Genomic DNA, 41219 nt, shown 5'->3' on the forward strand with positions numbered 1-41219 from the left:
TCAGCTAACTTAATCTTCTAGTTTCTTTAGTTATTCTTTCAAATATTTAACTACTGCCCTATATTCAGCTAATCCGTAACCCACTGTTATTTTTTGAAGATTACTAATTCCCTGTAATTCCCAATGCTCCAAACTACCTTCTAAACGGAAAAGCTTTTACTAAATTATATAAATATTCAATTATTTTTGTTGCACTTTCTATATTAACTAGTTTACTTTTTCCAAGAAAGAAAAATAAGACTTCATACTAAACAAAATGTTCTTGTTGTATTTTGGCAAGATATTTTTTACGTCGTTTCACCGATGAATCGGAAATCATTCCAAAATTTTGCCAATGACAATTTTGAAAGCCAAGTTGTTTTAAGGTTTGATTGATAAAAATTTTCTTGATTGCGTTACCACTTAAATATTTAATATAAAATGTTGGCGAAGTGGAAGTCGTTAGAACATAACAATGCTCAATATTGGTTAGCTCCCCTTTTACCCCAACTTTACTAATGGTATGTGAAAGTCCCTTACCTTCCATCATTACCTTATCAATAAAGCCCTTTAATATTCCTGGAATGCTATTCCACCAGATCGGGGTAATAAAGATTACTGTTTTTGCCTCCTTTAATAAATTGAGATATTTTACGACTAATGGATCTGTTGTTTTTCCTGTATGAAAAAGCGACAGGTCTTTTTTCGTATAAACGGGGCTAAAGCGCTCAGCATATAAATCGATAGTTGTAAATTCAATATTCTTTGATTTTAAATTATTCTGAACTGCTTGAAGGATCGCATGGTTAAAACTTTGCGGATAAGGATGACAATAAATTATTAATGTATTCATTATTTTTCTCCTACCATTTGACTGAGGGTTACTTTAACGACTTGGGGATCATAAGTGGTGACACCATTTTTGATTAACAGCGAATATCCCTGGATGAAAGCCCATAGCTGTTCAAAAAATTGCTGATCATTCAGAATTCTTGGATTTACTTGTTGGGCTAAGTGTTTAATCTCTTTCAAGAAATTAAAATCATCGTTCTCTGTTTGATAAACCTGAATAATTGTTGGATTAAAGAACAGAAAATCCATTACTTGTGGTTGTTTTTGAAACTCCTCACAAAACTGTTGCGCAATTTGAAGGATTTGATTAAAAGCAGATAATTCATTATTAATTGCAAACTTAGTAACAAATTGCTGCGATAAAATCATCGCTGTTCGATAAAATAAAACATCCTTATTCCTGAAGCGCTTATAAAACGCCCCTGTTGTAACTCCGGCTGCTTGAGAAATTTTACGCAGTGAAACGGTTTGATAACCATTTGTACGAATAAAATTAATTGTTGCTTTTATTATTTTTTCTTCGATTTTATCATTCATTTACGTTGCTCCTGATAACAGTGTTATTTACAATTTAAAATAACACTGTTATCAGAAAATGTAAAGAAAGTCATCATCTTAGAATACAACATTGAATTCAAAAATGATGACTTTCAAATTCCCGTTCAAAGATGGTGAAATAATTAAAGTTAAGATGTAAGATGTAACATTTAGGATTGGCGGCATTCAGCTATTTTGGCCGGGTGCTATTTTTTCTATCAGTTAACATGGCTAGTGGGGTAGCCAATAGAGTGACGAGTGCTGTAAGGTTGAACACTTTTCCAAATGCTTTAGCTAGTTCTTCATTTTTCTTCTCTTTTATCTTATACAATGCTGCTTCTAACTCGTCTTTTTGGGCTAATAGTTTGATTCCATTGCCTAATTTATTTTGTCCCTGAGCGAGTGGAATTGTATATTTTGCTACTTGTTGTACTTTACTTAGCTGATTTGTTCCAATCAGTAATTGGCGACTAGCCAAATATAGTTGATAATAACTACTCTTCTTTTTGGGAACTGGCAAATTAGCTTGGCTTTTAGCAGCTTGGATAATCCGTTGTTTCATTTTCTTTTGATTACTACTAACTTTTGTGTTTCCAGAATTTCTAAATGTCTTTCTGATTTGTTGACGTGCGACCATTCTGACATGTGGTGATAGTACCCGTTTGTTAATCTGTGTATAGGCAGTATCACGAATGTGGTTCTTTGCAGTTATAACATTATTGTTTAAGATGGTAACCAACAGTGCCATTCCCAGCGCTTGGCCAACATAACGAGCAGCATTAACAATTCCGGAACCAATTCCAGTTTTATTGACTGGTAAAAACTTCACGGAAGAAGTCATTGCAATTGCAATAAACCCAAGCCCTAGACCAACGATAATGTTACAACAGATGATCATTGCAGAACTAGTATTGGTTTTTACAAGTCCTAACATTGCTAATCCACCTGCTGTAATCACTAACCCTATTCCAATTAATAATCTTGAGCTAACCACTCGATACATTTTAGTAGCCAAAGGCATTCCAATAGCAATTGATAAAGATGCTGGAATTATCAAATAGGAAGAATGAAGTGCCGAGAATCCTTTTACGTTTTGTAAAAAATAATTCAAAATTAATGATGGACCAATAATAGCAAAGCCAAAAATCAAATAAACAATACAGGAGGAAGTAAAAGTCTTTTCTCTGAAGAGTCCTAAATCAATAATTGGTGATTTAACTTTTCTTTCGACCCAAACCAACAAAGGCATACTAATGATACTGATAGCAAAACACGAAATAATAATGGTCGAGGTCCAACCATTCTCATGTCCTTCGAGTAAGCCGTAACAAAGTGATGATAGTAGAACTGTAAGTAAAATAACCCCTAACCAGTCAATCGATTTTTTAATAGATGTATCATAAGATTCTTTAGTTCCAATCGAAATCAAGATAAATGCAACAATTGCAATTGGAACATTAATACCAAAAATCCAATGATAGTTGGAACAATTAATAATAAATCCACCAATAGCTGGACCACCTGCAGCTGCTAAAGCACTAAAAGCTCCCATAAAGGCAGTAATTTTACTTGTATTTATCTTACCAAATAACTCAATACCCATCGGAAGAACAATCGGCGTGAGAATTGCACCACCAATACCTTGAAAGAATCGCGCTATAATTAGTAACGATAAAGACCGTGTAATCATACAGACAGCAGAAAAACTACCAAAGAGGACAACCCCTAGTAGCATAATTTTTTTACGACCCAAAATATCAGCTAATTTCGCAGCTGTAATAATAAACGAAGCCATTGCTAAAACATAAATTGTTGCTACCCAACTTGTTGCTGTTAACCCGGTATTCAGATCTTTCATAATATCTGGCAGAGCAATATTTACAATCGTTGCATCTAAAGCTCCCATAAACATCGCTAAGATTAAACCAATAAAGCCAATAACTTTTCTTGTTTGTGACATTATTATTCCTTTCATTGACACGTCAAAACAGTTTAAATTATTGACACACGTGTGACAAGGACTGTAATATCAAGATACAACCTACCATAATAATTAGCAATAGTTCTGGACCAATCTTAAAAACTGTCCCAAAAAGCTAAATTTGTGGCAAAGACAGGAGTATCAAAGAATGCACAATCGAATGTACCAACAGAATAAAGAAAGAATTGTAAATAGCTTTTTCTATTTATTAACAGAAAAAAACTACCAGCAAATAACCATTGTTGATATTGTTAATAATGCTGGAATCTCCCGACGAACCTTCTATCGAATATTTCCAGATAAACAATCAATATTAGATAACTATTTAGATGAATGGATGAAAAATTGGATTAACTATGTCAGTAATAATCGTCCTACTTCTCAACAAAAGATGGTTAAACAACTATTCAAATTCTGGGAGCCCTTCATCCCAGAGTTGACAATATTGGTAAATGCTAATCTAGCATCATTAATTCTTGAGAAATACAATGAGATTTTTCCAAAATATTTTATAGACTTTCACAATGGCACCCAAGATAATGAGGAACTCGCCCTAGTTAAATTAAGATATTTATCTTATTTTGATATAGGTGCTATTTGGAATGTATTCATCAATTGGATAAAAGATCCCTATAAAATCTCATTAGAGGATTTAACTTCTTTGATCCAACAACAATTTTAAGTAGTAATAATATGGTACTCAATTAGTGGGTGCCTATTTTTATATCGAGTGTATCAACATACTGAATATTTTTAATATTTCGCCTAGATTAGCGATTTTTACTTACTACTCATATGCATATCGGCCTGCCAAACTGGATATTTGCATACTCGACCCACCGGCTCCAAATAGAAAAGTGTACTAATTCCAATCGTTAAAATCAGAATTAGTACACTTTTAATCATCTGTAAATACAGTCATGACGCTGTTTATCGGCTATTTTTCTGTACGTTCCAGCACCGTATGCTCTCGACGGTTCGCCACTAACCAATCATTCGTCACTTTGTTCCTCATTCTTGGGCGGCTATCGTGTGGAGCGTTTCTAAGCTTGAATACTTCTGTTAGTCGCACTTGAGGATAGAAATACTCTCAACAGTTCGCGCTTCCGAATCATTTCGTCACTATGTTCCTCATTCTTCGAGCGCTATTGCATGAGTCATTCGTAAGTAATTGAACTTTGCTATGCTCGTTCCATTACAACGACTGACTCAACATGCCACGAGTTGTTGTAGTTAGTTACACATTTCGAATTAATAGCTATGCTAACTCATTATCTTTGCTTAACTCAAAACATTGTGTTAGTTAACTCGCTTGCATAATGCCAAATATTGCCTTGATTTTGAGATGAACAGCAAGTACCAAATTATTACTGGTTTGTGGGAACACATAACCTTTCAAAATAAAATTACTGCATCTGTGAGGAAAACTGAAATTAGAAAATTATTCACTTGGAATTACGCTAAGCCGATTTTCCAAATTTAATTTGTTTAAAATATTATAGCCATGCGTTTCGCTCAGCGAATTACCGTAATCGGTGAGTAAGTTATATAGGCGAGTTATGGCTTGCTGCCGCATAATTAGTTTTTCCTGATCATTCTTGCCCGGATAATAGTAGTATTCTATCTTACAATCAGAGTGGTAAAGATTATTCTCGTCAAAAATAGCTTCAAAATATGAATAATCTGCTGCTCCTAATGAATGACCATAAATTGTAATCAAGTCTTGTCCGGCATATCCTGATGAACTTCTCATTTCATTTATCTCATTCTCAATAACTCTATAGGCTTTAGTAAATGAAATTCTAAAATTGGATTGGCTATTTTTTGAAAGAATACCATGACTATCAATGCCAAAAATAGGAGCTGGATAATATGGTGTTTCTTCATGATGAGCAATTCCATGAATATTAGACCAAGTATTTAACCTATTATCATCTATTTCTTTATCCAAAATATCCTTAAACCTATCATCTAACGAATAATTGAAACTCAGAACATCAATTTTGCCACTTGCAGAATTTTTATTAGACCGATTGTATTTAGAAATCTGTTTGTATAACTTGATTGCATTATCAACATACCCTTTTCGAGTCTGATTCAGATCGATTTGATTTACAATATAGACCGCAAAGATATGTTCAAACTTTTTTAATTCTTTTAATAGTTCAGCTGCAATGTCTTCAGGCTCATTGTGTCCGGTATAAGATAAATAATAAACAATTTTTGAAAAGAACTTAATACCCTCATCTTCACGCAGACCTATCTGGACATTTTCCGCATAATTCATCTTGTAAGTACTATTTGCATTTAATGCAATAGAAATAACATCAAAGATTAGAGATTCGACATCTTGCCATTCATATTTGTTTATGCTCCTGTCCACACAAGCATCTGCAAAAAGAAAAAATAAATCCCATCGAGTAATATCGTTTCCCGCCGAAAAAAACTTTTCTTTGTAATGTTCAAAGTAGTCGCAGTCATTATTATCATTTGGAGAGAAATTAAGCTGACTTCTTACATCCGAAATAAATGATAAAATTTTACATCTTTCCTGAGCTAAACTGTCTTCCAACTCTTCAATTTGATTTACATTATCCTTATCTCTACAAAACAATGTATTAAATCTATCTAAGAAAAAATCTGAATATCTGCTTCTTAAACCACAGTGAATATCAAAGCCATTACCAAGAACGATTAATTGATTCAATAATTACACCTCATATTCTTTTAGTTACTTTATGTCCAGTTGAGCGGCCTAGTCGAAAGCATTAACTGTTACTATAGATCACTGATTCATTCGAAGTTTAGACACTATTTCATTCACCACGTCATCAATAGTGTCCAAATCCGTTACAAACTACTCTCTTGGGTGAATCATTCGATCATTGGTCGCCTTATAATATCCACATTGAGTCGATAGTTTGCTAGAGCATGATGAATCGCTGTCTCCAATGCTTCCGAATCCAAGTTGGCCACTTGAATTTCTTTGCAAACTTTTACTGGTCCATACAAGTATGTCGATTCATTTTCTGCATTGGCAATTTGCTTTTCAACAGAGCCGCTAGTATAGCCAACCTTATATAATGATTGATTTTCCTGTACCTTTCGAATATCCAATATCGAAAGTCAGGATACTTCTGAGTATCATAATACCCATTTTCATCAATTTTAACGTCTTCCACTATCATGAAATGCACGGCACTCAGCTATTTAGGCTGGGGGTGTGTGTTGTAGGCCAATTCTTAAAAGGATCTTGTTTGGAATCTATTTTCACTGGCTTAGAAAATTCGAACTTGTTAGTCGGTCGTGTTCCCCATCGTGGATTGCTATGTAAAATTGCTTCGAGTTTAGTAATTCTGTTTGTCGGGACAAAGGTTACTATACTATTTGAACTTCTTAAATTAGAAGTTTTTTCATCCAAATCGTACTTACTGATTTCAGCAGTTTGAACTGTGTCTTGTCTAAGCAAAGTATCCAAAAATCCGATATATATTTTACCGTCGTCTGTTGTTATCCTTACTTTTTCGCCGATAGGATTAGCTTTTAGCTGATCAAAATCACAAGAATATTGCTCAACAATTTTCCCTGATAAATTATATTGAATAAAATATACTGCCATATCTATTGATACTTCCCTAATCCAATTTAGAAATATGTTCTTTTATCTCATTACGCACTTGACGAAAAACAGCTAATTTTTGTTCATCCGTACCCTCAGCGTATGCTGGATCGGGTAACGGCCAATGAATGCTTCGCGAATGTGGGAATAATACCGGACACCGGCCTCTTGCATCACCACATAAAGTAATGACTAGGTCCGCAACATTTAAGTAATCTGGATCAATTAGTTTAGAACTTTGATTGCTGATATCAATGCCATCTTCGGCCATCACTTTAACTGCGTTTGGATTTAATCTATGAGTTTCAATTCCAGCACTTTGAACTTCATACTTTCCCTTCAGGAGAACTTTAGCATATCCTTCTGCCATTTGACTGCGACAAGAGTTACCAGTACATAAAAAGTAGACTTTTTTCATTTTAATAATACTTCCTTTTAATCCATAGGGCTACATCAACTAACAAAATCTTACACTAATATGCAGCAGTTTTTCCAGGAAGATTTGCGGGGGCTTCTCAGACGTGATCAATAAGGATACTTACAAATATTAACCAAAGCCAAGCAACCCACACGGTCTAGCTGTGAGCTGCTTGGTTAAAGTCATTCATTTTTTCTATCAGTACTTTGGGGAGAAGATCCACAACTTACGACATTGGGTTACTGCAGACTTTTGCGTATCATTATAATTATCTGCTAATATAGAAGTTATTTATCACGAAAATTGTCATCGTCATGGAAATCATTATCATTACGAAAATTATCATCATTGTTATATGGACTATGTTTGATAATTTGATCTGTAGTATAGATATCCCACATTGTATTAGATATGTCATTCTCTTGACCAAAATCACTCGGTCTCTTATTTTTAGATTTAAGATCTGGGCCTAAATCATCACCTTCAAGCCAGCTCATCACATCTATAATAAGGTTAAGTCCTAAACATGTTCCGCCAACAATGAAGATAAATGCTAATACTAAATACCAAATGTGTAGTAGAGTTGCAATAATAGCTGCAATTACTATTGCTATCGCCCATCTTTTATGTAAAATTCGTTTTCTTTCTTCTGATGGTTTCATGATATTTATCCTCTTTTCAATATAATGAATACCTAACCTTACAATCCACCAAAATAAAAATATTTGGATATTCTTCTAGTTATATTATCTCCTGGATTTGGGTCTATTACAAATTACTTATACCGCCCCATTACGATATCCTTAACTTCTTGTAGATAATCATCTGTATATTCGGGCACGAGTAGTTGACCATCGATTGCATCAAGCATAACTCTTTCTTTATCTTTTAGCTTCTTATAAACGGTATTATCAATAAATCCCATATGAGCGACATCACCCTTGGTTATCAAGTAGTAGTACCGAGTATATTGATTTGCTGGTAATCCCAGACGATTAATACGATCTCGCGACTGTAGCATAAAAGTTAAATTGAAATTGTATTCAAAGTAAACAGCATCATGTACTGTTTGGTGAAGAGAAATTGATTCGCCTAAAGTATTAGGGTTTGAAACTAGTACTTGGGCATCCCCCGTTCTGAAGTTGTTAATCATTCCTTCACGTTCCTGCTTAGGGGTCGCACCATAAACTAAAGTAGTCTTGATCCCCATACCATTAAGAGTATCTGTAATCTTTTGCATTGTGCCAACAAACATCCCCCAAACTAGGACTTTCTTACCTTGACTAACTAATTTGTCAATTAGGTCAATGCCCATTTCAAATTTAGGAGCTTCTATCTTAGTTAAATTGAATTTTTTGTATGCTTCACCACTACTGGCATTTTCTTTTTCAACAGTAGAACCCTGTTTATCCCAAACTCCCGAATCAGCATCAACTAAACCTAATTCTTTATAGTTGATGTTAGTTGCTAGTAATTCTGGGTTAGTTGAAGCTTGCAGTAATCTAATGAAAGTAGCTAAAGTACCATTTTCATTTTCATAAATTGCCTGCGATAACAATTGCTGATTCTTTGACGGTTTCACTTCTTTAATAATATCTGGGTCTGGTTTGGGTACATGTAGATCTTGTTTATTGGTTCGCCAGAAGAATGGTGATAGTTTCTTATTCACATCTTCAGGATCAATATTGTTTAATGTGGTCAAATCCCAAGCAAAGAATGAAGAGTACTCATCTGGATACATCAAATGCAAGAAATTATAGATATCCCTAAAGCCATTTGGGATTGGCGTACCTGTTAGAACATAACGATAGTGCGGAGCTTGGCTTAAACTTAATGCGGCTTTTGCTCGTTGACCACCAACACCTTTAACTCGGTGAACCTCATCAAAAACTAGCATCGTTTTAGCATCCAATAAATCATTAATAATATTTAACTTGTTTTGGAGCGATTCATAATTGATGGTGATCACATCAGCCTGAACCCAATCATGTTTAATCGCACCAGGATTGTTACTATACTTTTTATCCCGCATATTAAGGTAATATAGTTCTCGCTTAGATCCAAAAACTTCTTGGAATTCTGTTCGCCAAGCTGCAAAGGCATTTAAGGGTGACACCACTAGAAGTTTATTAACTTCATTTACTTGAGAACTAGACAAATAAGCAAAAGTTCCATACATCATCGCGGTTTTACCAGCACCAGGCACTGAAAAGTTAGCTGCTCTCTTCATGACAGTCATGAAGAAACTAGCCTTTTCTTGTTCTGGCTTTAATGGCCGCGTAATCTCTTGACTAACTACTTTCTTGAAATTTTCAAACTCATGCAACCAGCGAGGATCACCATCTTTAATAGTTAAGCCTGCCTGACTTTGTTCTTTAATATAGTACTGGCGTTGTTGTACAAATTGATCGAACTTATTACTAGTTTCAACCTCAGGTAACCCTTTACGTTCTAAACGTCGATTAAGTTTTTTTACTAATTCTAGTAACTGAACATAAGTCAAATCTTCTTTAAATATTCGCTGCTTAGGATCTTCAAAATAAGGAGCAAATATTGTTAACCCCCGTTGAGCTGTTTTGGTTTCTAGAGTATGGTGAGTATCGTCTATTAATTGGAACTGGCCTTTATCATTCTTGATGATGATTGGACTATCTGATTTCATCCCCATATTTACTGAACAACTCCTTGCTTAATTGATTTAAATCCCTCATATATTTCTGGAGTTCTTTTAACTGATCTTCGCTAATCTCGTTGTAGCGTAGACTCCCGATTAAACCACCATCTTCATTCAAATCATGATAGTATTTCACATTTTGCTTGATATTACGAATAAATTTATCTACGGATTCACTATTACGAGCATTTCGCATATAAGTATCAAAGGTATCGCCTAAAGCTTCGACCGTTTCATTTTCATCCGTCAGACTCTGCATTAAATCTGAAGTTGTATGAATTTCAGCATCCTGAAGCGAATCGGATAAGTCATCCACTACGTCAGCAACATCATCATTGAAGTCTTCATTATCTACACTATCGACAATGTTTTTACCGTATTCACGAATATGAGTACGGGCACTATTTCCACTAACCCCAACATGAATTTGATAAAGAATAACTCCAAAATATGAATTCATGGTTTCATTTTTACGAACTTGCGATTCAGGATCATCGCCAAAATTTTTGGACAGTGATTTACCCATTTCATAAAAAAGTGACCAAACCTTGCTTTCCTTGATGATGTTGAAATTATTCTCTGGAGCACCAATAAACTCTAGAAATTTCTTCATATACACTGCGCCATCATAATACTTTTTCACTTCAGTTGGTCGCATATGAGAGTCAGCTGCATAGTCTACCTGAGTCATAATTGGATTATTGCCACTAGTAGTTTGATAAATATCCACAGCTAAGTCAACCGGATCGTAATTTTGTCGTTCTTCCACTCCCATCTGAATGGCTAATTCAAGTTTCTTAATTTTGGCTCGTTCAGTAGTATTATCATATGAAAATGGCAAAACAACGGCTTCAAAATAAACCGTCCTACCTGTCGTTTGATGAATATTACGTAAGGCGGTGTAACGACGATTACCGTCAATAATCCGTCCATCATCAAGCACATAGCCATAAACCTGCTGACCAGAATCTTGAATTGATTTTTCTGTCCGTTTCAGTGCTGATGAATTATCTTGTTCAATCAACTTAGCAACAAAATTATTGTATCGTGGATCCTCTTGATCACTTGTTGGATGCAATTCGTCTTGATATTGTGAAGTACCAGTCGCAATTCGTCCATTCTTGTCATTGTAGTAAAGGTACTCTAAAGGAATTTTATAGACATCAAGAGTTTCTGAACTTACACCGTCAACTTTGATTGGCAACTTAGGTTTCGCGCCTGTTTTTTCCAGCTTTCCCTTTTTAGCTAATTCGATTAGCGACAACATCTTAATTCAACTCCCTATTTTCCAATTTATTAATCAAATCGTGGACTTCTTGTTCACTAGTTGCCATTCGGTAATAAAATCCAGAATCTTTGAGCGACTTGAAATACTTCTCCTGAATTTTACCGATAACTGCATCATCAAATCTCATATTTTCTGCCTTTGTTTCAATCATCAGATAAATTGACTTATTACCATGATCAATCTTAAAAATAAAGTCCGGCGTGGTCGTCCCATTATCAAAGCGTGGAATCTTAATTGCTTTCTTTGGCAGTTTCCCAAAAACACTAATTTTAGGACCATATGACCGTTGTAGAATCTTTAATTCCGGATCAGCACTGTCATAACGAAGCGGTGGTCGATCATACAAATACTTTTCATCAGACACCGAATTTGACTGATATACGCCTAGCACACTAGCAGGAACTGAGTCCACAAACTCATGCTTTTTAGCATTGTAGATTGAAGTTGATGTTGAAAAGTCTAAGGGTTCATAGCTGTAGGACGTCTTGATTCGCTCGTTAAACTGATTGTTAAAGGTTCGAATTAAATTACCTAATGTTTTTTCGTTGATATAGTTAGTATTATTTCTCAGACGCTTAATTGCCTTAATCATCAAATTGTTAAGTAAGTTCACTGGTAAGTCAGTTTGTTTAGCTAAAATTTTAAGAAATTTACCGTAATTCATGGTTAGATATTCTGTATTGTAATCTGTCTGAGTTTCCCGGACAGAAGCTGAGCCTTCATCAGTAACAACTTCTTGGTGGACCATTTGTGGACGTTGCAAAACAAAAATCTTGTTGTCATTATCTTTGAAAACATCCCGTGCTACAGTTTCAGCTACCTGGTTAACTGAAGGATCAAACTTAATCATTTGCCGCTGAGCTAACTGCACCCACAAATTCTTTAGTTGTTGCCAGTTTTGCTTGCGTAGTTTAACCACAGTATTATCCTTAGAATTTTTGTCACGGACTTTACCTTTAGCAACTTTCGTCTGTTGTTCAAGTTCAGGATAAAGTTGGCACAATGCATCATAGCCAGACATCGTTTGACCACCTAGTTCAACGTTTTCTTTAAACTTGTTAGAACGAGTAATTACATTGTGATCATCCAGATCATCAAGTAACTGATCTTCGGTAAATTGCGGATCAGTTTTTTTCTTTTCCTGAACAATTAGCTTAATCATTTCATCAGTGAGTTCTTCCTGATTTAGTTTAATTGGTGAGTCGTCATTGATTTCACCAACTAGTTTCTGTGCAAAGTCACGTTCATCATAACCAATTAGGAATGAAAGTCTACTCTGCCACTCATCTTGATTGAGGCGGTGTCCAGTTTCATCAACTGGTAAACGTAATCCACGACCAACTTCTTGGATCTTGCTAATCTCCGAGCCGGATGTCCGTAGTTTAGCAATTGTGAAAACATTGGGGTTATCCCAGCCTTCACGGAGCGTCCATTTAGAAAATAAGAAACGTCGAGTCAACCAGTTACCATCTTTATCCCTAAAACTGAGCAGCTTTTCCTTATTACTAAGAATATCCTCAACTTCAGCCTGGATATCAGTATCAGAACTACCACGATCTTCGCTGAAGTACCCGGCATAAACATCTTGATGTTCGGACTGAAGACTCTTTAAGGTTGCTTGCAAGAAAGAATGATACTCCTTTTCCCGATCATCGATTGCCATCTCATAACGACCAATTAATTTCTTTAACTTTTCAGTTAAGATCTTTTCAAAATCTTGGGCCAACCATCCTTTGCCATGATTTTCACCACGAAAACTAGAAATACTGTCAATAAAAAATAAAGATAGAGTCTTAATTTTAGGTGCATTATCACCAGAGTTAGGACGAAGAAAATTTTCTTCTTCTGCCTTGAAGTGACAGTCCAATGCTTGAGAAATAATCTCTTTCTGATAATTTTGTGCAAAAGTACCAGGAATTAGTTTCATATCTTTAGCTAAAGCCAATCCATTGGATAATTCATGATCAGTTCCACCCGCATAAGTAATATTACCTTGAAAATCTGGATCAATATCAGCAAGGTTTTCACCGACACCAAGTGTATATTCTTTACTACCTTTGGAAAGGATTAATTCTTTAGCCTTAGCTTGCTTAACCTTATATAAGTTGCTAGCTCGTTCTTCTGGCATATCAGGATAGTCAATGTCAATTCCTTTAACCAAGCCCTGGTTAAAACTATCAACCGCATCTAAGTTAAACTGTGGTTCACCACGATAATAATCAATCTTGGTAACTTTATTTTTACCACGACCACTAGTCATTTCTGGGAAAGTAGCTCCAAAGCGTACAATCAACTGGGGCTTCATTCCTTCAATATCTTCGTAAAATTTCTTTCCCCGTGGAAAACGTTGTGGTTCGTCAATAATTACCACGGGACGAGTAGCTGCAATAGCTTTGATAGGAGATGTTTCGCCACCTAATAAAGTTTGGTCATAGTCATCACGATGCATCGACTTAGAGTGCAGCATTCCCTGGTTAACCAGCAAAACTTCAATTTGATTGGTATTCTGTCGAGTCGCTTCAACAAATTCAGATAGTTGCGCTGGAAAATTACGCCGCCCTGATCGCGCACTAAAATCACCCGCGTTAATAACATTTAGTTGAATACGGGTATTTTCATAAAATTCACTGAAGTGTTGTTTAGCATAATCACTGGTAATAAAGCTGCGGGCACCTTCCTTAATGCTAGGACTTGGTACTGCAATAACAAATTTAAATAATCCATACTTTTGATGAAGATCATACATCATTCGGGTATAAACGTAGGTCTTACCAGTACCTGTTTCCATTTTGATGTCAATATTAGCCTTATCGTTATAACGATATCTGATTAATGGATTGGCATAAATATAATTAGCATCTGGATTATTACTCATCATGTCCATACCAGGGAAAGCCTTATCTATCGCTGCAAGTGCGTCTGTTTGGTGTTGTAAAGTTTCAAGTTTAATCTTCATGGCATTAGTACCTCTTGATTAATGTGACTTTACTGTCTAATTGCTTTAAGCCACTCTCCAGTTCACGTAACTCAGCAATGTTAAATGAATAACCAAAAAGTACAATAGATTGAAGATGGAGTTCGTTTTTCCCTAGTTGATTAAGCAGTTCTTTAGTTTGATCACTACTCCAGCCTTCGTTAATTAGATAAAGACGATCATCGACGAGGTGAGCATGATAATTATCAAATTGCTTATCTTCCACCTCAGTATCAAAGGTATATCCATCTTGGGCTAACCAAGTTGTTAAGATCGTCTGTTCACCACTTGCATCCCCGGCAACATTTAAACTGTTACTAGAGAAGCCTTCAACCATGTTAGTAAACAGGTTAGTGTTATTAGGATCAAAGTCATCAATATCTTCAAGAGTCTGGTTAGCTGGATTAACTACCCGGTAATGTTTGAAACTACCGTCAAAGTCCTTAGGAAGAGTCAATTCATTGTCTTCCTTAATCTTATTAGCTGCCCTTCGAATACGTTCGCGAGAAATTTCATCAATGGATTTAAAGCCAGCATCATAAGCAGCTTTTCCACCTTTTGTTGGAACTTCTTTACCATCTTTATTTGTTTGGTAAGTTTTTTCAGGGAGCTGGATCATAATAAATTTACGATGGCCACCATCTTCAGCATTAAGTTGCATTACGGCATCAGCAGTGGTTGAAGAACCAGCAAAAAAGTCCATAACTATAGAACTAGACATATTATATGTATAACTTTTTACCAATAACTTTATTAAAGAAGTTGGCTTATTAAAGTCAAACATATTAACTCTGAATAGTTGCATAAGTTCTCTAGTCGCATCCTCATTAGAACCTACTGGATAATTTTGGAGCGATAGAAGATTATGCATTTTCTTAATTTCTCCTCCTACTTTTGTCAGATTAGGCCTGAATGGGACACCACTAATCGTTATTTCAGATTCCTTCGCTAAAATCTCATTTAGCCTATCTTGTGAATAACGCCACTCACCTAACAAGGAAAATTTATTAACATTTCTACCCTCAACTATCTGAACATCATTTAGTAATTCAGTTTTAATATTGCCACTTGACATATCTTGCCGTTTGATTATGTCATTATTAATTTTTGAAAAAGAAACAGACTTTGGTGGAAAAGTTAAAATCGTTACAGAATTTCCTGCATTATTAAATGGATATTTTTTCCCTTTTTGTGTCTTCTCCACTGAGAAAGCATGAGTTGATTTTCTATTTTTAGCAAAACATACCACATACTCAAACTTTTGACCAACATTTCCATTTAGAAATGATGGCTTCTTTTTCTTTTCCCATACAAAATTCGTGATAAAATTGGTTTCCCCATAAATCTCGTTTAAAATTTCTAACAAATTATCTTGCTCATTATCATCAATAGAAATGAAGATAATTCCTTTGTCTGAAAGCATGTTTTTTGCCAATACTAATCTCGGATACATAAACGCCAGCCATGCCGAATGACTAGACTTACCTTGAATACTCTTCAATCGTTCCACTTTTTCATCATCAAGTCCAAACATTTCTTTCAACTTATCATCAGAGTATTCAAAAGAATCAGGATAAACAAAACCGTCACTTCCTGTGTTATACGGCGGATCAATGTAAATCACATCAACCTTATTCTGATAGTTATTTTGTAAGTGACGCAGCACTTCAAGATTATCTCCAGTAAAGAATAAGTTCTTACTATTCTTCCCCTCACCTTGATTCTGTTTCTCGTCAGGAACAATAACCGTATTAGAAACTTCACCAGCCTGTCGCCGGGCATAGTCCTTCCCGATAAAATCAAGTTGGTATCCTTCACTAAGCTCATTAACATTCTTTTCTTTTAACTGGTTCTTAAACTTATCTAAATCAAAAGAACCATCTTTCGTAAAGAACTCTGGTAATTTATTTTTCAGTTCATTTAGGAAAGCAGTGTTTGACTTTACTTGTTGGTTGTATTTTTCACTATCTCTAAGCAAAGCAAACACCACCTTTCAAAAAAGATGGCACAGAAAAAGAGTCTACTAACCCTTTAAGAATTAGTAAACTCTTTTTAAAATCATTGACAAATAGGCGTTGAGCTAAATAATCAACGTGTTGTGTTGTGTTGTGTTGTGTTGTGTTGTGTTGTGTTGTGTTGTGTTGTGTTGTGTTGTGTTGTGTTGTGTTGTGTTGTGTTGTGTTGTGTTGTGTTGTGTTGTGTTGTGTTGTGTTGTACATCACACTAGTCTCCTCATTCTTTTTCATTATCAATTTATCAAACAAACATTCTTTCCGCAATATAGTGCTAATAAAAATTAAAATTTTATGTTAGGTTAGTATTACTGATTTATTTTGTTGCAACTAGGTGATTATTATTAAAAAATTAACCAAGACACAAATAGGAGCATTACATCAAGACATATTAACAACAGTTCGTCAATCATATCCTGGTAATGGTTATCAAATTGTCTCCGTGAGTGGCTCCTCAACTACCGAAAGCCTGTATGTTTATGTAATGTACAAACAGAAACTATATTATTTAAGATTTTCTGCCCACGATAATGAGATAAAGGGACATAGCTATACTTCATTTAACTTATTACATTATTCAACTTGGGCAGAATTACGAACTCAACTTCGTCATCATTTCTTAGTTACTAACAAAACTAATGCCTATCAGCTAATGGGATATCATAACTTTGCTTGGCTTGCACTTATCTATCGTTGTTCAACAAATCCTGATTTTGAGGTAAAATTTGAGCCCGCTGATGAAATTCGTAAAGTAACTATTTTTATGGATAGTCACATTTTTGCTGAAATTACGAATAAAAGAAGTGCAAGAACATTACTCAACGTCATTAATTTATTGATTTGACAAATGTAGCGAAACGTATCCCAATGACGAAGGATATTGCTCAGTCAATCGTAAAACCACCTAATCGGTAATTCTCTGATTGCCAGTTAGGTGGTTTTAGCTGTTTAAAGCACACTAAAATAAGGTCGGCTCACTATTAAACTGCTTGTTTACGCAACTCGATAATCAAAACTAACCGCTCTTTTCGGCTTTAAATTTCGCTTATCCCGGCGACCTGGACGAATTGGATTTACATAGGTTTGGAGCTGAATTAATAATTCATCAAACCGTTCCTGCCATATATTGTGATAATAATGGCGTACGATCTTGGTTGCCATCTTAAAATTAATCGTATACCAATGACAATGGTTCGTCTGTGGAACGTAGACCTGGTTGACAGTGGCGCTTACGACGTTATACATAATTAAATTGGCATAGAGTTCTGTTTCAATAAATTCATCCTTTTTCGAGTGAAACTGGATCGCCCCTAAATCATACTTTAGTTTAGAAAAAGCAGTTTCAACTCCCCACCGCAAATGATATAGCTCCTTCATTCGCGATAGCGGAAACTGCTTGGTCGGCAGGTTAGTGATTAATACTTCCCATTCGTGCTTGCCATTTTGACCTGTCCCAATCTGAAACTTACAAGCACGGAAGCTAACCTCACAAAAAGTACCAAAATCCCAGCGAGTATCTCTTGTATTTTTTGAATGGTGAGACTTGTAATGGTGCTGGTGATGGTTGATACAATGGATAAGTTCTTTGTCTTTGTTCATCATATAGTAATGGTTAGAGGTGGTTACTCGACACTGGATTTGGCGATCACATTCGCAAGCTGGTAAGTTGGCGACTTCCTTGATACTGCCTGATAATCTTTCACGAATAACGTAATACGTTCCCACACGTCGATTAAGATTTTCGATCAAGTTGAAACTTGGGTAGCCACGATCCATGATTACAATTGAATTGTTAGGCAGCCGGTTAATCATTTCAAGAGCACCATCTCGTTCGTCCATCTTTGCCTTGGGCTGAATTACACAATCTTGATAGCTTTTGTCCAACAGGTCATATAATGCATTAACGTGCATCTGACAATAAGGCTTGTTCTTTGAAAAATCACAAACAAAGGCTGAACTTGGATTCCATGGTAGGTCGAAGTCAGACCCATCGATCGCCATGACATGGTAATGGTGATTTAGGAGTCGCTGATTAACTATTTTCTGGTTAAGTTGATGCAAGATATATTCAAAGCATTCTGGCGCTAACTTGGCTTTCTGTTGTTCAAAGGCCGGCGCTGAAACATGATCGTTAACATCCGGGAGGGCATCGAATAGCTCGGCATTAAGACTATTGCCGCGCATATTAAGGATTGTTTTGATTAGTACCTTAGCTGGTAATTTGCGATTGCGGGTAAAGTCATGGATAGAGTGTGTAAAATCATGAATATGACCAGTAGTTTCATTGATAATCTCATCTAAAACGCTTAAAATATTAGTATGGTTAACCATATTGTGACACGCTCCTTTTATTAGGACTGTTACGTTGTGATGGGGAAAGGGTTGTGACTTTCCCCTTTTTTGTTAATTTTAAAAGACTAACCGAGTTTAAAGCAAAGAATGAGCCTCCACTTACACAAGTGTGTAAATGAAGGCTCATTCTTTTTTTATGCTTAACTTAATGACGTTGGAACATTACTAAGCATTCTATTGATGGGACTTATTTCGCCTAGGGGTCATATTACTAAAATATATTTTAAGGAACCATCCTTTCTCAACATTACTCCTTCTGGTATAAAAATATTGAATTATTACCCAGCAGTTAGTAAATATGGAACAGATTCTCGTTGGGTAACTAATCCACAATCTTTGAATACTCAGGGATTAGCGGATTTGCTAAATAATATCGAATAAAATATAAACTTTGAAAAAATGTACTAATTCTAGTCATTAAAAATAGAATTAGTACACTTTTTGCATTAATTTTTATTATTTTCCAACTCTTTAATAAATTCAAAAAGCCCAATGCGGTCAGAATCAGTTAATTTTCCAATTGGTTGTCGACTAAAAACCCAACTTTGTGCTAAGCGGTACAACTTATGGGTATCTACATATGATTGTTTTTTTAGTCCTGCTGCTCTCCACTCCTTAATTGGATAATATATTTTCTTTATTTGAGACGATTTATTCTCATATTGACTCGTAACCTTAAAGACAATTACTTTTTCGTTCGCTATCTCAATTACTAAAGCGGGGCGTACCTTGCTACCTCTCCCTTTATCAAAAGGAACATCGGCAATATATATTTCCATCGGTTCCATTAGCCGTTAACCATCCAATCATGAAAATCAGGCGACTTTTTAGGATCATAATGACCATTCTTATCAATTTCAACATCCTCAACAGGAATTTCTTTAATTAAGTCTGCCCAATCTAATGCTGTTGGTAATTTCTTAATTCGAACCTCGTTACCCTTTATCTCAAATGAAACCTCTGTCCCTTTTTCCAATCCTAATGCCTTACGAATTGCAGCTGGAATAACAATCTGCCCCTTTTGCGACATTTTACCGGTTAAGGTATTATCCATAGTTATCCCTCCTTATTATTTCCTACGTTATACGTCTTACTTCTTACCTGCTATTACTTGTAGAACATTGCAAAAAGTATGAAAAATCACCATCATTCAACGCTACACGAAGCTCACGTTCAATGATGGTGAAGTGATAGTTATACGATTTATCTCCATCGGATTCTTCTATATCAAATCATCATTATTAGCTTTAATAAATAATATCCAGCATTATCTTACTAAATCCATAAATGCTGGATCAATATTTTTATAATGCCAATTACAATACTTGTTATTTTTATATACTAAATTTACTGCTATTGGGAAAGTCATATGTACTCCCTTATAAGACTTGGTGTCTAATATCAAGTATTTATAACCATTAATTACCAATTGTTGTTCCCTTTTATTGAGTTTCCTGCCAGTAGTCACAGTATAAACTTTATGCCCCAAACCACCTAATTTAACATCATCTATATCAAAATTCGCTTTTAAAATTTGCTTATGTAATCTGAACATAAGATAAAAACGTATTATCAATATTTTTAAAATTAATAATAGTTTGTGCTTACTTTCGATCCAATTGATTGATCTGTCAAGTTCCATTAGGTATCTAAGTAAGAACAATAATGGAATATTAATTATCCAAAAAATAATCGGAAGTGTAAAAGAAATAATCAATTTCTGAACTAAAGAACAACTAAATTTCGTAAGTAGTTGATATATCGCATAACCAAATAGCGTAAACGATAGAAATTTCATAATAAAAGGGAAAGCCTCATCATTATGAGTAATTACTTGTACGAAGGTTTGAAATATAAAAAATAATACAATAAAGAATGATACTAATAGATTAGGCTCAAAAGCTTTCATAATAAAAGTAAAAAAGCTAACTAGTGTGAATTTCTCTAGAATTTTAACCGTTATTAATTGTTGTATTTTTGTGTTGAAATCTATTTTTACACTTTCTGGTATAATTACCAAAGCTACAAATGAGACGTATGAATACAAATCCTTAAATTTATCAGGGTTATGAAACTCAAAGCAACAAAAAGTAATTATTGTTATAATAACCCCTTCATAAAATATAATAATTTGAAAAACAGGTATAGTAAAAAGCCTTAAAATTGCTCGTAATAGATCAAACAATGATCCGAGCAATTTACCTCTATTTTTATCAAAAATATATTTACCAATGAATAATGTAACTAATATAAAAATTGAAACAATTGTGTAATTATCCATAAAGATTTTTAATCCTACTTAACTATCAAATTTATTATCTAATTTCTTTTAGAGCAGTGAGAAAAGAAATTACTAAATATTAATCTTAGAAAGTATTACATATGTAATGATTGCGTCAGCCAACTGATTTTTAATTCTACATTATCTTTACATAAGGAAATTTTCTAAACCTTTTCCACTCACTACGTTCCACAATCTGGAAACATCAGCACTTAAACACTGACTTTAGACCCGCTCAAGCACAGTAACAGATTCGACATGCGTCGTCTGTGGAAACTGGTCCACTGGCTGAATTGGCTTTGTTACATGGTAGCCTTGGCCAGCGAACCGCTTGATATCCCGAACTAAAGTAGCAGGGTTACAGGAAACGTAAATCACTTTCTTTGGGCCCATCTTACCAGTAGCTTCAATCAATGATTCAGCCAAGCCCTTCCGTGGTGGATCAACAATAACAACATCTGGTTTGAGTCTTTCTGCTTGCCACTTAGCAAATTGATCTTCCGCCTTACCAACAACAAATTTGGCGTTCTTAATACCATTCCGTTTAGCATTATGTTTGGCGTCTTCAATCGCGGCGGGAACAATTTCGACCCCGTAAACTTGCTTAGCGTGTTTAGCTACTGCAAGGGAGATCGTGCCAATTCCACAATAGGCATCGATAACGGTTTGATTGCCGTCCAAGCCAGCATTGTCGATGGCTGTCTGGTAAAGGCGTTCAGTCTGTTGCGGATTAACCTGGTAGAAGGACAGTGGTGAGATTGCAAAATCAATCCCGAGGAGCTGATCATGAATTTCATCAGCACCCCATAATGTTTTATTCTTATCGCCGAGCAAGCGGTTCGTTCGCTTATCATTGATGTTTTGCACAATACTTTTTACTTCTGGAACTCCGGCAACGATTCCGTCGACGATTTGTTTTTCCATTGGCAACCGCTTCGTATTCGTAACTAAGACTACCATCATTTCATGGCTATAGTATCCTCGCCGAACCATTACTGTGCGAATCACACCTTTACCAGTTTGTTCATCATAGGGCGTAATGTGGTATTGCCGTAATAAGTCCCGGACAACTACAATGGCCTTATCGATTTCTGGATCCTGGATATAAAAATCTTCAATCGGTACTACATTGTGGCTCCCCCGCTTATAAAAACCGGTTTCTAATTGACCGCGGACCATTTTTACTGGTACTTGAGCCTTATTACGGTAATGATAAGGCTTTTCCATTCCCATTGTTGGCAAAACTTCAATCTCATCTAAGTGTGCTTTCGCCAATAATTCTTGGATTTGGTGTTGCTTGAATTTCAACTGGGCATCATATTTCAAATGACCAAGGGAGGCGATTCCCGTTTGAATATACTTTTTATCCTTAACATCAACGCGGTCTGGACTCTTCGTTTGCCAGTCCATTACCCGTCCCCAAGCAAAGTGGCTGGTTACCTTGGTGATCTTTACCGTAATCTCTTCACCAGGAAGGGCATTAGGAACAAAGACGGGAAAATCATCAATCTTAACGACCCCATTGCCTTCGTAAGATAAATCCACTACCTTTGCTGGATATTCTTCATTTTTATGTACTGGAATGTTTAATTTCAAAGTTATTCCTCCATTAATTTCAACGTTACAAACTTCTCCTATTATAACAAAACAAACGGCCAACTTCCTCTTTGTGAAGCTGACCGTTTATGCTTTTACACAATGCTTTTCTAAAAAGTGCGCAATTTCTATCATTTCTTCTTCGGAATCGTCGGCTAAGGTTATTTGAACGACAAATGCCTCACCTTCATCTGCGTTTAAATGTAATTCCCAACTATTTTTCTTCAAGAATAATAATAAGCATAAATAGGCTGTTCTCTTATTGCCGTCAATAAAAATATGTTTTTTGGTTATCTTTTGTACTATATAGGCAGCCTTTAACCAAATCGATGGATATAGTTCACGATTAAAAACTGTCATTTGGGGTTGCTCAACTATAACAGATAAACCTTCAGGATATTGAATTCCCATATATTTTTGGCCTGTTCGTGTTAATACCTGATGATTCACCATTATAATTTCTTCTTTTGTTAAGTAAATCATTTATCTTTTAACCGTTCCATCAATTCTTTATTCTCATCAAATAATTGATTAATCATTGCCAATGTTTTGTCATCAACTTGTTCTTTTTTCTTAAATGTTATTACTTTACCATCCGGCGATATTGTTTTCTCGTATTCATCGCCAGGATTAGCATGCATTTTTTCTCGATCATTTTTAGTTAATCGCAATCCAAAAGAATTACCAGATTTGAAGAATTTTGAACTATTATTTAATTCTTGCATGTTATCACCTCGTAATCACATTATAGCACATTGTGATTACAAAATGCCTATTATAACAAAACAAACGGCCAACTTCCTCTTTGTGAAGCTGACCGTTTATTTATTCTATTTCTTTTCGCGATCTTTATAATCGTCAATGCCATTCATAAAGTCTTCTTCGACCCGCTTAAAATCAGCTGAAGTTGTAATCGCATCTTCTGGAATCTCATCCAAGTTAGCAATTACTTCTAGGTGCTGTTTAAGGTTATGGAATTTCATTGGCGCATCGCCACCGTATTCCCCATCAAGGTTAACCATCAAGCGGTCATCCTTGTTTAGCGGAATAACTTCAATATCGGTTGCCTTAGCATAAATAATGCGCGGATCATCAAGGTGCTTTCCTTGAAGTGCCTTTGCCATTAAGCTGAGCATATCGATTACACTGCTCTTCTTGACGATAATCATCGTAAACTTTCCATCATCAAGTGATGCATCCGGCACAATTTGTTCAAAACCGCCGACCGAATTAGTCAAGGCAATCATAAACATGGAAGCACTGCCCCGGTATTCCTGATTATCATACTTGATTAGCATGTCGACTGGCTTAATCCGCGGCATCAATTCTGCTCCCTTGGCGAAGTATGCTGCATAACCAAAGAGGGACTTCATTTGCGAAGGGACCTCATAAGTTAATTCGGTCATCGTTCCACCGGCAGCAATATTCATGAAGTAGTTTTCACCAGCCCGACCAATATCAATCTTAAATTTCTTATTCTTCTTTAAGATTAACTTAGCCGCGGCGATCGGATCATCACGAGGAATCCGTAATGCCCGTGCATAGTCATTAGTCGTCCCTGCTGGAATAATTGCTAATGTTGGTCGATGTTCTAACCCAGCAATTCCATTAACCACTTCATTCAGGGTACCGTCTCCACCAGCGGCTACAATCAAATCAAAACCGTCTTCAGCAGCACGAGTGGCTTCGTTCTTAGCCGAGTTAGGCGCAGGAGTAGTCGCAAAAGCACTAGTTTCATATCCGGCTTTCTCATAAATTGCGAGAATATCAACTAAATCACTTCGCAATGTTTCACGGCCTGAGGTAGGATTATAAATTATCCGAGCACGTTTTCGCACGGTCATCCCTCCCTACTCTATTTAGCCTTCAAAGACTTCATCAATAATTGAGTAACAACTTGTGGGTTGGCCTTACCACGCGTTTGCTTCATGATTTGACCCATTAAGTAGCCGACAGCCCGGTCTTTACCATTCTTAAAGTCTTCAATTGATTGTTCGTTGTTATCAAGAACTTCATCAACGATTGGCTGTAGTTGCGCAGGATCTGATAATTGAACAAGACCGTGTTCCTTTGCGTAAGCATTTGGTTCTTCACCATCTAAGATTCCCTTGAAGACCTTCTTAGCCATCTTAGAAGAAATAGTCCCATCTTCAATCAACTTCACCATGCCAGCAAGGTTAGATGGAGTAAGCTTGGTGTCTTGTAAGTCAACTTGCTTATCGTTCAAGTATGAGTTCACATCGTTCATCAAGTAGTTGGCTACCCGCTTAGGATCGCCACCGTCTTTAACAGCTTCTTCAAAGAAATCAGACATTTCCTTAGTCTGGGTAAGAACCATGGCATCGTAATCAGTTAAGCCAAGGTCCTTAACATAGTGCTCACGACGCTCACCAGGCATTTCTGGCATCTCGCTTTCAATTTCACTAATCCATTCATCGCTAACGTTTACTGGTGGCAAGTCTGGTTCTGGGAAGTAACGGTAATCATCAGAACCTTCCTTTGTCCGCATCAGAATAGTCTCACCAGTCGCTTCATCATAACGACGTGTTTCCTGACCAATGTGTCCACCAGCCATCAATACTTTTTGATGCCGTTTTTCTTCAAATGCGAGGGCCTTCCGAACATAGTTAAAGGAGTTAATGTTCTTCATTTCTGTCTTGGTCCCAAACTTATCAGAACCGATTGGCCGAATTGAGATGTTGGTATCAACCCGCATGGACCCTTCTTCCATCTTCACGTCAGAGATCCCCGTAAATTGGATCCGTTGACGCAATGCTTCCAAGTAAGCCACTGCTTCTTCAGGCGAGGCAATATCTGGCTTAGAAACAATTTCAATTAGCGGTGTTCCTTGCCGGTTCAAGTCAACGTATGAATACTTACTGGTGTGAGTGTTCTTACCAGCATCTTCTTCAATGTGCATTTCTTTGATACCGATCTTTTTCTTTTTACCGTTTACTTCAATTTCAATCCAACCGTCATGAGCAATTGGAGTATCTGATTGAGTAATCTGGTAGGCTTTCGGGTTATCAGGATAGAAGTAGTTCTTCCGATCAAAGTGCATGTGATGGGCAATTTGAGCATGAAGAGCAAGTCCAGCCATGATTCCGTCACGAACGACACCCTTGTTTAAGCTTGGCAATACACCAGGGTAACCCCAGTCAATGACATTGGTGTTTGCGTTAGGCTGGTCACCGTATTCAACGGGGGATGGACTGTAAATCTTTGAATTAGTCTTTAATTCAACGTGGACTTCTAGACCGATTGTTGTTTGAAAGTTCATCTTAGTTTTGACCTCCTAACTTTGGTGTCTTCTTGTGGAAATCAGTTGTCTGTTCAAAGACATATCCAGTGTTATAAACTGTTTGCTCGTCAAATGCTTTTCCGATGATTTGCAGACCAACTGGCATACCATTTTTAGCAGAGAAACCAGCAGGAATGGACATTGCAGGAAGGCCGGCCATATTAACGGGAACAGTCAATACGTCGTTCATGTACATAGTTTGTGGATCATCAATTTCTGCACCAATCTTAAATGCTGTTGAAGCACCAGTAGCACCAACGATTACATCATGATCCTTAAATACGTCTTCAAAATCTTGGGCAATAAGGCGGCGAACTTTAGCGGCCTTATTAAAGTAAGCATCATAGAAACCAGCAGAGAGAGAGAATGTCCCTAACATAATCCGCCGCTTAACTTCTTCACCGAAACCTTCCGAACGAGAACGAACATAAACATCTTCCAAGTTCTTAACATCAGCAGCTCGGAAGCCATAACGAATACCGTCGTAACGTTGGAGGTTAGAAGATGCCTCAGATGAGGCTAAAATGTAGTAAGCAGGAACCCCATACTTGGTGTGTGGCAAACTTACTTCATCAACAATTGCTCCGAGGGATTCTAAGTGGTCCAAAGCAGCCTTGATTACTTCTTGAACATCTTCGTCTAAGCCATCAAAGTATTCCTTTGGCACAGCAATCCGTAAGCCTTTAACATTCGTATTTTCGTTTAATTGGGCTGCCCAGTCTGGAACTTCTTTAAGTGAGGATGTCATATCCCGTTTATCATTTCCACTGATGAGGGCGGTCAACAAGGCATTATCCTTAACATTTTGAGTCAACCAGCCGACTTGGTCAAAACTTGAACCAAAGGCAATGATTCCCCACCGTGATACACGGCCGTATGTAGGCTTCATCCCAACGACACCGTTAAATGAGGCTGGCATCCGAATAGAACCACCAGTATCAGTACCAAGCGCACCTAAAACATCCCCGGCCGCAACCGCAGCAGCAGAACCACCGGAAGAACCACCAGGAACCCGTGTAAGATCCCATGGGTTATGAGTCGTAAAGAATGCTGAATTTTCAGTAGATGATCCCATGGCAAATTCATCAAGGTTAGTCTTACCAACGTTGATATAATCAGCGGCATTTAACTTTTCAACCACTGTCGCGTCATATACAGGGTTAAAGTTTTCAAGCATCTTAGAAGCAGCTGTAGTTGTGAGACCCTTAGTTAAGATATTATCCTTAACTGCAAGCGGAACCCCTGCAGTTAATTGATCAGCACTAATGCCCTTTGCATCAATCTCAGCTGCCCGCTTTAGTGCTTGGTCTTCATTTAAGCTGATGAAGGCTTTAACTTGGTCTTCGTTACCCTTAATGTGGTCAAAAGTTTCCTTTGTTAATTCAGTCGCACTGATTTTCTTATTTACCAAGTCATCGTGCAATTGACTCAAGCTTGTTTGGTAAAAATCCATTATTCGCCGTCCTCACTTTCGTCAAGAATTGCTGGAACCTTGATGTAGCCACCATCGGTTTCAGGAGCATTGTTAAGCAAGGCTTCTTGTTCTTCTTTAGAACTCTTAATTGCCTTATCTTCACGCATTACATTTACCCGATCGGTTGCTGATGTCATTGGTTCAACGCCATCGGTATCAACCGCTTCGAGGTCTTCAAACATATCAATAATGTTTCCTAGTTGAGTGGTAAACTTACCAAGTTCATCCTTAGGGAACTCAAGCTTAGCAAGTTCAGCAACGTGTTCTACTTGTTGCTCAGTGATTTTACTGGCCATTCTCTCTACCTCTTTTCCAGTAATTTAAAATCTACATATACATCTAACAATTTTAGCACAGAATAGGTTCCTATTTCATCCATGTAGAAATAAAAAAGGAGTTATCGGTTCGCATTTTCCAGTAACGAATCGATATCCTCCTTTTTCACCTTTAATAAGAATCAAAAATATGCGACTGGAAGTTATCAGAACCAGCATTCCGATAAACAACCGCTTGAATTTCTGAATCAGATTGAATCTTAATATCAATCGGGATCCCATTAGGCAGGTACTTCTTCGCTGCCCGGGTGATATATTGGGTAAAACTAGTAATTTCACTTTGACTATAGAACTGAGTAGTAACGGTAATGTGCATCCCTGATAAAGTTCCATTTTCATATTGTGCTTGTGCTGTAACTCCGCTCAAGTTAGGGAAGAAACTTTGAATCTGACTCTTAAAGTTTGAGAAACTATCATCATCAGTTTGATCAGAACTATTAGTTGTTGATGCACTAGCCTTTGGAAGGACTACATTCTTGTAATTTAACTTCCGCCAGCTACTAATCGTATTACCACTATTCTTGCTATAAGCAAAGAATGTACCACCAACTAAACTATCATCTGGTGCTTGTTTGTATAGTGCAATCACGATTGGAACATTTCCAACGCCTGACTTTTTCCGTACTCGTTGAAGAACCTTTTGTGCCGCGATTTCACCTTGACGACGAACCTCACTATCACTAATCTTCTTAGTTAAAGTTGGTCCTCCTGTCTTAGTTTGGTAGTTATATTCGGAATTTATTCCAATCCCAATTGTAATCCCCCGCAATTTCATGGAATTACCACTTTCTTGCATATAATCTTGTTCTTCAATTTGTTGAATATAGACTGGGTTAGGATTGCTCTTCTTTCCTTGAGCAGGGTTTAGCCCTTCAGGATTACTCTTTGTTTTTCGACCAAGCCAGTTTTCAATTGTTCCACTACTAAGGTATTGACCTTCTTGGAAAATATAGCTTTTTGTTGAAAAGACCCGTTTTGAAACCTGAGTCAAACCACTTTCAAAGCTTTTAAGGTTATATTGGTTATCATTTTGTGAGACATTTATACCCCGAGCTTTACTTGTTCGGTAACGACCATTTTTAATCACACCTTGATAAGTACCATTACTTGAACCAGTCGTTGAATAGTTTTTCGATGACGACTTTCCTCCAAAACCACATGATGCAAGCAAGACAGTACACATCAAAACGGCAGCACTAATGGCTATTTTTTTTGCCTTTCGCTTCACGATTTACTGTTCCTCCTTCATTGCTTGGCTGAATTGCTGTTCATTCCATACATCAATACCCAAGTCTTGAGCTTTTGTCAGCTTACTACCAGCATCAGCCCCAGCAATGACAATATCTGTTTTCTTTGAGACGCTTCCGGTTACCTTAGCCCCGTGGTTTTCAAGCCATGATTTTGCTTCCCCACGAGTCATTTCAGTTAGCTTACCAGTCAGTACTACTCGCCGACCATTCCATTCACTATCAGGATTAGCATTTGACCGTGAGCCAAGATAAGCAAAGTTTACCCCAACTTCTCGCAATTCGTCAATTAATTTAACAACCTGTTGATTAGCAAAATAAGTTACGATACTTTCGCCAATTGTTGGCCCAATTCCACTAATCGCAGAAATTTCATCGGCATCGGCCTTCATTAAGCTATCAAGGTCACCGAAATGTTCCATGATAATTCGAGCAGCCTTTGCACCTACATGACGAATTCCAAGACCAAATAATAAGCGCTCGACAGAATTATTACGACTATTATCGATCGATGTCAATAGGTTAGCGGTCGATTTCTCGCCAAATTTATCTAAAGTTAATAATTGGTCATGATTAAGTCGATATAAACCGGCAACATCATGAATCAATTCTTTATCCCATAGCTGTTCAATAATTCTAGGACCAAGCCCATCAATATTCATGGCATTCCGGGAAGCGAAATGTGCTAAGCCTTCTTTAATTTGCGCTGGACACATTGGATTAATACAGCGTAACGCAACTTCACCATCAAGATGAACTAATTCCGAGCCACAGACCGGACACTTCGTTGGAATCTCATATTCAACAGAATCATCAGGACGCTTAGTTAGATCTACTTTTGAAATTTCAGGAATAATGTCACCCGCTTTATGCAGGTAAACAGTATCACCAATCCGAATATCTTTTTCACGCAAGTAATCAGGATTATGCAAAGAAGCTCGACTAACTGTTGTACCCGCCAATTGAACTGGGTCCATAACTGCTGTTGGCGTTACATTGCCGGTCCGACCGACAGTCCAGACAATATCACGGACAACCGTTGCTTGCTCTTCGGGAGGGAATTTATAAGCAATTTCCCAGCGCGGCACCTTAACTGTATTCCCAAGGGCAACTTCCGTATCAAGGTCATTTACTTTTTCAACAATTCCATCGATCCCGTAAGTGAGCTTGTCTCGTTGAGAAGTATATTCTTCAATATACTCCTCGATCTCTTCACGGTTATGGACAACCCGATTATTAGGATTAACATTAAAACCTAATTCTCGCATACGATCAAGTGCTTCTGCTTGGGTCTTAACGCCTAGCTTTTGATATTCAGGAACATAGTACATAAATGTATCTAGTTCACGTTGCGCCGTTACTTTCGGATCTAGTTGCCGCAAACTCCCAGCTGCTGCATTCCGGGGATTAGCAAAAACCGGCAAGCCATCTGCTTCGCGTTTAGCATTTAACTTTGCAAAAGCCGCTTTTGGCATATAACATTCGCCCCGAACCTCGATCGATAATGGTTCTGGCAATTCTGCGGGAACTGACTTGATAGTTCGGACATTAGCAGTAACATCTTCACCAATCGTTCCATTGCCACGCGTAGAACCTTGAACTAACTTTCCATTCTCGTAAACAAGTGAAAGAGAAAGACCATCGATTTTTAGTTCGAGATTATATTCGGGCTCAACTTCGACATCCCGATTTTCCTGTTGTCGTTGGTTAAAGTCCAGCAATTCTTCAATCGAAAAGACATCCCCCATCGATAACATCGGAATTTCGTGCCGAACTTTTGTTAATTGGCTTTCTGTTGCTCCTCCTACTCGTTGGGTTGGCGAATCGGCAGAGACCAATTGTGGAAATTGTTCTTCCAGCTGTACTAATCGCTGATAAGCACGGTCATATACATGATCCTCTACGGTTGGATTATCTTGTTCATAATATTCTTTTCCCCACTTAGTCAATTTTGCTCGTAATGGCTTAATCTCATCTTGAGCTTCTTGAAGGGTTAATTCTTTTACTGGCGTCTGTTTTTCACTCATCTCATCCGCCTCATTTCTTTATTTTTGTACTTTCGTAATTGGGGCAAAACTTGCCAATAACCGCTTTACACCTTGACTTGGAAAGGCAATATCTAATTCCATATCATTACCACTACCGTTAACTTTGACCACTGTTCCTTGGCCCCACTTTTTGTGTTCAACTTTATCGCCCGTTTTCCAGCCAACCTTATCGGCCCCAGTTCCGGTGTTAGTAATTGGTTTAACCCGCTTGCCAGCACTGCGATATGTCCGCTTTTGCTGATCACGGTAGGTAGTAGCGGTTGCGGCAGCACGATCAAATGGCAGTTTACTATCTTTAATGCTATTACCTGATGGGCTATTTTCAAACTGTAACAACTCAGAATCAATTTCTTCTACAAATCGTGATGGTTGGTTACGCTGAATACGACCATAAAGTAAACGTGAAAAGGCATTAGTAAGATAAAGCTTTTTCTTTGCCCGTGTAATTCCAACATAGGCTAAGCGACGTTCTTCTTCCAATTCATCATCTTCCATTAAAGCTCGCGATAATGGGAAAATACCTTCTTCCATTCCCACAAGGAAAACAACTGGAAATTCAAGTCCCTTAGCTGCATGTAATGTCATTAAAGTTACAGCTGGTGCTTGTTCATCAACATCATCTTGATCTGAGACAAGGGCCAAATCAGCTAAAAAGTTAATAATTTTTTGCGAGTTAGGATCGTCATCGTCTTTATGCTGTTCATCATATTCTTGTGTAACCGACTTAAATTCATCAAGGTTTTCACGACGAGCTTGTGCTTCAAGGCTTCGATCATCACTTAACATTTTATTGTAGCCACTTAACTCTAAAATCTGTTCAGTTAAATCAGTTAATGTGAGATATTCTGCTTGTTTAGTCAAGTTAGCCATTAATTGACCAAATTCATCAATTTTATTTCGTGTTCGTGCAGTAATTTCACTAGCAGTATCAACATTTTGAGCTGCTTTTAATAATGTCCAGCCATTTTCATTAGCGAAATTGCGAAGATGTTCCACACTAGTTAAACCAATTCCTCTTTTGGGCGTATTAACAACTCGTTCAAAGCTCATTGAATCGGCAGGATTAACGATTAAGGTCAAATATGCTAAAATATCACGAATTTCACGCCGGTCATAGAATTTATGGCCACCAACCATCGTATAGGGAATACTACTCTTCAAGAAAGTTTCTTCAACCATTCGTGATTGTGCATTAGTCCGATAAAGAATTGCAAAGTCATTAAAGTGATAGCCATGCTTTTCTTGTTCTTCTTTAATCTTCGAAACAATAAACTGCGCTTCATCATGTTCATTTTGCGCGCGGTAATACGAAATTTTGTCCCCCTGACCATTTTCTGTCCACAGATTCTTCTTTTTCCGATAAAGGTTATTAGCAATAACTTCATTCGCTGCATTTAAAATTGTTTGCGTTGACCGATAATTTTGCTCAAGCATTACCGTCTTAGCTTGGGGATAATCATGTTCAAAATTCAAAATATTGTTCATATTAGCTCCACGCCAACCATAAATACTCTGATCTGCATCCCCTACCACACACAGATTTTGGTACTTTTGCGCTAATAGATTAACTAACCGGTATTGGGCATCATTCGTATCCTGGTATTCGTCAACATGGATGTAGTGGAACTTATCTTGATAAAATTCAAGCGTCTCTTGATCACTTTCTAATAACTCAATGGTCTTCATAATCAGATCATCAAAATCTAATGCTTGATTAGCTTCTAGCTCTTGTTGGTAAAGCTTATATGCTCGCGCGACCATGTTTTCAAACATACTATTAGCTTCTTTGCTATAGTCATCTGGCTTCAACAAAGCATTTTTAGCATTAGAAATCGCACTTAAAATACTGCGGGGATCAAATTTTTTAGTATCAATATTTAATTCCGCACAAATCCGCTTCATTAATGTCCGTTGCTCACTTGTATCCGCAATCGTAAAGGCGCGATTATAGCCGATTTTTTCAATATCACGACGGAGGATTCGAACACATAATGCGTGAAAAGTCGATACCCAAATCTCATTAGCACTTTCACCAAGCAATTTACCGACCCGTTCTTTCATTTCGCGCGCAGCCTTGTTGGTAAACGTAATCGCTAAAATATTCCATGGTAATACACCATTTTCTTCAATTAAGTAAGCAACCCGGTGTGTAAGAACCCGTGTCTTTCCTGATCCAGCACCGGCCATTACTAATAATGGTCCCTCTGTAGTTAATACTGCTTCGGATTGCTTATCATTCATTCCTTCTAATAATGCTTGCCCGTTATTCACGCTGTTCCATCCTCTCTAAATTTTCATCGGCTAATATTATACCAAATTAGGATCTCATTTGGTGCTAAAATCGAACATATGTTAGGAAAAATAAAGAGACTGCGATTTCATCCCCAGTCCCTCGTAATCTTGTACGCTTAATTTATAATTTCGTGATCAAGCTTGTTCGTTCCAAACTTCAGTATCGTCAACCTGATTTTTTAAGGCTGCCAAGTTATCGCCGCCAGTTACCCAGACAAAGCCTAGAATTGCCTGATCGTCATCCCCAACATCATTAAAGAACCTAAATTGCCAGTTATTCTTTAGCAACCATTGCCGTTGAATTGCTCGTGATTGATAATTGCGAACGACCATCAATAAGCCAATTTGTAATGGCGTAATAACATGCAGGGGCATCCCAACAGCACTTCTTAATTGTTCTTCATACTGGTCAACATTTGCTGTGACATCATAAATATTAGCAATCGACGTTAGCCCTGGTTCGATATTCTTTACATAGAGGGTGCCAGTAGAAGTAACATAAAAGTTAACCGAAAATACACCCCGATACTCAAGAGATGCCGCAACACTTTTTACAATCCGCTGCATCTCTTTTAACATATCATCGTGAATATTTGCTGGTGTCGCAACAGAAATCAATTGCCTCTTGTCATTGTAATGAAGTTGAGCAAGTGGAAAAATCTCTGTATCTTTTCCATCAGTTGCCGCTGTCATAGTATATTCATTTGTATGTTCAATCCACGATTCTAGTAAATATGTACCAGTATCAATAAAATCAGCGGCGCGAGTAATATCAGATTGGCGCTCAATCAGCATTGAATTTTCCCCAATTCCTCGTTGAATGGGTTTTAACAACGCAGGATAGCCAATGGAATCAATTGATTGGTAAACATCATCTAAACTAACCACCGTCACATATGGAGCAATATTAATATTTACCTGATCTAAGAAAGCACGTTCCATTAATCGGTCTTGAACAATCTCAAGAGCATTAATCCCCTGAGGAATCACTGCATATTGACTCAAAAAGTGCATGACGCGAGAATCGACATTAGGGGTTTGATAAATAATTGCATCACATGCTTCCCCAAACTGAGTTAGTTTTGTCCGATCGTTCATTGCCCCTACAATGGTAAAGTCAGCCATTTTAGTTACTGATGGCTGAGAACGATCCACATACACACCAACGTTAAAGCCTGCCTTCTTCGCTGTTGCAATAAGTGCCGCCCCATTGCGATTAATTCCAATAATTCCTAAAGTACTACCTGGGTAAATAGCATCTCTGCCCATTTTATCACTTCCCTTATTAGTCTTTTACGAATTCAACTTTATTATCACTCAATGATTGAATTCGTGCCAATGATTCGACACGAATTCCACGTTCTTTTAGTTCACCAGCTCCAGGTTGAAAACTCTTTTCAATAACTATTCCTGCACCAGCTACTTGAACCCCTGCTTGATCGGCAATTTCTAATAATCCTTCTACTGCTTGACCATTAGCCAAGAAATCATCAATCATTAAAATCTTATCATTAGCATCTACATACTTTTTAGAAATTGAAATCCGATTGGTTGTTTTCTTAGTATATGAATATACATCAGCAGTATACATATTTTGGTTAAGAGTAAGACTCTTATGCTTACGAGCGAAAATAACTGGGAGATTCATTTCCAACCCGGTCATTACAGCTGGAGCAATTCCGGATGATTCGACTGTCCAAATCTTAGTAATGCCTTCATTAGCGAAAAGCTTGGCAAATTCTTGACCGATATGCAACATTAATTGAGGATCAACTTGATGGTTTAAAAAGGCATCCACTTTTAAAACATTACCCGGTAAAACAGTCCCGTATTCCTTAATCTTTTCTTCTAACTCTTTCATTTTTGTACCCCCCTCTACATTACTTATCATAATTATATAATTTATACGCCTTAATCACCGAAATTAATTTTTGTGCATAATCAGGATCAGTCGCATAACCTGCTTCTTGCAATCCCCGAGCTGCCTCTTGATAATTAGTCGCATGGACAACTCGATCATAATTTTGCTGATTGGTGTCTGTTCCATTTAACATCAAGCGTGTGTGGTCTTTAATAGAATCACTCCAACTATCATAAACGCGGAATCGTCCCTTAGTAACGATCCACTTACCATTAATATATTCTTTAGTTGTCATTACTCGTGAATTTGTTCCCGTTCCCTTAATTCCAAATAAATTATGGTATTGTGACGCTAACTGACTCGTTCCCCATTGAGATTCAAGAATCGCTTGGGCAATCGTAATTGATGCATAGACATGATAGGTATTTTGCATTGCCTGAGCTTCAGGAGCAACTTGCTGAATAAATAATTGCTTCACTCGGCGATCCTTTTCACGTGCCTCTTGTTCAATTCGTTGCTGATTCCAGATTCGGTAAAAATGGTGCCCAACGTAAACACCCAAAAAGATAACAATAACAGCAAGAATGCTAATAATCCAATTTCTACCCGTATGGCGGTTTTTGTTTCTCCGCTTCCGTTTTGCCACAAGCTTAGCCTCCTCTTTTCTACTAGTTATTAATTGTAGCAAAATCCATCTCGTTTGGGTTAATTTATCGTAATATTTTTAGAAGAAGTTAAAAAAGCACAACTGAAAAAATTTTTCCAGTTGCGCTTGCTGCTACTAGCCTTAAGTATTAATGGAATTGCATTCCACCATCAACAATAATTGTTTGTCCAGTAACGTAATTTGAATCAGGACCAGCTAAGAAACTGACCACATTAGCAACGTCCTCTGGTTCAGAAAGACGCTTCATTGCAATGTTCTTGGCAAAGGTTTCCATTCCCCATTCATCACTCTTACCAGCATTTTGACCAACTTGATGCGCAATATCATACATCATCGGCGTCTTAACAATGCCTGGTGCAAAAGCATTTACCGTAATATCTTCAGTTGCCAAATCTTGAGCTACTACCTGCGTAATGCCTCGAATAGCAAATTTTGTTCCGGAATAAAGTGCAAGATTAGGATTACCAACAACTCCAGCTTGAGATGTGGCATTGATAATCTTACCACCATGACCAAGCTCCTTAAATGCCTTGTGGGCAGCTTGAATTCCCCATAAAACCCCAGCAACATTTACGCCATATACTTTTTCAAATTGTTCAGGTGTAATTGAATCAATTGGGGTAGTAGGACCTAATCCAGCATTATTAACGATTACATTAAGATCTCCAAAATGTTCGACTGTCTTCTCAACAGCTGCAAACACTTCTTCTCTATTTGCTACATCGGCTACAAGTGGTAATGCTTCCCCACCATTATTATTCAGTTCATCAGCAACTTGTTGGAGCTTTGCCTCGTTTAATGCTACAAGAGCAACCGCAAAACCATCCTTAACCAATCTTTCTACAATTGCTTTACCAATTCCTTGGCTTGCTCCAGTTACTAATGCTACTTTTTTAGTCATTAGTAATCCCTCCTTTATATTAGTTATCATTTATTATATCGTATATTTAATTCTCTTTAAATATAAAAAAGACACCAGCAAAATACTGATGTCTCTGGAAGCGATAATCGAAATATTAACGCTTACTGAATTGAGCAGCCTTACGAGCTTTCTTAAGACCTGGCTTACGACGTTCCTTCATACGAGGGTCACGAGTTAAGAGACCAGCCTTCTTTAAAGCGTCACGGAAGTCTGGATCAACAGCGAGAAGTGCACGGGCGATACCGTGACGTACTGCACCTGCTTGACCAGAGAATCCACCACCATTAACGTTAGCTAAAACGTCGTATTGACCTTCTGTTTTAGTAACAGCAAATGGTTGGTTAACGATAGCACGTAAGTTGGCAAATGGAATGTAGTCTTCAATTGCCTTGCCGTTCATCGTAATCTTACCTGAACCTGGTACTAAGCGAACACGTGCGGTTGCATCCTTACGCCGACCAGTACCACTGTATTGTACTTGTTGAGCCAATTCCATTCCCTCCTTAGATTAAGTTAGTAATGTCTAAAACTTCTGGGTTTTGTGCAGCATGTTTGTGGTCTTCACCAGCATAAACATGTAACTTCAAACCTTGCTTGTGACCAAGAGAGTTGTGTGGAAGCATACCCTTGATAGCAGTTTCCAATAACTTCTCTGGTTCCTTTGCAAGGAAGTCACCAGCAGTCCGTTGCTTCAAACCACCAGGGTAGTTTGAGTGACGGTAGTACATCTTTTGAGATGCTTTCTTACCAGTTAACTTAACTTGCGCAGCGTTGATAACGATAACGTAATCACCAGTATCAACGTGTGGAGTAAATGTTGGTTTGTTCTTACCGCGCAAAATTGATGCTACTGCAGATGCTAAACGACCCATTGGGACATTCTTAGCATCGACAACGTACCATTTGCGTTCAACTTCACCAGGTTTTGCGATGTATGTCGTTCTCACGATTAAGTCCTCCAATTTTGTTTTTCTTTTACATATAATAGTGTACCGAGTTATTAGATGGAAAAGAAATACCAATGGCTAGTATACCTTCTTCTAGTACTTTCGTCAATCCTTTTCATCATTTGTTCCATAATCTACATTAACTAAATATAAGCCACTTGCTGGAGCCGTCATCCGTGCCAATGTCCGATCCTTTGCCTCAAGGACTCGAGACACGTCATCTACTGGCCGCTGATTGCTCCCAATTTCTAAGAGAAAAGCGACCATTATTCGGACTTGGTTATAGAGAAAACCATTACCAGTAAAATCAAAGACGACTTCATTTCTTAATTCATCTCGTTTAATCGTGATATTCTCAATCGTCCGAACATTGCTTTTGGCTTGACTCCCCGACGCAACAAAACTTGTAAAGTCATGAGTTCCAACTAAATCATTAGCTGCTTTTCTCATCTTTTCTAAGTTAAGAGGATATTTAAAATGAGAAGTATAGTTGCGTTTAAATGGGTTTACAAATTCCCCCTGATCAACCCGGTAACGATAAGTCTTACGATGAGCACTGTATCGCGCATGGAAATCATTATCCACTAATTCGGCCTTCTTAATTAAAATATCCAGTGGCAAAATGCTATTGAGGGCTTTTCTCATAGATTCATTACTTAAATGATATGGAATATCAAAGTGCGCAACCTGATTAAGAGCATGCACCCCTGCATCTGTTCTTCCTGAGCCGATAACAGGAATAGCAGGATTTGGGTGCTTAGCAATTTTATTTACTGCATTCTTTAATGTTTGTTCAACTGTTCGCTTATTTGGTTGAATTTGAAAACCGGAAAAATTGGTTCCATCATAAGCAAAGGTTATTTTATAACGATACATTTTTTACTTCCTTATTAATTTAGAAAAATATTCGGATACAAACTAGACCAACTGTTACAATTAATAGCGCTAAGCCAGCCCAAGCATCATTTTTATGCCAAACTAATTGACGATAATGAGTCCGTGGTGCATTAGGATCATACCCTCGTGCTTCCATTGCCGTTGCTAATTCTTCTGCTCGCTTAAACGAGTTGACAAACAATGGGATAAGAATCGGAACTAGATGTTTAATCCGTGTCAAAAGATTTCCAGCGTTAAAATTAATCCCGCGGGCCCGCTGAGCTTTCATAATTTTATTAGTTTCATCCATAATAGTTGGAACAAAGCGTAATGCAATGGAAAGCATTAACGTAATCTGGTTGACAGGAACTTTAATCACTTGTAATGGTTTCATTAACCATGCCAAGGCATCTGCAATTTGAAAAGTTTGAGTAGTGGCAGTTAAGACAGTTGAGGCAGTAATAATCACAATAAACCGATAAAAAATAATTAATGAATTAATAAGGCCGTCACGGGTTATTGCCATAATTCCCCAATGCCAATACGTCTTTCCGCCACTACTAAATAAAATTTGAAACGCTACTGTTATCAAAATAATTAAAAACAACGGCTTAATCCCTTGCCAATATTGTCTTAAACCAACATTACTTAACTTAATTGCCGCAAGGAGCGCTAATAAAAGCCATATAGCAGCTAAAAAATTATTCACGAAGAAAATTAAAATAACGTAAATAATACACATGATTAGTTTTATTCGTGGATCAAGACGATGGAGGATCGATTTTACTGGTACATAACTACCAAATACGATTTTACTATTCATTTTCTTTTTCTCCTCATCGCTTCTGCTATTTCATCTGCTAACACCTCAAGCGTAAGCGGTTCTGTATTTTTTAAGGTTATCCCATCTTTACTAAGGAATTGCGCAACCTCGACGGAAACAGGCAGAGTCAATGATAGTTTTTTTAATCGTTGAGCATCCCTGAATAATTGCTGAGGAGTAGTATCAGCAACAACCTGCCCATTGCTCATTGCAATTACGTGGTTAGCATAATAGGCTACCTGCTCCATTTGGTGAGTAACCATTATAATCGTTGTTCCCTTCTCGTTAAGATCTTTAATAAGTTTAAGTAAATCATTAGTTGCTTGAGTATCCAGTCCTGCTGTTGGTTCATCAAGAATTAAAATTTGGGGATCCATTGCTAAAACGCCAGCAATCGCTACTCGCCTCATTTGTCCTCCAGAAAGCGCAAAAGGGGAGTGTGACTTTAATTCTAAGGGCAAATCCACCATTTTTAATGCTTCATCAACTGCTTTTTCAATTTTTTTTGCAGGCCACCCTAAATTATGAGGTCCAAAAGCAATATCCTCCGCAACTGTTTCTGCAAATAGTTGCTGTTCAGGAAATTGGAATACAAAACCGACTTGATGGTGGATTTTACTTAAATATTCAGTTTTTGTCGTTGCATTAATTTCTAAACCTGCTACGTTAAGTTCCCCACTACTGGGCTTTATTAATCCATCAATTAATGAAACCAATGTCGACTTTCCACTTCCGGTTTGTCCAATAATAGCAACAAATTCTTGCTCTTTAATTGTTAATGAGACATTATGTAAGGCTTCATTAGTAGAATTAGGATATGTATAGTGGAGTTTTTTTACTGTAATTGCTGCTTTAGCCAATTTTTTAGCTCCTCTAAATTTAAATATCTATTTGGAACATCAATTCCTCGTTCAACCAATAATTTCTGCAGTTGCTGGCTTGCGGGAATTCCTACTCCAATTTCAAGTAACAATTCTTTATCTTTAAGAATTTCCGATGGAGCACCTTGTTTTACAACTTGCGAATCATTTAATACAACTATTTTATCCGCTAGCTCAATTTCTTTAAGATCATGCGTAATCGAAATAATTGAAAGGTTATATTCATTTTTTAATCTTCGCAATAAAGACAAAATTTCTTGTCGTGCTAAAGGATCAAGCATACTAGTAGCCTCATCAAGGATTATTATCTTAGGCATTAATGCAAGGATTCCTGCAAGTGCTACCCGCTGCTTTTGTCCTCCTGAGAGATTAATAGGAGCTGTGTTTTTATAATCACTCATTCCTACCATCCTTAAAGCTTTATCAATCTTTTCCTCCATTTCATTTCGAGCTACTTGTCGGTTTTCAAGTCCGAATGCAACATCGTCAGCAACAGTTGCTCCAACAAATTGATTTTCAGGGTTTTGAAAAACGAATCCGATTTGCTGGTGAATCTGACCTAAAGAACTTTCGTTAACTTGAATCCCGTCAACTTCAATCGATCCCGCAGTAGGACTGAGTAATCCATCAATTAATCGGGCTAATGTACTCTTTCCACTACCATTATGACCAATAATCGCTGTCCAAGAAACTGGTTCAAAATCCAGATTGATATTTTTTAAAACGGGGTATTTACTGTCTGGATATGTAAATACAAGTTTTCGAATTTTTATTCCAGTCACAGTATTTCCTCTTTTCAATATTAGTTAATAAGTATATTTTAGCAAAGTCCACAGAATTATCTATCAAAATTAAATTTAAAATAAAGGCTCTACAATTTTAAGTACTGATGGATTTAACATCAGTGCTTTATTTGTTTAAAATTTAAAATAAAAAAGCGAAAGATGGTTGGACCCCGTCTTCGTTAAGAAAGGACCATCTT

Annotated in this window: 39 protein-coding genes; 2 read left to right on the plus strand and 37 right to left on the minus strand. The window is 37.2% G+C overall.

Features of this window, described 5'->3' with window-relative positions:
* Nucleotides 1–247 precede the first annotated feature (247 nt).
* The 3 genes from LMC10_RS04505 to LMC10_RS04515 all read right to left on the minus strand — a co-directional run bounded on the left by LMC10_RS04505 (nt 248) and on the right by LMC10_RS04515 (nt 3328).
* Nucleotides 248–832, minus strand: a complete 585-nt coding sequence (locus tag LMC10_RS04505; RefSeq protein WP_229269062.1) for an NAD(P)H-dependent oxidoreductase — start codon at nt 830–832, stop codon at nt 248–250.
* A complete protein-coding gene (locus tag LMC10_RS04510) occupies nt 832–1368 on the minus strand; it encodes a TetR/AcrR family transcriptional regulator (protein WP_229269063.1) in 537 nt (178 codons plus the stop codon). Before LMC10_RS04510 ends, LMC10_RS04505 begins: the two co-directional genes overlap by 1 nt.
* Before the next feature lie 190 nt (nt 1369–1558).
* The gene (locus LMC10_RS04515) at nt 1559–3328 is read right to left on the minus strand and encodes a DHA2 family efflux MFS transporter permease subunit (protein WP_229269064.1); all 1770 of its coding nucleotides are present in this window, start codon (nt 3326–3328) and stop codon (nt 1559–1561) included.
* A gap of 169 nt (nt 3329–3497) precedes the next feature.
* Between LMC10_RS04515 and LMC10_RS04520 the strand changes: the two genes are divergently transcribed.
* Nucleotides 3498–4031 (plus strand): TetR/AcrR family transcriptional regulator, encoded by a 534-nt coding sequence (locus tag LMC10_RS04520; protein WP_229269065.1) that lies wholly within the window; start codon nt 3498–3500, stop codon nt 4029–4031.
* 759 nt (nt 4032–4790) lie between these two features.
* Here LMC10_RS04520 and LMC10_RS04525 read toward each other — a convergent pair.
* From LMC10_RS04525 to LMC10_RS04570, 10 genes are all read right to left on the minus strand, one after another.
* Nucleotides 4791–6056: an AbiH family protein gene (locus LMC10_RS04525; RefSeq protein WP_229269066.1), complete on the minus strand. Its 1266-nt coding sequence runs from the start codon at nt 6054–6056 to the stop codon at nt 4791–4793.
* Nucleotides 6057–6223: 167 nt separating this feature from the next.
* The gene (locus tag LMC10_RS04530) at nt 6224–6466 is read right to left on the minus strand and encodes a GIY-YIG nuclease family protein (protein WP_411377806.1); all 243 of its coding nucleotides are present in this window, start codon (nt 6464–6466) and stop codon (nt 6224–6226) included.
* An 85-nt stretch (nt 6467–6551) separates the two neighbouring features.
* On the minus strand, nt 6552–6968 hold the full coding sequence (locus LMC10_RS04535; RefSeq protein ID WP_229269067.1) for a hypothetical protein: 417 nt from the start codon (nt 6966–6968) through the stop codon (nt 6552–6554).
* A 16-nt stretch (nt 6969–6984) separates the two neighbouring features.
* A complete protein-coding gene (arsC, locus tag LMC10_RS04540) occupies nt 6985–7386 on the minus strand; it encodes an arsenate reductase (thioredoxin) (protein WP_229269068.1) in 402 nt (133 codons plus the stop codon).
* 287 nt (nt 7387–7673) lie between these two features.
* On the minus strand, nt 7674–8048 hold the full coding sequence (locus LMC10_RS04545) for a hypothetical protein (protein WP_229269069.1): 375 nt from the start codon (nt 8046–8048) through the stop codon (nt 7674–7676).
* A gap of 113 nt (nt 8049–8161) precedes the next feature.
* Complete coding sequence (locus LMC10_RS04550) at nt 8162–10054, minus strand: SNF2-related protein (RefSeq protein WP_229269070.1); 1893 nt, start codon at nt 10052–10054, stop codon at nt 8162–8164.
* Nucleotides 10035–11327, minus strand: a complete 1293-nt coding sequence (locus LMC10_RS04555; RefSeq protein WP_229269071.1) for a hypothetical protein — start codon at nt 11325–11327, stop codon at nt 10035–10037. Before LMC10_RS04555 ends, LMC10_RS04550 begins: the two co-directional genes overlap by 20 nt.
* Nucleotide 11328: 1 nt before the next feature.
* Entirely contained in the window at nt 11329–14304 is a 2976-nt protein-coding gene (locus LMC10_RS04560) for a type III restriction-modification system endonuclease (protein ID WP_229269072.1), read from the minus strand.
* A gap of 4 nt (nt 14305–14308) precedes the next feature.
* Nucleotides 14309–16300: a site-specific DNA-methyltransferase gene (locus tag LMC10_RS04565; protein ID WP_229269073.1), complete on the minus strand. Its 1992-nt coding sequence runs from the start codon at nt 16298–16300 to the stop codon at nt 14309–14311.
* Nucleotides 16293–16541 (minus strand): hypothetical protein, encoded by a 249-nt coding sequence (locus LMC10_RS04570; RefSeq protein WP_229269074.1) that lies wholly within the window; start codon nt 16539–16541, stop codon nt 16293–16295. Before LMC10_RS04570 ends, LMC10_RS04565 begins: the two co-directional genes overlap by 8 nt.
* 127 nt (nt 16542–16668) lie before the next feature.
* Between LMC10_RS04570 and LMC10_RS04575 the strand changes: the two genes are divergently transcribed.
* Nucleotides 16669–17178: a hypothetical protein gene (locus LMC10_RS04575; RefSeq protein ID WP_229269075.1), complete on the plus strand. Its 510-nt coding sequence runs from the start codon at nt 16669–16671 to the stop codon at nt 17176–17178.
* A 149-nt stretch (nt 17179–17327) separates the two neighbouring features.
* On the opposite strand, the gene LMC10_RS04580 is transcribed toward LMC10_RS04575, so the two are convergent.
* The 24 genes from LMC10_RS04580 to LMC10_RS04695 form a co-directional block, all read right to left on the minus strand.
* Nucleotides 17328–18665 (minus strand): IS4 family transposase, encoded by a 1338-nt coding sequence (locus LMC10_RS04580; RefSeq protein ID WP_229269076.1) that lies wholly within the window; start codon nt 18663–18665, stop codon nt 17328–17330.
* Between the two features lie 467 nt (nt 18666–19132).
* Nucleotides 19133–19474, minus strand: coding sequence for a type II toxin-antitoxin system PemK/MazF family toxin (locus tag LMC10_RS04585; protein ID WP_229269077.1), 342 nt, complete (start codon nt 19472–19474; stop codon nt 19133–19135).
* A complete protein-coding gene (locus LMC10_RS04590) occupies nt 19474–19740 on the minus strand; it encodes an AbrB/MazE/SpoVT family DNA-binding domain-containing protein (RefSeq protein WP_229269078.1) in 267 nt (88 codons plus the stop codon). Before LMC10_RS04590 ends, LMC10_RS04585 begins: the two co-directional genes overlap by 1 nt.
* A gap of 213 nt (nt 19741–19953) precedes the next feature.
* Entirely contained in the window at nt 19954–20967 is a 1014-nt protein-coding gene (locus LMC10_RS04595) for a hypothetical protein (RefSeq protein WP_229269079.1), read from the minus strand.
* A 225-nt stretch (nt 20968–21192) separates the two neighbouring features.
* The gene (gene rlmD, locus LMC10_RS04600; protein WP_229269080.1) at nt 21193–22563 is read right to left on the minus strand and encodes a 23S rRNA (uracil(1939)-C(5))-methyltransferase RlmD; all 1371 of its coding nucleotides are present in this window, start codon (nt 22561–22563) and stop codon (nt 21193–21195) included.
* A gap of 87 nt (nt 22564–22650) precedes the next feature.
* On the minus strand, nt 22651–23046 hold the full coding sequence (locus LMC10_RS04605) for a type II toxin-antitoxin system death-on-curing family toxin (RefSeq protein WP_086141294.1): 396 nt from the start codon (nt 23044–23046) through the stop codon (nt 22651–22653).
* The gene (locus LMC10_RS04610) at nt 23043–23288 is read right to left on the minus strand and encodes an AbrB/MazE/SpoVT family DNA-binding domain-containing protein (RefSeq protein ID WP_035168919.1); all 246 of its coding nucleotides are present in this window, start codon (nt 23286–23288) and stop codon (nt 23043–23045) included. Before LMC10_RS04610 ends, LMC10_RS04605 begins: the two co-directional genes overlap by 4 nt.
* A gap of 105 nt (nt 23289–23393) precedes the next feature.
* Entirely contained in the window at nt 23394–24407 is a 1014-nt protein-coding gene (locus LMC10_RS04615) for a diacylglycerol kinase (RefSeq protein WP_035168920.1), read from the minus strand.
* A gap of 11 nt (nt 24408–24418) precedes the next feature.
* Nucleotides 24419–25843 (minus strand): Asp-tRNA(Asn)/Glu-tRNA(Gln) amidotransferase subunit GatB, encoded by a 1425-nt coding sequence (gene gatB / locus LMC10_RS04620; protein ID WP_003668754.1) that lies wholly within the window; start codon nt 25841–25843, stop codon nt 24419–24421.
* A gap of 1 nt (nt 25844) precedes the next feature.
* A complete protein-coding gene (gene gatA / locus LMC10_RS04625) occupies nt 25845–27317 on the minus strand; it encodes an Asp-tRNA(Asn)/Glu-tRNA(Gln) amidotransferase subunit GatA (RefSeq protein ID WP_229269081.1) in 1473 nt (490 codons plus the stop codon).
* Nucleotides 27317–27634 carry an Asp-tRNA(Asn)/Glu-tRNA(Gln) amidotransferase subunit GatC gene (gene gatC / locus LMC10_RS04630; RefSeq protein WP_003664503.1) on the minus strand — a complete coding sequence of 106 codons (318 nt, stop codon included), beginning with the start codon at nt 27632–27634 and terminating at the stop codon, nt 27317–27319. Before gatC ends, gatA begins: the two co-directional genes overlap by 1 nt.
* 151 nt (nt 27635–27785) lie before the next feature.
* Complete coding sequence (locus LMC10_RS04635; RefSeq protein ID WP_229269082.1) at nt 27786–28901, minus strand: CamS family sex pheromone protein; 1116 nt, start codon at nt 28899–28901, stop codon at nt 27786–27788.
* 3 nt (nt 28902–28904) lie between these two features.
* The gene (gene ligA, locus LMC10_RS04640) at nt 28905–30947 is read right to left on the minus strand and encodes an NAD-dependent DNA ligase LigA (RefSeq protein ID WP_229269083.1); all 2043 of its coding nucleotides are present in this window, start codon (nt 30945–30947) and stop codon (nt 28905–28907) included.
* 18 nt (nt 30948–30965) lie between these two features.
* Nucleotides 30966–33239 carry a DNA helicase PcrA gene (pcrA, locus tag LMC10_RS04645; RefSeq protein WP_229269084.1) on the minus strand — a complete coding sequence of 758 codons (2274 nt, stop codon included), beginning with the start codon at nt 33237–33239 and terminating at the stop codon, nt 30966–30968.
* A 156-nt stretch (nt 33240–33395) separates the two neighbouring features.
* Nucleotides 33396–34529, minus strand: a complete 1134-nt coding sequence (locus LMC10_RS04650; RefSeq protein ID WP_229269085.1) for an ATP-grasp domain-containing protein — start codon at nt 34527–34529, stop codon at nt 33396–33398.
* 16 nt (nt 34530–34545) lie between these two features.
* The gene (locus tag LMC10_RS04655; RefSeq protein WP_003672669.1) at nt 34546–35121 is read right to left on the minus strand and encodes a xanthine phosphoribosyltransferase; all 576 of its coding nucleotides are present in this window, start codon (nt 35119–35121) and stop codon (nt 34546–34548) included.
* Between the two features lie 19 nt (nt 35122–35140).
* Complete coding sequence (locus LMC10_RS04660; RefSeq protein WP_229269086.1) at nt 35141–35767, minus strand: glycoside hydrolase family 73 protein; 627 nt, start codon at nt 35765–35767, stop codon at nt 35141–35143.
* Nucleotides 35768–35915: 148 nt separating this feature from the next.
* On the minus strand, nt 35916–36689 hold the full coding sequence (locus LMC10_RS04665; RefSeq protein ID WP_003664515.1) for a (S)-acetoin forming diacetyl reductase: 774 nt from the start codon (nt 36687–36689) through the stop codon (nt 35916–35918).
* Between the two features lie 115 nt (nt 36690–36804).
* Entirely contained in the window at nt 36805–37206 is a 402-nt protein-coding gene (gene rpsI, locus LMC10_RS04670; protein ID WP_003668771.1) for a 30S ribosomal protein S9, read from the minus strand.
* 7 nt (nt 37207–37213) lie between these two features.
* Nucleotides 37214–37657, minus strand: a complete 444-nt coding sequence (gene rplM / locus LMC10_RS04675) for a 50S ribosomal protein L13 (protein ID WP_003672672.1) — start codon at nt 37655–37657, stop codon at nt 37214–37216.
* A gap of 105 nt (nt 37658–37762) precedes the next feature.
* The gene (truA, locus tag LMC10_RS04680) at nt 37763–38533 is read right to left on the minus strand and encodes a tRNA pseudouridine(38-40) synthase TruA (RefSeq protein ID WP_219178528.1); all 771 of its coding nucleotides are present in this window, start codon (nt 38531–38533) and stop codon (nt 37763–37765) included.
* A gap of 19 nt (nt 38534–38552) precedes the next feature.
* Nucleotides 38553–39356, minus strand: coding sequence for an energy-coupling factor transporter transmembrane component T family protein (locus tag LMC10_RS04685; protein WP_003672674.1), 804 nt, complete (start codon nt 39354–39356; stop codon nt 38553–38555).
* Nucleotides 39353–40216, minus strand: coding sequence for an energy-coupling factor transporter ATPase (locus LMC10_RS04690; protein ID WP_229269087.1), 864 nt, complete (start codon nt 40214–40216; stop codon nt 39353–39355). The genes LMC10_RS04685 and LMC10_RS04690 overlap by 4 nt, the downstream gene beginning before the upstream one ends.
* Nucleotides 40192–41019 (minus strand): energy-coupling factor transporter ATPase, encoded by an 828-nt coding sequence (locus LMC10_RS04695; RefSeq protein WP_229269088.1) that lies wholly within the window; start codon nt 41017–41019, stop codon nt 40192–40194. The genes LMC10_RS04690 and LMC10_RS04695 overlap by 25 nt, the downstream gene beginning before the upstream one ends.
* Nucleotides 41020–41219 lie beyond the last annotated feature (200 nt).

The organism is Limosilactobacillus reuteri subsp. simiae (assembly GCF_020784875.1).
In the GTDB taxonomy this organism is placed as follows: Bacteria; Bacillota; Bacilli; order Lactobacillales; family Lactobacillaceae; genus Limosilactobacillus; species Limosilactobacillus reuteri_H.

Coding starts and splice junctions, on each gene's coding strand:
- LMC10_RS04570 (WP_229269074.1), bottom strand. CDS start 16,541: ATGTACAACACAACACAACACAACACAACACAACACAACACAACACAA.
- LMC10_RS04580 (WP_229269076.1), bottom strand. CDS start 18,665: ATGGTTAACCATACTAATATTTTAAGCGTTTTAGATGAGATTATCAAT.
- LMC10_RS04605 (WP_086141294.1), bottom strand. CDS start 23,046: ATGATTTACTTAACAAAAGAAGAAATTATAATGGTGAATCATCAGGTA.
- LMC10_RS04665 (WP_003664515.1), bottom strand. CDS start 36,689: ATGACTAAAAAAGTAGCATTAGTAACTGGAGCAAGCCAAGGAATTGGT.
- LMC10_RS04560 (WP_229269072.1), bottom strand. CDS start 14,304: ATGAAGATTAAACTTGAAACTTTACAACACCAAACAGACGCACTTGCA.
- arsC (WP_229269068.1), bottom strand. CDS start 7,386: ATGAAAAAAGTCTACTTTTTATGTACTGGTAACTCTTGTCGCAGTCAA.
- LMC10_RS04535 (WP_229269067.1), bottom strand. CDS start 6,968: ATGGCAGTATATTTTATTCAATATAATTTATCAGGGAAAATTGTTGAG.
- ligA (WP_229269083.1), bottom strand. CDS start 30,947: ATGAGTGAAAAACAGACGCCAGTAAAAGAATTAACCCTTCAAGAAGCT.
- LMC10_RS04595 (WP_229269079.1), bottom strand. CDS start 20,967: ATGGATAATTACACAATTGTTTCAATTTTTATATTAGTTACATTATTC.
- LMC10_RS04585 (WP_229269077.1), bottom strand. CDS start 19,474: ATGGAACCGATGGAAATATATATTGCCGATGTTCCTTTTGATAAAGGG.
- LMC10_RS04615 (WP_035168920.1), bottom strand. CDS start 24,407: ATGACCGTGCGAAAACGTGCTCGGATAATTTATAATCCTACCTCAGGC.
- LMC10_RS04505 (WP_229269062.1), bottom strand. CDS start 832: ATGAATACATTAATAATTTATTGTCATCCTTATCCGCAAAGTTTTAAC.
- LMC10_RS04520 (WP_229269065.1), top strand. CDS start 3,498: ATGCACAATCGAATGTACCAACAGAATAAAGAAAGAATTGTAAATAGC.
- LMC10_RS04510 (WP_229269063.1), bottom strand. CDS start 1,368: ATGAATGATAAAATCGAAGAAAAAATAATAAAAGCAACAATTAATTTT.
- LMC10_RS04610 (WP_035168919.1), bottom strand. CDS start 23,288: ATGCAAGAATTAAATAATAGTTCAAAATTCTTCAAATCTGGTAATTCT.
- truA (WP_219178528.1), bottom strand. CDS start 38,533: ATGTATCGTTATAAAATAACCTTTGCTTATGATGGAACCAATTTTTCC.
- gatC (WP_003664503.1), bottom strand. CDS start 27,634: ATGGCCAGTAAAATCACTGAGCAACAAGTAGAACACGTTGCTGAACTT.
- LMC10_RS04650 (WP_229269085.1), bottom strand. CDS start 34,529: ATGGGCAGAGATGCTATTTACCCAGGTAGTACTTTAGGAATTATTGGA.
- LMC10_RS04515 (WP_229269064.1), bottom strand. CDS start 3,328: ATGTCACAAACAAGAAAAGTTATTGGCTTTATTGGTTTAATCTTAGCG.
- LMC10_RS04655 (WP_003672669.1), bottom strand. CDS start 35,121: ATGAAAGAGTTAGAAGAAAAGATTAAGGAATACGGGACTGTTTTACCG.
- LMC10_RS04590 (WP_229269078.1), bottom strand. CDS start 19,740: ATGGATAATACCTTAACCGGTAAAATGTCGCAAAAGGGGCAGATTGTT.
- rpsI (WP_003668771.1), bottom strand. CDS start 37,206: ATGGAATTGGCTCAACAAGTACAATACAGTGGTACTGGTCGGCGTAAG.
- LMC10_RS04545 (WP_229269069.1), bottom strand. CDS start 8,048: ATGAAACCATCAGAAGAAAGAAAACGAATTTTACATAAAAGATGGGCG.
- LMC10_RS04685 (WP_003672674.1), bottom strand. CDS start 39,356: ATGAATAGTAAAATCGTATTTGGTAGTTATGTACCAGTAAAATCGATC.
- LMC10_RS04550 (WP_229269070.1), bottom strand. CDS start 10,054: ATGGGGATGAAATCAGATAGTCCAATCATCATCAAGAATGATAAAGGC.
- gatA (WP_229269081.1), bottom strand. CDS start 27,317: ATGGATTTTTACCAAACAAGCTTGAGTCAATTGCACGATGACTTGGTA.
- LMC10_RS04555 (WP_229269071.1), bottom strand. CDS start 11,327: ATGTTGTCGCTAATCGAATTAGCTAAAAAGGGAAAGCTGGAAAAAACA.
- gatB (WP_003668754.1), bottom strand. CDS start 25,843: ATGAACTTTCAAACAACAATCGGTCTAGAAGTCCACGTTGAATTAAAG.